Source organism: Nocardia sp. NPDC056100 (assembly GCF_042266325.1).
Lineage (GTDB): Bacteria > Actinomycetota > Actinomycetes > Mycobacteriales > Mycobacteriaceae > Nocardia.
Genome location: NZ_JBHJVY010000001.1, coordinates 1 through 55,784, shown reverse-complemented (window position 1 = coordinate 55,784; position 55,784 = coordinate 1). Strand labels below are relative to the sequence as shown.

Sequence of the window (55,784 nt, the reverse complement as noted above, 5' to 3'; positions counted from 1 at the left end):
TGGAGCGAGATCCCGGCGGCCCGGACGGAACTCACCATCTCGAGCACGGTGGGCGCACCGGAATCCACGCGGCCAGTGCACAACTCACCGATTATCCGGCCGTGGTCATCGCGACCGAGCGCATGGATCCCGACCCGGGCTGGCGTGCGCTCGCGCCCGGGGAACTCCTGCACGTCGACGGTGCGCTGCGGGTGACGTCCCACATCATCATGAATTCCGCACCCCGCCACCCACTCTCACTGGCCGACCTCGACCCCACCGCCGCGGCCTCGCAGACCGGGCAGTAGGGCCGCGACAGTCAGCGCGCCGGTGCGGTGAGATCGAAGACCGCGAGATTGCCGACGTGCTGTTCGGTGTAGTGAGCCATCACCCAGTCCAGAATCTGCTTGTTCCCGGCGGGCCGCCACACCCCGGCCTCGGAGTTAGGCTGCGCCGGATTCGGCTGTGCCGCAGGCGCTGTCGGATCGGCGGGCTTCTTATCGGTGCGCCAGGAGTCGGGCAGTTTCACCTCGGGGACGATGTAGTAGCCGATCTGGCGATCGCGCACATACTGCTGGAATTGCGGCAGCGTCGGCACCGGATCCTCGGAGGTGAACCCGCCGATGGCGATCACCGAGGTGCGAGTGGCCAATTCGAGCCCGGCCGCCGGACCGGACCGGTCGATGGCGGCGGACCATTTCGTATCGGTGGCCTTCAGCAGGGCGACCAATTGCGGATCGACGTCACCGTTTCCCATCATCATGCTCATCTGACTGCGGAAAGCGCTGAGCGCACCCAAGTCTCGGGGCGGGGCCGGTGGGCCGACGCTCGGTCCGCCGCCGGTATGCGACTGCGGCAGGGTCGCGGCGGTATAGGCCACCGAACCCGCGAGCCCGGCGAGAATGCCCGCGATGAGCAACAGCGAGGTGGCGCGATCGCGGGTGCGGGCGCGTTTCGCGGCGGGCGGCAGCGCCGCCAAAATCAAGCCGAGCACCGTCACCGCGGTGAGCGCGAGGATCGTCCAGCGCAGCCACGGCTGCCACGCGTGATTGCGCTGCAACAGCACGAAGGCCCAGCCGCCCATGCTGAGAATCAGTGCGGCCCCGCCGATTCGGCCGAAGGCCGTCGTGCGCCGCTGCCACAGCTCATGCGCGCCGAGCGCGAACACCCCGGCGATGGCCGGTGCCACGGCGAGGGTGTAGTAGGCGTGCATACCGCCCTGCATGCCCGAGAACGCGACGCCGTCGATGATCAGCCATAGCCCGAAAACCAGTGCGGCGCCACGGATCAGGTCGATGCGAGGCTCCTTGCGGCGGGCGATGATAACGAGCACGAACGCCAGCAGCGCCGCGGGTAACAACCAGGAGATCTCGAAACCGATCTCGCCGGTGAACATGCGGGTGCGCCCCGACCCGAATCCGCCCGGGCCGAAATGCTGTTCGATGCTGTGCGGGATCTGATAGCCCTCGGGCAATTGGAACGGATTGCGGCCGCCCATATGGTTGTGGCCCAGGTAGCGCGCGAATCCGTTGTAGCCCAGCACCAGATCCATGAACGTGTTGTCCTTGGACCCCGCCAGATACGGCCGTGAGGACTCCGGCCACAGGATGGTCAGCAGCACATACCAGCCCGAGGAGACCAGCAGCGCGCCCGCTGCGGCGAGCAGGTGCAGGAATCGATTGCGCAGGGTGGTCGGCGCGACCACCAGATAGGCCAGCCCGAGCGCGGGCAACACCATCAAACCCTCGAGCATCTTGGCCAGGAACGCGAAACCCAGTGCGACACCGGCCAGTAGCAGCCAGCGCAGGCTCGCCCTGGGCAGTGCCCTAATCGTGCAGTAGGCGGCCGCTGTCATGAGCAGCACCATGACCGCGTCAGGATTGTTGAACCGGAACATCAGCGCCACCACGGGTGTCACCGCCAGGACCGCGCCCGCGAGCAATCCGGCTCCGCGATTCGCGGTGACCCGGGTGACCGCGCCGTACATGAGCGCGACAGCGGCCACCGCCATGAGCGCCTGCGGCGCGAGCATGCTGGCACTGCTGAAGCCAAAGATCTGACCCGAGAGCGCCATCACCCATTGCGAGACCGGCGGCTTGTCGACGGTGATGAAATTGCCCGGATCCAGGGACCCGAACAGCAGTGACTTCCAATCGTCCGAGCCCGACCACACCGCGGCGGCATAGAACCCATTGCCCATCCCATTGACGGTGATATTCCAGAGGTAGGCCACGGCGGTGCCCAGCAGCAGCGCGGCCAATCCCAGCCGCTCCCATCTGCGGGCGGGTGGCAGCAGGGCCGTTGCGGTTTCGGCGGGCGGCGTCGATACGGGCGGCGCGGACTCGGCGGTGGTGACGGTCACCGCGGGAGTCTCGCCGCCGAGCCGGTGAGGAGCCTGGCCTCTAGCTGGGAAAACGCTGTGAATCGGGTTATGCGGGGCAATTTTTCGAGTGGGGAACGCGGGAACGATCTTGGGCGTTGGCCCAGTGATTCGGCAGTGGACGTCAGGTGATCGGATGAGTGTGCAGCGTCGCAAGATCGGTAGATGGGTCGTGGTTTCGGTATGCGCCGCATCGGCGGCATTGGTGGCGGTGCCCGCCGGTGCGGCCGCACCGGCGGAAGCGGCGGACGGCTCACATATCGATCATGTGGTGCGCACCGATGAGCGGCGCGAAACCATCTACGTGTACTCGGCCGCCATGAACCGGGTGATCGGCTTGCGCATCATCCGGGCCGCCGATTCCGGTCGCCCGCAACCGACGCTCTATCTGCTCAATGGCGCGGAGGACGGTGTCGACGCGAGTGGCGTCGAATCCTCCTGGGAGACCAATACCGATCTGGCCGACTTCATGGCCGATAAGAACGTCAATACCGTGACGGTCCTGGACGGCCGCTACACCTACTACACCGACTGGATCGCCGACGATCCGAACCTGGGTCGCAATAAATGGACCACCTTCCTGACGCGAGAACTCCCGCCGTTGCTCGATGCGGAACTGAACGGTTCCGGCCGCAATGCCATTGTGGGAGTGTCGATGTCGGGCACCGCCGCGCTTTCCCTGGCCGAATCCGCGCCCGAGCTGTACCGCAGCGTCGGCTCGTTCAGCGGCTGCGCCGAAACCAGCACCGATCCGGGCCGACGGTATGTGCAGGCGGTGGTGCTCTCCGGCGGCGGCAATCCGTGGAATATGTGGGGCGTGGACGGAGCGCCGGGCTGGGTCGCCAACGATCCGTCCACCCCGGAGAATCTGGAGAAATTGCGCGGGATCGATCTGCACATCTCCGCCGGTGACGGCGGAGCGGCGGACCCCACCGGGCGCGCCCATACCGCCGCCGGCGGCGGAGCGCTCGAATCGGTCGTCGACACCTGTACGCACGAATTGGAGAAGCGCACAACGCAACTGGGCATACCCGCGACCTACACCTATGTCCCCGGCGGTCAGCATTCGTGGCCGTACTGGCAGGACGCGCTGCATCAAGCCTGGCCGGGCATCGAACGATCGCTGACCACCGGCAACTAGCCGCGGGGGATCGGGCGGATCAGTTCCAGCTGTCGATCTTGATATCGCGCGGATCCGGTGCGCCCGTACCCGTTTCGATCAGCTGCTTCAGGCTGACCAGGAATACCGCCCACTTCGTGCTGCAATGGTGCATGAACGGTACAGGCTCCTTCCAGCCCAGATGCCGGAACATCACATTGGCGTACTCGTCGGCCTGTTCGAGCTCGAACTCGACATGAGTGCCGATCCACTCCTCCGGACCGTCGACGACCTCCCAGAGCACCCGCTTGTCCGAGACGAGGTCGACGACCTTCATATCGATTCCGCCGGGGCCGAAACGGAATTGGAGCACGCCGCCGACGTCATTGCCCTTGCCGGAGGTATTACTGGCCCACCAGCCGGATAGGCCCTCGACGCTGGTCAGCGCCGAATAGACCTCGGCCTTGGGCGATTTGATTCCTACCTGGTGCAGGATGTCCACCATTGTCGTTCTTCCTTCTGTGCTTGATCTTGCCGTGTTCGGTCACTGCTGTGCGTCGTGCTTTTCCTTGGCGCGCTGAATCGCTTCGGCGAGCCGTTTGATGCGCCGCAATCGGGCATCCCATTCCGACCCGACCTGGGCCAATTGCGCTACGGCGCGGGCCAATTGGGCCTCATCGACGCGATAGCGGCGTTCGCGCCCGGCGGGCGTGCCGTGCACCAGGCCGACGCGGTCGAGTACGCCGAGATGTTTGGCGATGGCCTGCCGGGTGACGGGTAGTCGTTCACTGAGACTGGTGGCCGTGCCATCACCGTCGGCCAGCAACAGGTCGAGCATGCGCCGACGGGTCGGATCGCCGATGGCCGACCACAGGTCGTCGTCGACCACGGTGGTCATAGCGCGGACACCAGCTTCCCGATGTATTCGCCCAGGCGCGGAATATAGGTGTCCCAACCGGAGACGTGATCGTTGTACTGCGCCTCCAACTTGGCCACCTCCCAGCCCATTTCGCGGAACCCGGTCTCGACCATGCGGATGGTGGTGCCGGTGTCGGTGGGCGTCAGCTCGAAGGTGACCAGCATCGAATTCACCGCATCGTCGACCTCGTTGTCCGGATAGCACCACCGGAACGCGAACAGGCGCGGCGGCTCCACGGTGACCACCGTCATCGCCAGCACGTCGACCCGATCACCCCAGACGAATTCGCCGACCGCGCCCTGTTTCACCTCGTAGGAGGCATCGTCGGTCCACCACTCCGAAATGTGCTCCGGACTGCTGACCACCTCGAACACCACCTCGGGCGGGGCGTCGACGTGAATCTCCCGTTCAATGCTTCCGAATTCCAGACTCGTCATACCGGCCTCCATATGCAACGTTTGGTTGCGTATGACGGTAGTCCTCGATCGGCGAACACGCAACCATTGGTTGCTCAATCCGGCAGAATCGGAACCGACAGTCCCTCTCCACGACCCAGCAGGGCGGCGCGCGTGACCGTGCCCGCGCCGAATCGATTGCGGAGCTCGTCCAGCGTCGAATCGAGGGTCGATTCCGCGCGATGCTCCAGCGGCAGCGACAACTGCATGGTGTCCGCGTCATCGAGATTGGTCAGCGCCAGACCGACCAGTGTCAGCCCGCGCTCGTGAATCATGGGCAGCGCCGCGGCCAGCAACGTGCGCGCCGCATGCAGAATGACCTCGCCGTTATCGGTGGCCTCGGCCAGCGTATGCGAGCGGGTGGCACGGCCGAAATCGTCGAATCGCAAGCGCAGCACCACGGTTCGGCATACCCGGCGCGCCTTGCGCAGCCGGTGCCCCAGCCGATCGGCCAGGCCGAACAGATACGCCTCGATCTCGTCATCGGTGCGGGTACGACGGCCCAGCGCGCGCTGCGCGCCGATCGATCGCCGCCTGCGCCCGGTCTCGACCCGCCGCGGATCGCGCGCCCACGACAGTGCGTGCAGATGCCGCCCGGCCGCCGATCCGAGCACCCCGGCCAGCGGCCCCTCACCCATTTCGGCCAACTGCCCGACCCGGGTGATTCCGCGCTCACGCAGCTCTCGTGCGGTCACCTCGCCCACACCCCAGAGCCGTTCCACCGGCAGCGGATGCAGGAATTCCAGCTCCCCATCCGGCGGAACCTCCAGCAGCCCATCGGGTTTGGAAACGGCGCTGGCGACCTTCGCCAGAAACTTGGTGCGCGCCACCCCCACCGAAATCGGCAGCCCCACCTCGCGCCGAACACGCTCCCGCAAACCCCGCGCGATCTCCACCGGCGTCCCGGCGATCCGCCACAGCCCGCTCACATCCAGGAACGCCTCATCGATCGAGATGCCCTCCACCTCGGGCGTGGTATCCCGGAAGATCTCGAACACCAGCTTGCTCGCCTGCGCGTAGGCGGACATGCGCGGCGGCACCACGATCGCATGCGGGCACAATCGCAGCGCCTGCCTCGAATTCATCGGCGTCCGAACACCGAACGCTTTGGCCTCATAGCTCGCAGCGAGCACCACCCCCGACCCCACGAGCACCGGTTTCCCGCGCAGGCGCGGATCATCGCGCTGTTCCACCGAGGCGTAGAAGGAGTCCAGGTCGGCGTGCAGAATCGCCGCCCGTTCGGGGCGATTCCCCGGGCGGCCGTCCGCACTCGACTCGAACATATGTTCCATAGCGCCAAGAGTGTAGCGCCCACATCGATCATTTCGGTGGCGGCCATGCGCGCTCTTCGAATATCGGGCCGCGCGGACCGCTCCCGCACGTGCTGATTTGCTAGACCGTAACTGAATTGCGGCCATCGGCCCGGGGCGACTGTGGAAGATTAGGGCGCATGCCGCACTCCAATCCGATCGGTGCCTGGAAGTCGCTGCGTGAAGGCAATGAGCGCTTCGTCAAAGGCACACTCCAGCACCCCAGTCAGGGCGCTGCCGCACGCGCCAAACTCGTCGGCGGACAGCAACCGCACGCGATCCTGTTCGGCTGCGGTGACTCCCGGGTGGCGGCCGAGATCATCTTCGATCAGGGCCTCGGCGATATGTTCGTGGTGCGCACCGCCGGACACGTCATCGACAGTTCGGTGCTCGGATCCATCGAATACGGCGTGCACGTGCTCAACGTCCCGCTCATCGTGGTGCTCGGGCATGACAGCTGCGGGGCGGTGCGCGCCACCATCGATGCCCTCGACAATGGCGATGTCCCAGGCGGATTCATTCGCAGCGTCGTCGAACGCGTGACGCCCTCCATCCTCATCGGCCGCCGCGAGGGCCTGGAAGAGGTCGACGATCTAGAAGCCCGGCACGTGGTGGAGACCGCACGGGTGCTCATGCAGCGCTCGATCATCATCTCCGAACGCGTCGCGGCCGGCGAATGCGCCATCGCCTGCGTCACCTACCAACTCGCCGACGGCCGCATCAATCTGCACCGCGTCATCGGCAATATCGGCGAAATCGCCTGACACCGAAAGAGATTCCCTGCCGACGGAAGGGATGACGCCGTGAGCCAGGCGACGCAGTGCCTGATCGTGCTGGGCGTGGTGATCGCCCTGTTCCTGTGGAACCGGCTCCCGGTGGAGATCGTCGCTCTGGGTTCGGCACTGCTGGTCTACGCGCTCGGGCTCATCGATTCCGATCAGGTGTTCGCCGGATTCGGTGATCCGGTGGTGGTGTTCATCGCCGCCATGTTCGTGGTCAGCGGTGCGCTCGAGGCCAGCGGTATCACCGGCTGGGCGGGTCGCCGGATCGTCGCGCTCTCGGGTGGGCGGCAGCGCCGGGCGCTGGTGCTGGCCATGCTGGTCTCCGCCGCGCTGGCCGCACTGCTGACCCAGAACGGTGCGGTGGCCGCGCTGCTGCCGGTGACGGTGTCGCTGGCCATCACACTCGGTGCGCGACCGTCGAAGTTCCTGGTGCCGCTGGCCTACGCCGCACACGCCGGAACGCTGTTGGTGCTGACCGGAACCCCGGTCAATGTGCTCGTGAACGAGGCCGCCGAAGCCGCGGGCGTGCCGAAGTTCAGGTTCTTCGACTTCGCGGTCGCCGGTATTCCACTCGTCGCGGGGACCATCGCGCTCGCCCTGCTCCTCGAACGACTGCTGCCCGACCGCGATCCCGAAACCCTGCCCGCCGATCTGAGCGAACACGCGCGGACCCTGGTCTACGACTACCAACTCACCGGCGGCGCAGCGCTTTTGCGCGTGCGCGGGGACTCGCCGCTGGTCGGTCTGCCCGCCGACACCTTGATCGATCACAAGCCGCCCGGGGTGTTCCCGGTGACCGTGCTGACGGCGGATGAACAGACCCGCGGCCAAGACCCCGTCGAGCGCGGCGACCTGCTCGTCGTGCGCGGTGCGCCCGATGCCGTGAACAGCTTTGCGCGGCAACAGCATCTGGAGCGGCGCACCGCACCCGACGATGACCAGCTGATTCCGCTGCTGCTCAATGCCGAGACGGGTCTGCTCGAAGTCGTGGTGAGCCCGCGCTCACGGCTGGTGGGGCAGCGGGTGTTCCCGGGCATGTCGTCGGATGTGGGTGATGTCGTCGTGCTCGGTGTGCGCCGGGACGGGCGGGACCGCGAATCGGGCAACATTCGCATGGCGGCGGGGGACACCCTGCTGCTGCACGGTTCGTGGGATGCGTTGGCGCGCAAGGCTGATCGCCGCGCGGATGTGCTCAGCGTGGAGTCGCCCGGTGCGCTGCGCAGCCAACTGGTGCCGCCTGGTCCGCGCGCGTGGCGGGCGCTGGGGGTCGTCGCGGTGATGGTGCTGTTGATGGCGACCGGAGTGGTTCCGGCGGCGGTGGCGGTCCTGCTCGCGGCCTGCGCCATGGTGGTGTTGCGGGTCCTCGATCCCGGTGGCGCGTATCGCAGTATCTCCTGGACCACGGTCGTTCTCATCGGCGGCATGTTCCCGCTCTCGATCGCCATGCAGCATTCCGGCGCCGCGGATCAGGTCGCGCATACGGTCGTGTCCGCGGCGGGCGGCAATGGCATCCTGCTGCTGCTCGGTTTATTCGTAATCACCGCGCTGCTGGGGCAATTCATCAGTAATACCGCCACCGCACTGGTCATCGTCCCGGTCGCGGTATCCGCGGCCGCAGACGCCGGGATCTCCCTGCGCCCGGTGCTCATGTGCGTGGCGATCGCGGCCGCGGCGGCCGTGCTGACGCCGATCGCCACACCCGCGAATCTGATGATCCTGGGTCCGGGCGGTTATCGCTTCGGCGACTACTGGCGGTTCGGGCTCCCGGTGCTGGCGCTGTACCTCGTGGTCGCACTCGGCATCGTGCCACTGATCTGGTCGTTCTGAGCGTCGCGGGCTCGGCGCACGAAACCCGCTTCCAGCATCGATAATCCGGGCATGGAGATTCTGCTCGTACTGATCCCGGCGGTGCTGTGCGTGATCGTCGTGCCGGTGGTGATCGTGATCGTGCTCGTCACCCGCAGCTCACCCCGTCGACTGCCGATTCCGGGTCAGGGGCCGGGGCGGAACTCCGGTCAGCATTGGACCCACGCGTTCTTCGATGACAGCTCGAATAACGCGCCCTGGCAGCCCGGCGATCCGTCCTGGGGAGGTTCGGACGGCTACGGCCACCAGCAACACGGTCACCACCATCGCGACTGGGATTCCGGTCACCACGGCGGTTCGGACCAGAGCCATCACGGCCACAGCTGGTCCCACGATCACGGCGGTCACGGCTCGAGTCACGACAGCGGTGGCTCCAGTTACGACAGCGGCAGCAGCGGTTCCAGCGATTCCGGTTCCAGTTCGAGCGATTCGGGTTCCAGCAGTTCGAGCAGCAGTTCCGATTAGCGCTGCCACACTCCGGCCAGACGCGTCACAGAAACTACCGAATGGTCCTCACTATCCTGGTCGGATGAGCACAGGTGCGATAGCGATGGTGCCGATCGACCCCGAACTCGAGACGGTGACCACCACCGGACCGGAGGACGATGCCGCCGCGCTCGGGGTGGATCCGCGCGCGGTCGAGGCGATCTGGGAATCGGTGTGCGACTGGTACCGCATGGGCACCACCCCGGCCATTCAGATCTGTCTGCGCCGCGACGGCAAGATCCTGTTGAATCGGGCCATCGGGCACGGCTGGGGCAATGGCCCCGCCGACACCGCCGAGACACCCAAACAGCTCATCACCCCCGATATGCCGTTCTGCGGCTTCTCCACCGCCAAGGGCGTCGCCGCCGCACTCATGTTCATGCTCATCGAACAGGGCGCGTTCGCGCTGAATGATCCGGTCAGCCAGTACATTCCGGAGTTCGCGGCCAACGGTAAGCAACGCATCACCATTGCCGATGTGCTCTCGCATTCGGCGGGCGTCCCCTTCATTTCCGCGCCCTACTCCGGCACCGCGATGGTCCTCGACGAAGAGCTGGCGGTGCGGGGTCTCGCCGATCTGGTCCCCAGTTGGAAGCCCGGCCGGTTCCGCGTCTATCACGCGCTCACCAGCGGTTTGATCCAGCGTCTGCTGGTGCGCCGCGCCACCGGCAAGCCCATGCGCGACCATCTGCGCGAACAGGTCCTGGATCCATTGGGCTTCCGCTGGAACAACTTCGGTGTCGATCCCGCCGATGTGGACGCGGTCGTCCCGAGCGTCAAGGTGGGCCCCGGCCCCTCCCGGATCTGGCGTCATCTGGCGGGGAGAGCCCTGGGCGGTGGTCTCACCGGTCCCAACCCCGAGGCCGATACCCGAGCCTTCCTCACCGCCGAACTCCCCTCGGGCAACCTGGTCACCACCGCGTATGAACTCTCCAGGTTCTACGAAATCCTCACGCGCGGAGGTGAACTGGACGGCGTCCGAATCATGCGCCCGGAAACCGTGCAACAGGCCGTCCAGCCCGCCCGCTGGATTCCCGGCGCGGCGGGCCGAGTATCGGTGGCCGGATACGAACTGGGCGCACGCCGCTCCAAATTCGGCCGCCACACCGAATCCCATTTCGGCCGAAGCGGTTTGACCACCCAGTACGGCTGGTCCGATCCGGCCCGCGGCCTGTCCGGCGCAATCCTCACCAGCGGTAAGGCCACCGCGGACACCTCCCGACCGTGGCAGCTGGTCGCCCGGATCTCCGACGCGGTGCCCCGCCACATCTGAACGAGGGGCGGTTCAGGAACCCAGCGCCGCGCGGGCGGCGTCGAACCAAGCCTGGGTGCCGACCAACCCGGCCTCGATATCCTTGCGAGCTCCGTTGAACCCGTACAGGTTTCCCGCGAACACGGTCAGCACCGAGCCTTCCTGTTCGCCGATTTCCTCCAACACCTCTGTGTCCTGGAGTAGGTAGGCGACCCCGGCGACCTCGCTCGGGGACCATTCGGTGCGGTGGTCGGCCCAGCCGTCCTGGCGCACGGCGCGGGCGCGGGCGACGAGTTCTGTTTGCAGCGCGGCGCGGTCGGCGTCGGTGGGCTGCCGGGATTTGAGGTGGTCCCAGCTGATCGGTGCTGCGTCGGACACGTCCGGACTCCGTCCCTGAAGGGTCGATGGGTTGACTGCTGGTTTACCGCGAGCTCCCGGGCAATCTATCCCGCCGGAGGTCGGGGCGGTGCAGGCGGTTCCCGGACCCGGGTCACGAACGGTGTCCGATACGCGCAATCGGCTGTCTCGATTCTGTCTTTCCGACAGGTCGGGACGTCATTAGCGTTGGTGGCGCACCCTGGCCGGCGGGGTGCGTCCACCGAATCGCCAGGGACGCGGCAGCTCGATGCGCTGCGCGTCCGACCAGATCAGAGGTTTTCAAATGACTACGACGACTGCCGGTGCGGGTCTCGAGCCATCGAGGCGAACAGTCGGCGCGACCACCCGTCCCGGGCTGGTGCTGTTCATGGTGTGCACCGCGATCTTCATGCTGATGCTCGACGCGACCGTGGTCTCCGCCGCGCTGGCGGATATTCGCAATGACTTCGACTCCTCCATCGACGGCCTGCAATGGGTGATCGACGCCTACGCGCTGCCGCTGGCCGGATTGCTGCTGACCCTCGGCTCGGCCGGTGACAGGTTCGGGCGCAAGCGGGTATTCCTCAGCGGTATGGCGGTTTTCACCGCTTCCTCGCTGGCGCTGGTGCTCGCGGGCACCATTCTGCAACTCAATGTGCTGCGCGCGGTGCAGGGTATCGGCGCGGCAATGCTTTTCGCGACGGCGCTGCCGCTGCTCGCGGTGGCCTATCCCGAATCGCATGCCCGAGCCAGAGCGATCGGTGTCTACGGCGCGGTGATGGCAGGTGCGACCGTTGCCGGTCCGGTCCTGGGCGGTGCGCTGGTCACCGCGTTCGGGTGGCGGTCCATCTTCACCATCAATGTGCCGATCGGTGTGCTGATCTTCGCGCTGGCGCTGCTCCGGATGCCCGAGACCGCAAGGCATCTCGATCGCCGCACGGATTGGCTCGGTTCGGTACTGCTCTCGGGCGGACTGCTGTCGGGCGTACTCGGCCTGACCCGCGGCAACGCCCTGGGCTGGACCTCGGGGACGATCATCGCACTCGGCATCGCCTCGGTACTGCTGCTGACGCTGTTCATGGCGTGGCAATTCCGCAGTCCCCATGCGCTTTTCGATGTCTCCATGCTGCGCAAGCCGGGATTCGCCGGTATCGCGATCATCGCGGTCGCGCATATGGCCACGCTCATGGCCGCCTCCAACTATCTGGCCATCTTCCTGATCAACACCATGGGATTCACTCCGCTCCAGATGGGCCTGCGGCTGGTGCCGATCAGCATCGCGGCGCTGGTCGCCGCACCGCTCGGCGCGGTGCTGGCCAAACGGGTGCCGACCGCGGTGTCGCTGCCGCTCACCATGGGGCTGGTCGTGCTCGGCATGTGGTTGCTGGGCAATGTCGAAAGCGCCGACGCCTGGACGCATTTCGTGCCGGGCATGATCGTCGGCGGTATCGGGCTCGGCGCGATCACCACGGTGAATCAAGCTGCCGCGCTGACCTTCGCCTCGGATGCGAACGCGGGTATGGCCAGCGCGACCTTCGGCACGCTGCGGCAGGTCGGCATGGCGATCGGTGTGGCGGGACTCGGCGCGATGTTCAGCCACAGCGCGCGTGCGGAGGCGGGTCGGGGCCTGGATCTCCTTGCCGCGCACAATGTCACTGTGACGCCGGAATTGCGCACCCAATTCCTCGACGGGGTCGCCGCCGGAGCGGGCACCGACCTGGCGGGAGCGGTGCCACCGGAATTCGCGTCGGCCACACCGCTATTGACCGAGACCGCGCATACGGCCTCGATCGAGGGGCTGAACGCGCTGTTCACGCTGGGTACGGTCTTCGGCCTGGCCGCCACCCTGGTGGCGGCGCTCGCCTTCGCGGCCGAGAAGTGGCGCGCTAGCCGTCGCTAGCCCGGCCGAGATCGGTACCGCTCCCGCCGAAGAATACGGCCGGGGTGGTGCCGATCTCGCGGCGGAACGCGGTGATGAACGAACTCGCTGTGGTGTAACCGACGGTCCGCACGACCCTCGAAATCGGTTGTCCCGCAGCGAGTAGCGGGAGCGCGGAGTTCAACCGCTCCAGTGCGCGCCAGCGTTCGAAACTGGTTCCGGTCTCGGCTCGGAAGCGCCGCGAGAGTGTGCGGGTGGATACCGAGAGCTCGCGGGCCCAGGCATCGAGTCCGCGCGCATCGGCGGGATTCTCCTTGAGCGCGAGCGCAACCCGCCGCGCACCCGGATCGGTCGGCAGCACCACCGGCATCATCGTCACCGCCATAGGGATCATCAGATCCCACAGCACCGCGTTCCCGCGCGCTCGCTGCTCCGACTGCGCGTTGGGCAGATCCGACAGATACCGCAGCAGCGGGCCGATCAATCCGGAAGCGTCCACCACGGTCGGCTGTTTCCAATCCAGCGGGGAATCCCCGGGTTCGAAATAGAGCGACAGCATCTCGCACGAGGAGCTCGGCATCACCGAATGCGGTGTGCCGCCTGGAATCCAGAGCGCTCGCGCGCGCTGCACCACCCACCGGGAATCCCGGGTCTCCATGGTGAGCACGCCGTCGGGCACCCACGTCAGTTGATGCTGCGGATGGCTATGCGCCAGCAGACCGGTCGCGGAATCGAGCGGGATGACAATGCTCGGATAGTCCGCGTAGTCGAGGCTGAGATGCTGATCCGGCGGCATGGCATCCAGATTATGGGGTCGAATCACCCGGGCTCGGAATCGGTGCGCACCTGCGGGAAGACCGCGACCAGGCGCTCGATTCGCGAATCCTCCAGTTCGGGGCGCGGATAGGTGGACCGGAAGATGGCCTCGCCGTCGAACATGTGAATGAGCGAGGTCGCGAGCAGTTTCGCGGTGTCGGGGGAGACCATCGGGGTGAGGGCGGCGACCGCCAACTCCTCCACCGCGTCGAGCAGCGCGCGGGCGACCGGTTCGAGGCGTTCGCGCAATTCCGGTTCGGTGCGGGCGGCCACCAGCAGCTCGAACCAGACCGTATTGGTCTTATCGCGAATCTGACCGCGCACCCGGAGCATGATGTCGGCCAAATCGATCGGCTGATCGGTGGCCTCGGTGCGGCGCAGTATCTGCACCGCCTCGATATGCCGGTGACTGACCTCATCGGCGGCCGCCACCACCAGTTCGGTGCGGGAATCGAAGTGCCGGAAGATCGCGCCCTTGGAAATGCCCGCGCGGCGGCTGATCTCGCCGAGCGAGGCATTGTGATAGCCGATCTCGGCGATCGTCTCGATGGTGGCGTCGACCAGTGCCGCCCGGGTGGCGGCACTGCGTTCGGCTTGTGTGCGGCGACCGGTGACGGCCGTCATCGGCCTCCCGCCCGCAGGAAGCGGCCGGTGCGGCGAGTGCCGAGCACGGGTGCGGAAACACCGTCGCCGAAGACGAATTCGCCGCCGATGAAGACGGCCGATACCGCGGCGTCATTGCGATTCACCATGCGAGACAGGTTGTCATACTCGGGCACCACCTGTTCGGCGTATGTGTCCAGGGACTCATCCAGGTGCGCCGGATCGATGATGATCAGATCCGCGCGGTCGCCCTCGCGCAGGCGTCCGGCGTCGATGCCGTACCAGTCCGCCAGCTCGCCGGTCATGCGGTGCACCGCGTGCTCCAGGGTCAGGAATGGGCGTCCGGCCTGCTCCGCGCGATGCACCCGGCGCAGGAAGCGCAGGCCGAAGTTGTAGAAGGCCATATTGCGCAGGTGTGCGCCCGCATCGGAGAAGCCCAGTTGCACACCGGGATTCGCGCTCAGTTTGTCGAGGAATTCGGGCCGGTGATTGGAGATGGTGGTGCGCCAGCGCAGTTTGGTGCCGTGTTCGACCACCAGATCGAGGAAGGCGTCGACCGGATGCAGGCCGCCGCGGCTCACGCCGACCTGGCCGAAGGTCTTGCCGATGACGGAGTCGTCCGGGCAGTCGACGATTTCGGCGTCGAAGAAATCGCGATGCCACACGCGCATACCGAACTTCGCGTCGTACTCCTTGCGGAAACGCCTGCGGTAGCTCTCATCCTGGAGCAGGGCATTGCGCTGCACCTGATCGGCCAGATGCAGTGCGGCGGCGCCGGATCCGAATTCCTCGAAGATGACCAGATCGATGCCGTCGGCGTACACCTCGAACGGGACCGGCAGATGCTGCCAGCGGAAATCACCGCCCAGGGCATTCACCAGCCGCGCGAGCGGACCCATGATGTACACCAGGAAAGGGTTGGCCTTCAGATCCGCCGCCGAGAGCAGGGTGGTCTTGAGCTTGCGGCGGAACAGACCTGCGCTGCTGAAGGTCATGGCCGCGATACTGCGCGGTGAGGTGATGTCCGGCCCCGCCTGCAGGATGCGATCCCGTTGCCGCAGAATCGCATTGAGCCGCCGGCGTTCCTTCGCCCGGGCGTAGGTCGAGGGCAGGGTGCGGGAGCGGCAGACATCGCCGTCGAGCTTGTCGAACAGCAGCTGCTGCGCGGACATGCCGACGAAACCGGCATCGAGCGCCTCGTGCAGGGCGGCCTCCATGGCCGATTGTTCGGCGGCGGTGGGGCGCACCTTCTTGCGGGTGGCTCGATCCAGGCCCAGCAGCGCGGTGCGGATATCCGAATGTCCCAGCATCGCGGCGATATTCGGGCCGAGGGGGAGTTCCTCCAGCGCGGCCACGTACTCGCGCGCCGAACCCCAGTTCTGCCCGGTGACAGCTTCGATCACGTGCTGGCGCGGGATCGCCTCGACGCGGCCGAAGAGGTCACCGGCATCGGTGGGCCGCACATGCACGGTCGAGAGCGAACAGGACCCGAGCAGGATGGTCGTGATCCCGTGCCGCACCGATTCGGTGAGCGCCGGAGCCTTCAGCACTTCGACGTCGTAGTGCGTGTGGATGTCGACCATGCCGGGTGTCACCCATTTGCCCGTGGCGTCGATGACGTTGTCGCAGCCGGTTTCATCGAGTGGTTGCGCCGAGACCGCGACGACGCGATCACCGCGCAGTCCGAGATGGCGGATAGCGGAGGGCGCGCCGGTGCCGTCGAACCAGCGGCCGCTTTTGATGATCGTGTCGTAGCTCACCCCATGATTGCAACCGATCGGTCACTAACAGTCAATGTGCATATGTACGAAGTCTTTTGGTTGATATGCCAAATCGTCACCCCGCCGCACCCCGTCTGTACTGCATGTTCCTGTCATCCTGAGGGTATGAAGCTCAGCGTTGAGCAGAACGGCGGATCCTTCTACGACGCGGGTAAAGCCCCCGCCGAAGTCGCCGCCGACGCGATTTCCCCCGAGGCCGTGGTGGTCAACTCCGAACCCGCACCGCCACCACCGCCCGCCCCTCCGGCTCCCGAAGCGGAACCCACCCCCGATCTCACCATCGAATTGGCGCGCCTCTACGACACCGCCAGCGGCCGTGAGGAATTCCGCCTATTGCGTCGTATCGGGTATGTCGATGACGCTCCCGGCGGTGTTGGCATCATCCAGGTCCCCGCCGATCTCGAACACTGGACCACCGACCTCACCTCGGTCCCGCCGTTCCTGACCTGGCTGGTACCCAAAACCGGCGCACACCTGCCCGCCGCGATCCTGCACGACGGCCTGGTCCTCGCCAAAGGCGAACCCGCCAGCTACATCGCCGAACGCGAAATCCACCGCGATGAAGCCGATCGCATCTTCCGTGATGCCATGGCCAAGACCGGCACCGGGCTGATCCGCCGGTGGCTGGTCTGGTCCGCGGTCACGGTCGCCACCATGCACGAGGGTCGCCAGGTCGACTGGTCCCCAATCCAGAAGTGGCACTATAGAATCGCGCTCTGGGGCACCCTGCTGGTGATTCTGCTGCTCGGTGTCCTCGGCACCCTGGATCTGTTCGATATTCCGGGTGTCGGGCTGCCCTGGATGGGTGACGGCCCACTGCACAAACTGATCGGCGGCGTTTCCGGAGCCATTGTCATACCGTTGCTCCTCGGGCTCACCTGGGGCAGATTCCGCATCGCGGGCTGGATAATCGGTCCGCTGGTGGCCCTGGTCATTCCGGCCGTAATCCCGATCATCCTCGTTGGCTGGCTGTACATCGCCGTCGAAGCCCTGCACACCTGGCGTCCCTGGCTCGCCAAGGCGCTGGCGACAGCTCTCGTACTCACCGCCTTCTGCGTGTTCATAACCTCGTGGTGCCTGGCGTGACTCGCTGCAAGGATGGATTGCCATGAGAGCCTTGCGTTTTGCCCAGTGGGGGATGGCGGCGACCGCCCTGCTCAGTACGGCGGGGTGCGGTGAGGATGAGCTCACCACCGCACCGCCGACCACCGTGACCGCCACCTCCGGCACCACCTTCACCCTGGCCATCGGCGATACCGCCCGGCTCGACACCGGTCGTCTGGTGGTAACCCTCACCGATGTCTCCGGCGACAGCCGCTGTCCCGAGGATGTCACCTGTGCCTGGGCCGGCGATATCACCGTCACCGTGACGGCGACCGTCGATGCGACGGAAACCCGCTACGGCCTGCACCCCAATCCGCGCGAGAGCAGCGCGTCGACCAACGGCTACCGCATCGAACTCCAGGCCGTCCGCCCTGGCCGCCACACCAACCAGCAGATTCCGCCCACCACCTACCGGGTGGATCTGCTGGTATCGCCCGCCTGATCGGGCAGCAGTGAGGCGACGATGAAGCCCGCGAGTCCGATACCGGCCAGCGCGATGGTCGCCATGGCGTAGGCGTGTCCGGTGAGATCGGCGACGAGAATCGTTCCCGCCACCGCGGTGCCGAGCGCCGAACCGAGATTGGAGGCGCTGCGGGACAGGCCGGAGATCTCACCCTGGTCATCCGCGCCGAAGGCGGATTGCACGACGGTGACCGACGGGGTGAGCATGGCTCCGATTCCCAAGCCCACCAGCAGAAGTCCGGGTGCAAAGGCCCACGGATTCAGCGAACGGTCGGCCAGCGCGATGAGTACACCGAGCCCGAGGACGCTGGTGAGGAATCCGGTTCTGATCAGGGTGCGTTGCGATCGCCTCCGCGCCAGTCGTGCTGCGGCCAGCGAGGATACGAGCAGTCCCGCCGTCGCCGCGGTGAAGATGACGCCGGTCTGGACGGCGTTGTAGCCGCGCACGACCTGCAGGTAGGTGGCGACCACGAAGGACGTGCCGATGAGCAGCAACCACTGCAGCAGTTGGGTGATCAAACCGAGATTGGCCGTGCGCGAGGCGAACATCGCGGTCGTGATCAGCGGCTCCACACCGCGGCGTTCCTTGGCGCGGATACCGAGCACGAACGCGGTCAACAGCACCGCCCCGAGCCCGAGCAGTAGCGCCATCAGCCGAATATCGTTGTCAGCGGCTTGAATTCCCGACACGATCAGAATCAGGCCCGCGGCCGAGAGCACTGCCCCGCTGATATCGAACGGCGCGCTCGGATCCGGCGGCAACGGATCCTCGATCCGCCTGCCCAATAGCGCGATCAAGAGAACGACCACAGCCTGGAACAGAAACGCCGCGCGCCAGGTCAGCGCCGTGGTGATCAGCCCGCCGATCAGCGGTCCGGCGGCCGCGCCGACCCCGCCCATCGCCATGATGACCCCGAACGCCTTTGCCCGCGCGACGGTCTCGGTGAACAGCAACGTCGTCAGAATGTAGACCGGCGGAATCAACAGCGCCGTGCCGATGCCTTCGAGTGTCGAATTGCCCAGTATCAGCACGCCCAGCCCCGGTGCGATCGCACTCGCCACCGCACCGAGGCCGTACACCAGCAGACCAGCCAGGAAGCAGCGCTTACGCCCGTACCGGTCGGCGAGTTTGCCCCCGGGAATCATCAGCGCGGCCATGACCAGCAGAAACAGTGTGATCGCCACCTGCACACCCTGGACGGTGGTGCCCAGATCCACGCTGATGTCGTTGATCATCACGTTCATATTCGAGCCCGCGAAGCTACAGATGAACTGCGCCAACGCGAGCGGAAGCAGCGCCCCGCGCGGAGCCGCTGGCGTCATCTCGATCCTCCCTCACCTCGAGCGGGGCGTATCGAGCTCCAGCCAACCGCTTGCGCGCGGTGCGGGCATCGTCCGAATCGAACGATGTTCGAAGGGTGCACAGTTTTTGATGAGTTCTGTTGGAGTTAAGTTTCGTTTGGTGCGACCAAACGAAACGTATTGAAATCGCAGGTAGATTGAGGGAATCGGGGAGCCTGACATCCGATAACGTTCACTTATCGGTGGTCAGGACGGCTGGGTTCTGATTGGGGCGCAAAAGGATTCGTTTCGTGTTGTTGCGTTGGTAATGACGGAACCAACGCTACGATTTGGCCATGTCGAGCGTGTGTAACTACCCGGGATGCAGCAAGCCGATTACCAAGAGCGGGGGGCCGGGGCGGCCGTCGGAATACTGTGGGCACCCGGATCACACGCGATGGAGGGCCTGGCGGGAACGGCAGCGGCGGTTACAGGAGGAGGCCGAGGTACCGGCCGCGAACGTCACTGTGACACAACAGGGGCCGGTGACTGTGGCTCGAATGCGGGCCGATGAGTTGCTGATTCAGTTCCGGGCACTGGCTGATCAGCTGGGGAATACGCTCTCGGGGGCGGTCGCCGAATTGTCCACGCTGGCAGACCCTTCCATTGCGGAGGCACAGGTCCAGGCCGTGCAGGCGGATGCGGCTCGCCGGATCGCCGAAGCCGAGATGGCCGCGGTGGCGGCGGAGAAGGCACGGCGGGACGCCGAAGAGTCCAGGGCGGCAGCGGAATCGGCAGCCGAGGATGCCGCGGGTGCCGCCGAGCAGGCCGAGGCCCGGATCGCCGAGGCGATGAGTTCGCGCGATGACGCGCTGCGCGAGGTGGAGCGAATCACCAAGCAGGCGGGCGATGATGTGTTCGCCGCGCGCACCGAAGCGGAGCAGGAGGTCCGCACGGTGCGGGGCGAGGCCGCCGAGGATGTGGAGCGGGCGCGTCAGCAGGCGAGCGAGGAGATCGAGCTGGCCCGATCGAAGGCCGCCGCCGAGGTGGAGCAGGTGCGACGGGAGAGCGGTCAGAAGATCACCGCGGCCGCCGCCGAACGGGATCTGGCCGTCCAGCGGGCCGCCGATGCCGACCGCGCCATCGAGCGCGCGGAACAGGCTGCGGCCGAACGCAATCAGGTGGTCGCCGAGACCCGGGACGAATTGACGCGGGTGCGAGCGGAACTGGAACGCGTCCGCACCGAGGCCGCCGCCACCCGGCAGCGCGCCGCCGACGATATATCGGCCCTGCGCGCCGAGGCCGCGGCGACACTGGATCGGGCGCGCCAGGAGTCGGCCGCCCGCATCGCCGCCCTCGACGATGCCCGCCAGCAGATCTCGGCCCGCGCCGAACGCGCCGAACAGCAATTGGACGCAATGATCGCGACACGCCGCCCAGTGGCCGAGAAGAGCACAGTTGGCGATTGACCGACCGGTTCGTCACGGATCGATGCACGCACCGCCGTTCGCAACAAGTGAAATGACATCGGAACGTGCAGCGATGCCGGTGATTTGAAGGGCACAGCGGCGGTATCGTCAGGGGGAAAACAGCGCTCGGGCGCAGACCCTATCTGGAATGATCTTCAATCAACGGTTCTGGCCGTCAGGACTACCGTGTGTCGGAGACCGCCGGGGCACGGAAGGTAAAGGGGTGTCACTTGAATATCAACGCCATGCGAGCACGGCAATCCCGGCCGAGTGTGGCGCGTGTGTACAGCTACGTACTCGGTGGACGAGACAACTACGGCGTGGACAAGAGCGTCGGCGACTACTTCATGAGTGATCTGGCCGGTTCCGAACAACTCGCGATCACCAACCGCGAAGCCGTCCTCCGCGCTGTACACAGCATGGCCTCCGATGGCATTCGCCAATTCATCGATATGGGTTGCGGTTTGCCCGCCACCGAGAATGTCCACGAGGTCGCGCGCCGGCAGCATCCCGATGCCCGGGTCGTCTACGTGGACAATGATCCGTTCGTGGTCGCCCATGGCCGCGCACTGCTCGCCGTCGACGAGGGCATCGATGTGGTCGAGGGCGATGTGGGCAAGGCCGCGTGGATTCGTGAACATCCGGCGGTCGAGCGGCTCATCGATTTCGACCAGCCGGTCGGTGTGCTTTACGCGGCAACGCTGAGCTTCCTGGAGGACGAGGAAGATCCGGCGGGCGTCGTGAAGTTCTGGACCGATCAGGTCCCGTCTCGGAGCCAGGTCTACATCGCGCACTTCCGCACCGGTCGTACCCGCGAGGCACAGGCCACTGAACGCAAGATCCTGGAAGCCTTCGGCCGTGGCCGCTGGCGCACCGATGACGAGATCCGCGCCTTCTACGGCGATCTCGACATTCTCGAACCGGGTATCGTCCCGTGCGCCCAGTGGCGTCCGGAACCCGGTAAGGGTGAACATCAGCTCAGCGATTGGGAAGAGATGGTCGTCTCCGGGCTCGCACGTAAGCCCTGACGCCGTATTCGGCCTTGGCATAAGGCATTTGAGCGCCCGGACCGGTGAAATCACCGGTCCGGGCGCTCGTCTGTCGAGGCTGTGCGATCACCGATCGTCCGCGCCGACGGACCGCAAATGTTCAGCGTCCGCGATCTTGCTTGCCCGCAGCGCGGTGTCGTTGAAGGCTCGGACGCGAGCGGTTTCGCGGGATACACGCCAGACGAAACCCCATTCGATGGGTAGCGCGTCGTCGATCGGAAGGTAGCTGATGTCGGGGCGGAGATAGAAGTGCGCGGTTCGAGCTCCCACGACGAAAGCGCCTTCGCCCGCGCCGATCAGGGCCAGCAGTTCCTGGAAGGTGTAGGCGATGGGCCCGTGGGCGATCGGACGGCCGCTCGGGGTGCGGGCCGGGGTTCGGTCGTCGCGGACCGAAGCGGGGATTGTGCCGGGCATGCGCAGCAGAGTTGTCTCTGCCAGGTCTTCTTGGGAGAGTGCGGTTTTGGCGGCCAGCGAGTGCGTTCGGGGCAGCGCCAGCATGCGTTGTTCGCTGACCAGGGTGGGCCCGGTCACCAGATCGGGTTCACTGACAGGGCGGCTGATCAACACCATGTCGTATTCCTCGCTCCGCCAGCCCTCCAGGCCGTCGGTGTGCTGGACTTCGCGGAAGCGGACTTCGGCACCGGGATGTTCGGCGCGGAACTCCTTGATGGTGTCCATGATTAGCGGGCAGACCGCGGCCGCGCCGACGAAGCCGACATCGAGGATGCCGTCGGTGCCGCGGCCGGAGGAGGCGGCGCGGTCCAGCGCCAGCTGCACCTGACGGAGGCCGGGAGCCAGATCCTCATACAGTTGGCGACCGATCGGGGTGAGGGCCACTCGGCGGCTGGTGCGTTCGAAAAGCGGTGCGCCGAAACGACGTTCGATGGCCTTGATGGTTTGGCTGATGCGGCCGGTGGAGACCCGCAGGCGTCCGGCGGCCCGGCCGAAGTGCAACTCCTCGGCTACCGCGAGGAATGCCTCGATCTCGTACCGTTCCACGAACCCTCCAAGTCGATCGTTGAGCGCAGCAGTACAACCGTTGACACATGAGTCGTTGTTCCCGTCGACCGCTGCGCTGATCCTCGAATCAGGCAGATGGCCGAATGAAACGAGGGATTGCCGTGAATGACAAGCAGACCGTTCTGGTGCTCGGCGGCACCGGGAAGACCGGCCGCCGGGTGGCGCAGCGACTCGAGGCGCTGGGTGTGCCCGTCCGGATCGGATCTCGCACCGCCACACCACCTTTCGACTGGGAGAATCCGGCTGGCTGGGCACCCGCGCTAGAGGATGTGCGGGCCGCGTACGTGAGCTTCCAGCCCGATCTCGCGGTGCCCGGGGCCCCGCAGGCGGTGCGGGCCTTCGGTGAGATGGCGGCGGCGGCCGGAGTGCAGCGGCTGGTACTGCTCTCGGGTCGCGGTGAGGAGGAGGCGCAGCAGGCCGAGAAACTGCTGGCCGACACCGGCCCGGAACTGACGGTGGTGCGCTCCAGCTTCTTCGCGCAGAACTTCACCGAAGGTCAATTCGCACAGGGGATTCGGGACGGTCAGTTGATCCTGCCGGTCGGCGCGGTGCCCGAACCGTTCATCGATATCGAGGATATCGCCGACGTGGCCGTCGCCGCGCTCACCGAAGACGGGCACGGCGGCAAGATCTACGAGGTGACGGGGCCGCGCCTGCTCACCTTCGCCGAGGCGGTCGCCGAAATCTCCGCCGCCACCGGACGTTCCATCGACTACGTGGAGGTCACCCCGGACGAGTACGGTGCCGCGCTGACCGCCGACGGTCTGCCCGCAGATCTGGTGGAGTTCTTGCTCTACCTGTTCACCACGGTGCTGGACGGTCGCAATGCGCGCATCGATGACGGTGTACGGGAAGCACTCGGCTGGGGCGCACGCGATTTCGGTGATTTCGCCCGCGCCGCCGCGGCCACCGGCGTGTGGGACGAGTCGCCGCGATGAGATCCATTCGCACCATCAGCCTCGTCACCGCCGCGATAGTCACCGGTCTGATGGCGGGCCTGTTCGCGGGGTTCGCCTACGCGGTGATGCCGGGCCTGAAGCGCAGCGGCGACGCGGCATTCATCGAGGTCATGCAGAACATCAATGCGGCGATTCTGAATCCGCTGTTCATGACGCTGTTCATGGGCGGGCTCGCGGTGGGATTGGCTGCGGTGGTGACCAATTGGCGCACCGGTGATCCCGCCGTGCGGTATTGGACGCTCGCCGCGTTCGCCTGCTACGTCGTGATGTTCGCGATCACCACGGGGGCGAATGTGCCGCTCAATGATCAACTGGCCGCGGCGGGCGATCCCGCTACCATCGCGGATCCGGCCGCGGTGCGGGAGAAGTTCGAGGGGCCGTGGGTGGCCTGGAATATCGCTCGCGCGCTGGTGAATACGGCGGCGCTGGGATGTTTCGCGGCGGCGCTACTGCGCGCCGGGCGGGCGACCCGCTGAAGCGGTGCGCCCGGAAGCGCACCGCTTCCGGGCGCACTACAGGCTGAACGCCACCGAACGCAGCACCAGCGCGACAATGAATACGATCGTGAACGCGAGATCGATGGCCAGCCCGCCCGCGCGCAGCGGCGGCAGCACCTTGCGTACGGGTGCGATCACCGGTTCGGTCCATTTATGGGTGAAGGTCCGTGCCTTGTACGCCCAGTCCGGCGGGCTGCCCGCCACCGCGATCCAATCCAGCACCATGCGCGCGAGCATCAGCACGATGAATGCCGTCAACAGCCATCCGAGCACTCCGCCGATGAGACTCATGACCAACTCCTTCGTGGTGGCCGGATCGGCCGATGTCGCAGATCGTAACGCCCGGTTTGCGCACCGAACGGTTGAGCGGACGGTGTGTCAGGTCCGGGGCTCACGCCACATCGGCCACAGCAGCGGGCCGCCGTCGGTGGCATCGATCTCGCCGGTCACCTCGAAACCGAAGCGCTCGTAGTAGGGAACGTTCGAGTCCTTGCTTGATTCCAGGTATGCCGGAAGTCCTTCGGCATCACAGCGATCCAATCGCGATGCCAGCAACGCCTTGCCATAGCCTTTGCCGCGCCCGGCGGGCAGCGTGCCGATGGCGGCCAGATACCAGTGCGCCGGATCGTGCGGATGCACCGCGGCCATCTTCTCGGCCATGCGCCCCGCCATGCCGAGCCGGGTGCGGAAGGCGCGAAGGAAGCCGGGCAGGGCGCGCAGACTATTGCGACCTTCGGAGTAACCCGGCGGCTCCCAGATGGCCGCGCCGACCACGGTCCCGGAGTCGTCGATCGCGATATCGACACCGCCGTGGTCGATGCGGTCATATCTGGCCAGGGCGGTGAACATGATGGCGGCGCGCCGCGTCCGGGACGCTGCATCGGGCAGCAGCCAGGAGAAGATCGGATCATCGGCGAAGGCGATCCCGAGTACCCGGGCAAGAGTGGGAATATCCGAACGCTGGGCCTGACGCACGGTGATCTCCATTTCCTCACCGTACTGGCGGTGTCCGATTCGCGCCCGCAACACCGGGTGCACGGCACGCGACAATATGACCATCGACCGCTACACGGCAGGGGAGTGGAATGGGTACGAGGACAGCACGATACGCGGGAATGGCCGTCTGCTGCGTGGCACTGGTCCTGTCCGGATGCGCGAGCAACTCGACAGATTCCGGGCAGTCGTCCACGACACCGCCGACTGACACCGGGGTCGCCGCCCAGGTATCGCCCTCGCCGAGCACGGACGGCGCGCCATCTGTCCTGCCCACCTCCCCGCCGACGACCTCCACCGCACCCACGCCGTGTGGCAACGGCCAGGTCGTGGTGGACGCGACGATCATGTCGCCCGGTATGGGGCATCGCGGTGTGCGCCTGAACTTCTCGGCCGCCCGGGACAGCCAGGCGTGCACATTGACCGGATATCCCGGGGTCGATACGGGTGCCGGTGGCCCGCTACTGCATGCCGAACGCACCCCGCGCGGATATCTGGGCGGGCTCCCCTCCGGTACCGACACTCCACCGACGGTGGTCCTCGATGCCGCTCACGGCGCACAGGCCGTTGTCGAGGGCGTCGCGTTCGACGACAGCGGCACCCAGTGCGCCACCTACACCGATCTGCGGGTCACCGCACCGAACACCACCGATACGGTGACCGTCGCCGCGCGGATCGACACCTGCCACCTACAGGTTCATCCGGTCACCGCCCCGCAGTAGCCGAATCCGATGCGGTGGCCAGCGTGCGGGTGGCGTCGTGGTCATGGGTCGGGATCACGGCGGCGAACTCGCGCGCCAGGTGTAGCCGATGCAGGGTCTTGAAGGCCAGATCGCGGTCGGTGTCCACGAAATTGCCTGGGAACGCCGACTTTTGGCGAATCTGCTGGACCTGCAACTCGTGCCAGGCCGCATCACCGGCCAGCAGAATCCAGCCGCGTTCGGTGAAGGCGAGGATTCCGATGCTCCCGGGGGTGTGGCCGGGGAGATCGACCAGCACGATGCTGCCGTCACCGAAGAAATCCCGACTGCGGGTGAAGGTGAGCACGGGCGGGCCGTCCAGCTCGAATTGACTGACGGGACGGTCCAGTAGCGAGTCGCGGACACCGCCCACCGGTGCGACCGGACCCGAACTGATCCACTCGTATTCGGGCCGATGCAGGTGGACGGGCAGCCCGGGAAGATCGAGCAGACCGCAGACGTGATCCCAGTGCGCGTGCGTCGGCAATGCGAAATCCGGTGCGGGCAGATCGGGTTCCAGGCCCAGCGCGGTGACGGTCGCCAGGGTTTCGGCGGGCGGGCGCACTATGCCGCGCAGTGCCGCGGGCAATTGTGCAATGGCCCGGTGTTCGGCGTCCAGGCAGACGCTCGGATCGACCAGGAAGGTCGCATCCGGATGCTGGACCATGAAGGTGGTCAGCGAATTGGCGATCCGGCGCGGCCGGAAGGAACCCTCCACCACCATGGCCGTCGGCACCGGACGCGGTGCCTGCGCGAGCGCGGTGACCTTCACGGTGCGGCTCGGGGTGGGCAGGCCCGCATCGGTGATCGAGCGCAGGAAACGCTCGTCGACCGGGCGCGGACGGACCATACCGCGCAGCAGACCGGTTGCCGCGGCGCAGCATTGGGCGAAACTGGGGGAACGCACGGGATCCGGCATTGGTTGCACTCTCTGTTCGGTGCCCGGAAACCTTGGTCGGTCGCCGGGAGTGCCGAAAGGCTAAAACTTCACGTCGACATGAAGTAAAGAGGCGAATGATGACTACCGCGCAGGACCTGCGGATCGGCGATGCGGCGGCCGCACTCGGGATCGAGGCGCATGTGCTGCGGCACTGGGAGTCGGTGGGTCTGCTGTATCCACCGCGCAGCCCGTCGGGACACCGCAGCTATGACTCCAACACCCTGGACGTGGCTCGGCTCATCCGGCTGCTCCAGCGAACCGGGCTGTCACTGAGCCAGATCCGCCAACTGGGTGTCGGCGCCTGCGATGACAGGCAGGACCTGATCGCGGGCAAGCGCGCCGAAATTCAGCGGCAGGTCGCACTGTTGCAAGCCACCGAGCGCTTTCTCGCGCACCTGACCGAGTGCAGTCATCCGGTCATCGCCGAATGTCCCGAGTGTTCCGAATTCACCAGGGCGGATTCGGAACTCCCGCGCCAGCTCAGAGCAGGGTGACCCGAACCGGTGCACCGTGTGCCGGAACATGGGTGATGTTCCGGATCCGGGACCGCTCGCCGGTGACACCCTCGGGCAGCGATAGGCGATAGCGGGTGAGGATCTCGCGCAGTACGGCCGTGCCCTCCATCAGCGAGAAGCCCGCACCGATGCAGCGCCGCACCCCACCGCCGAACGGCAGCCAGGTATTGGGCGTGACCGAACCGTCCAGGAACCGTTCGGGCCGGAATGCGGCGGCATCCGGGAAGTTCTCGGTGCGACTGTGCGCCAGCAGAATCGAGGTGGACACCACCGTGCCCTTGGGCAGGGCCTGCCCGCCGATGGTCATATCGCGGGTGAGCCGCCGACCGGTCCCCGCGATAATGGTGCGCAGGCGCATGGACTCCTTGAGTACGGCCTCCAGATACTTCTCGTCACCGTCGTGCGCGGCCCGCCGCGCGGCGTCCTGCACCTCGGGATGCATCGCGAGCTCATGGCAGGCCCAGGACAGCGCCGAGGCCGTGGTCTCATGTCCGGCGAGTAGCAGGGTGATGAGCTGATCCCGCAATTCGGCATCGGAAAGCGGTGTGTCCGAGGGGTTCTCCCCGGATCCGACCGCGAGCAGCCGGGACAGCACATCGGCGCGGTGTTCGAGATCGGGATGTGCGCGCCGCTGGGCGATCTCGCCGTACAGCAGTTCGTTGATGGCGTGCTGGTTCTCGCGGAAGCGCTTCCACGGCCCGCGCCGGTCCAGCCACGGATATTTCCAGCCGAAGAAGATGATCGGATTGATATTCACGATCCGGCGCAGGCGCGGTGCGAGCTCACCGCGGCGGCGCTCATCGGTCATCCCGAAGACCACCTGCATGATGACGTCGAGGGTGAGCTCGTTCATGCTGTCCAGGGTGGGGACGGTCGTGCCGTTCGCCCATCGATCGATATGCGATTTCGCGATCGATTCCACCAGGGTGCGGTAGCCGCGCAGCGAGGATCCGGCGAAGGCGGGCATGAGCAGCCGCCGGGCGCGGGCGTGTTCGGCCTCATCGGTGAGCAGTAGCGAATGCTCGCCCATGATGTGCACCAGCAGCCGATTGCCTTCGCCCGCATGCAGATCGGCCGGATCGGCGGCGAAGATCTCGCGAATGTGTTCGGGCCGCGAGAACACCACCACGTGCTCGGAGTACGGCGGAATCAACTTCAGCGAGAAGGTATCCCCGTATTTGCGGGCCGCCGACTGCAAAAGCGCACCGCGCCACTTTGCATACACTGTCGTCTGGACGATCCTCGGCAACCGGGGGCCCGGTGGATACGCGGTGGTCACAATGCCGATCCCTTCGCTGGGGCCGCTGCGATGCGGCCGCCGGAGACGCTCATTACAGCCTAGAGCTCCGCGCGGACCGGCGGCAGTGCGCAAGCAACTTCGCACCCCGACGCGCCGATACCTATTCCTCGAACGTCACTGTGACGCAGCAGGGTTCGACCTCGACCCCACCGCATTCGCGCAGCGGCGGGCCAATATCTCGATCTGCTCGACCAATTCCGGCGGCTCGACGACCGTGAAATCGGTATCGATCGAGGTGATCATCCAGGACAGCGCCCACGGTGAATCCGCGCCGACGTGCAGCAGACAACTCGAATCGTCGACGGCCTCCAAAACGCCCATACCACTCCAGATTCGGTCCTCGAGCTCGGCGGCCGAACGATCCAGGGTGACGGTGGCCCGATACGGCCAACTGGCGGAAGACAATCGGTGCGATAGGAAGGCCACCACATCACCGTCCGGTGGATCGCGGGGTGCGAAGCGCGGCCCGGTCGGAATGCGCGGCCGCAGCCGATCGACCCGATAGGTGCGCCAGCTCCCGCTCCCGATATCCCACGCCACCAGATACCAGTGCCGATTGAAGTTCACCACCGCGTGCGGTTCGACCTCCTTGATCGATTGTCCGCCCGCGTGATTGGTGTAGTCGAAGCGCAGCCGCTCATGGCGATGGCATGCGTCGGACAGCGCGATGAGCGTTTCCGGTTCCACCCGTGGCGCACCGGGTTCAACTCGCACCACCGCGCGTTGCAGTCCCTGCAAACGATGCCGCAATCGCGACGGCAGCACCTGTTCGAGCTTGCTCAGCGCCCGCAGCGACGCCTCCTCGATCCCCGTGACCGTGCCGCCGGTGGTGGTGCGCAATCCCACCGCGACGGCGAGGGCCTCCTCATCGTCGAGCAGCAGTGGCGGCAAGTGACTGCCCGCGGCGAGCCGGTAGCCGGCCGTGCCCTGCATGGCGTCGACCGGATAGCCCAGCTCGCGCAGCCGATCGACATCGCGGCGCACCGTGCGCGAGCTGACGCCGAGCCGTTCGGCGAGCTCCGCGCCCGACCAGTCACGGTGGGTTTGCAGCAGGGACAGCAGGCGCAGCAACCGAGCCGAGGTTTCGAGCATGCCTACAGATTCGCACGCGCTTAGGACCGAGCCTGACCTAACCGATTTCTATCGTTGAGTCATGACCACTTTCGAGCCCTTCCGCATCGATATCCCGGCCGCCGACATCGACGATCTCAATGCCCGCCTCGCCGCCACCCGCTGGCCGGATGAGCTGCCCGGCGTGGGCTGGAACTACGGCATCCCCACCGCCTACATTCGCGAAATCGCCGACTACTGGCGCACCGAATACGACTGGCGCGTCCACGAGGCGGCCCGGAATCGCCTGCCGCAGTTCGTCACCGAGATCGACGGTCAGCGTGTGCACTTCCTGCATATTCGCTCGAAGTACGAGAACGCACTGCCGGTGGTGCTGGTGCACGGCTGGCCGTTCGAGGATTTCACCGCGGTGATCGGCCCGCTCACCGATCCGGTCGCACACGGCGGCAGTCCGGAAGACGCCTTCCACCTCGTCATTCCGACGTTGCCCGGTTTCGCGTTCTCCGGTCCCACCCGGGAGCCCGGTCAGGCCGCCACCGAGCGCAGCGCCGAACTGATCGCGAAACTCATGGCGGCACTGGGCTATACCCGCTACGGCGCGCAGGGTGGCGACGCGGGTTCCTTCATCGCACCGCATCTGGGTCGCATCGATACCGAGCATGTCGCGGGCATCCATCTCAATGACCCGATCACCATTCCGGCCTGGGGCGATGACGGCTCCGCCTACAGTGCGGCCGATCAGGAGAAGTTGGCCGCCATGCGGGATTGGAGCAGTCAGGAGACCTCCGGTTACGCGGGCATCCATTCCACCCGTCCGCAGACGCTGGCCCCGGCGATCGCCGATTCGCCCGCCGGGCTGCTGGCCTGGATCCTGGATGTGGTCAATACCTACTGCGATCCCGCGAAGCCGACGCCCGATGCCGCCATCGACCGCGATCTGCTGCTGACCAATATCGCCACCCTCTGGTTCACCAACACCATCGGTTCCTCGATGCTGCTGTACAAGGAATCCGGTCAGTGGGGAGCCGATGTCCCGAACTCCGGCGTCCCGACCGGTGTGGCGGTCTTCCCCGGCAATAAGACCGTCCGAGGTGTGGCCGAGAACCAGAACACGGTCGTGCACTGGTCGGAGTTCGATCGCGGCGGACACTTCGTCGCGATGGAAACGCCCGACCTGCTCACCACCGATCTGCGCGATTTCTTCCGTAAGCTGCGCTGACGCGTTCGCCGCACCGGGTGCGGACATGCCGAATCTGCCTGTCCTCCAGCGACTTGGACTAATCGGTCATACAATTCGGCTATGCCCACCAATCGGATCGAGGGGCGTACCGCGGTGTTTGCCGACTGGGCTTGGCAGGCATTGCTGGTCACCGGCATGTGTTCGGTCGGCGTCGGTATCACGCTGGCGGTCTGGCCGAACAAGTCTGTGACGGTCGAGGGCATACTGTGCGGGCTGGTACTGCTGGCCACGGCCGCGTTCCAGCTGATCGCGGCATTCGGTGCAAATATCGCCACCCCGCTCAAGGTGTTGCAGTTCCTCGGCGGTGTGACCGCGCTGTTGTTGGCGCTGTGGTGCATCAACAGTGGGCAGTGGGTGTTGTTGCTGGCCTTGTGGATCGGAATGGGCTGGATGGTCCGCGGTGTGGTGCTGGCGATCACCGCGGCCTGGTCCGATGAGTTCGTGGGGTCGGGCTGGCAGGAGATCATCGGACTGGTGACCGCCGGGGTGGGCATGGTGATCGCGGTCGGGCCGTTCGAATCGATCGTCTCGCTGTCCATCGCGGTCGGCCTGTGCACCGCGCTGCTCGGGGCCAGCGAGATCTGGACCGCCGCGCGAGTCGAGCACACCGGGGTCGGCGTCACCGCCTGACGTACCGACACCGTCGAAATTCCCTAATTGCCGCATGTTTGCCGGTACGGTTTCCGCTATTCGTGAACTCGTGGGATCCGACCGTGCGACGGAGTCCGCCGCCGGTCCTGGTGAGAGGCGGGATAGATGGCGCGCAGCAGCGGAAACACCCTCGATGGCGAATTGACCGAGGCGCTGATCCGCTCCCGGCGCTTCTTCACCCGCACCGAGATGTCTCCGGATTTGCGGAGTGAGTATTTGCGGGGTGGTCGGCAGGCGGACGACTTCTATCGCGACCGCTGGTCCCATGACAAGGTGGTGCGCTCGACGCACGGGGTGAACTGCACCGGATCGTGTTCGTGGAAGGTGTTCGTCAAGGACGGCATCATCACCTGGGAGACCCAGGCCACCGATTACCCCTCCACCGGTCCGGACCGACCCGAATACGAGCCCCGCGGTTGCCCGCGCGGTGCGGCGTTCTCCTGGTACACCTATTCGCCGACCCGGGTGCGCTATCCGTACATTCGCGGGATTCTGCTGGAGCTGTATCGAGAAGCCAAGCGCCGCACCGGAGATCCGGTGCTGGCCTGGGAATCGATCATCTCGGATCCGGAGCTGTCCCGGCGGTACAAGAGTCTGCGCGGACGCGGCGGCCTGGTGCGCACCAGTTGGGATGAGGCCGTCGAACTCATCGCCGCCGCGCATGTGCACACCATCAAGGCGTACGGACCGGACCGCATCGCCGGGTTCTCGCCGATTCCGGCCATGTCCATGGCCTCGTTCGCGGCGGGCTCGCGATTCATGTCGTTGATCGGCGGCGCGATGCTGTCCTTCTACGATTTCTACGCCGATCTGCCGGTCGCCTCACCGCAGGTCTTCGGTGATCAGACCGATGTCCCGGAGTCCGGGGACTGGTGGGACGCGGGTTATCTCATCATGTGGGGCTCGAATGTCCCGGTGACCCGCACCCCGGACGCGCACTGGATGGCCGAGGCGCGCTATCGCGGTCAGAAGGTCGTCTCGATCGCACCGGACTACGCCGACAATGTGAAGTTCGCCGATGAGTGGGTGGCCCCGCATCCGGGCACCGACGGTGCGCTCGGTTTCGCCATGGGGCATGTGATCCTGCGCGAGTTCTTCGTGGACCGGCAGGTGCCGTACTTCCAGCAGTATGTGCGCCGCTATACCGATCTGCCGTTCCTGGTGCGATTGGACAAGAGCGCGGATGGTTTCCGGCCGGGCAAATTCCTCACCGCCGCGGATCTGCCCGAGTACGCGGATGAACCCAATGCCGCGTTCAAGACGGTGCTGCTCGACGGTGCGGGAAAACCGTTGGTGCCCAACGGCTCTCTCGGCTTCCGCTATGGCGAGGCGGGCGCGGGCAAATGGAATCTGCAGCTCGACGATGTGGAGCCGCTGCTGACCATGGACGGTCAGGGCGCGGTGCAGGTCTCGCTGCCGCGCTTCGACACCGGTGACGGTTCGGCCGCCGAGATCGTGCGCGGGGTGCCCGCGCGGACCATCGGCGGGCATCTGGTGACCACGGTGCTCGATCTCATGCTCGCGCAGTACGGCGTACATCGCCCGGGCATGCCGGGGGAGTGGCCCACCGGATACGAGGACGCCACCCAGCCCGGCACACCCGCCTGGCAGGAGACCATCACCGGTGTTCCGGCGCCGGTGGCGGCCCGGATCGGCCGCGAATTCGCCGCCAATGCCGAGGAATCGCGCGGGCGGTCCATGATTCTGCTCGGCGCGGGCACCAATCACTGGTTCCATTCCGACACCATCTATCGGACGTTCCTGGCGCTCACCACCTTGACCGGATGCCAGGGTGTGAACGGCGGCGGCTGGGCGCATTACGTCGGCCAGGAGAAGTGCCGCCCGGTGACCGGGTGGGCGCAGGTGGCCAACGCGCTGGATTGGACGCGACCGCCGCGGCAGATGATCCAGACCGCCTACTGGTATCTGCACACCGATCAGTACCGCTATGACCCGTTCAGCGCGGACGCGCTCACGACGACCAATGGGGCGGGCCGGTTCACCGGCCGCTCGACCGCCGATCTGATCGCGCAGACCGCCCGTATGGGCTGGATGCCGTCGTTCCCGACGTTCGATCGCAATCCGCTCGATCTGGTCGACGAGGCGGAGGCGGCCGGGGTCGCACCGGCGGATCACATTGTGGGGCAGCTCAAATCGGGAGAACTGCGGTTCGCCTGTGAGGATCCGGACGAGCCGCGCAACTTCCCGCGTCTGCTCACCATCTGGCGCTCGAACCTGTTGGGCTCCTCCGCCAAGGGCAATGAGTACTTCCTCAAACATCTACTGGGCGCGGACAATTCGCTGCGCGCCGAGGAAGCGCCACCGGAGGCCCGGCCGAAGGACATCGTCTGGCATGACGAGGCGCCGGTCGGCAAGCTGGATCTGCTTGTCACGCTGGACTTCCGGATGACCAGCACCACCATCTTCTCCGATGTGGTGCTGCCCGCCGCCACCTGGTACGAGAAGCATGATCTGTCCTCCACCGATATGCATCCGTTCGTGCACTCGTTCAGTCCGGCCATCGCGCCGCCGTGGCAGACCCGCACCGACTGGGATGCGTTCATGACCATCGGCGAGGAGTTCAGCAAGCTCGCGCGCAAACATCTCGGGGTGCGCAAGGATCTGGTCGCGACCCCGCTGCTACACGACACCCCCGATGAGATGGCCAATCCGCACGGCATCGTGCGGGACTGGAAAACCGGTGAGTGCGAACCGATTCCGGGTGTGACCATGCCGCGGCTGACGGTGGTCGAGCGCGACTATTCGGCCGTGTACGCCAAGATGAGTTCGCTCGGACCGCTGCTGGACAAGCTCGGCGCGACCACCAAGGGCATCACCTACGAGGTGGAGCGTGAGATCGAGTATCTCGGCCAGGCCAATGGTCTGGTGCACGGCGGGCCGGGTGACGGTCGGCCATCGCTGCTGCGCGATGTGAACGCCTGCGAGGCGATCCTGGCGCTGTCAGGAACAACCAACGGCCACTTGGCGACTCAGGGTTTCCGGACGCTGGAGAAGCGCACCGGGACAGCGCTCGCGGACCTCGCCGCCGAGCACGAGGGCAAGCGCATCACCTTCGCCGACACCCAGGTCGCGCCCGTCCCGGTCATCACCTCACCCGAGTGGTCGGGTTCCGAATCCGGCGGCCGCCGCTATTCGCCGTTCACGGTGAACGTGGAACGAAACAAGCCCTGGCACACCCTGACCGGCCGCCAGCATTTCTATCTCGACCACGATTGGATGCAGGAGGTCGGCGAGCAATTGCCGGTCTACCGCCCGCCGCTCAATATGACCGCGCTGTTCGCCGAACCGCGGTTGGGTGAGCAGAACGCGCAGGGTCTCACGCTGCGGTATTTGACCCCGCATTCGAAGTGGTCCATTCACTCCGAATATCAGGACAACCTGCTCATGCTGAGCCTCTCGCGCGGCGGTCCCACCATCTGGATGTCGAACCTCGATGCCGCGAAACTCGGTATCGCGGACAATGATTGGATCGAAGCGGTCAACCGCAATGGCGTGGTGGTGGCCCGCGCGGTGGTGTCGTACCGCATGCCCGAGGGCACGGTGTACATGCATCACGCTCAGGACCGGCTCATCGATGTCCCGCTCGCGGAATCCTCGGGTAAGCGCGGCGGTATTCACAATTCGCTGACCCGGCTGCTCATCAAGCCGACGCATCTGATCGGCGGCTACGCCCAATTGTCCTTCGCCTTCAACTATCTCGGCCCGACCGGCAATCAGCGCGATGAGGTGACGGTAATCCGCCGTCGGAGCCAGGAGGTCCAGTACCGATGAAGCCCATGGCGCAAATGGCGATGGTGATGAACCTCGATAAATGCATCGGCTGCCACACCTGTTCGGTGACCTGCAAACAGACCTGGACCAATCGCGCGGGCGTGGAATACGTCTGGTTCAACAATGTGGAAACCCGTCCGGGACAGGGCTATCCGCGTACCTACGAGGATCAGGATCGCTGGCGCGGCGGCTGGGAGCTGACCCGCAAGGGCCGGTTGCGACTGCGCGGCGGCGGCCGAATGCACAAGCTGTTCACCATTTTCGACAATCCGATCCTGCCGGAGCTCTCGGACTATTACGAGCCGTGGACCTATGACTACGAGACGCTGACCACCGCGCCGGTGCAGCAGCACACGCCGGTGGCGCGGCCGAAATCGCTGATCACCGGCGAGGACACCAAGATCACCTGGTCGGCCAACTGGGATGACAACCTCGGTGGCGCACCGGAACTCACCGGTGGTGACCCGCTGCTCAAACAGGTCGGCGATAAGGTGAAGTTCGAATTCGACCGCACCTTCATGTTCTATCTGCCGCGCATCTGCGAGCACTGCCTGAATCCGGCCTGTGCGGCGTCCTGTCCGTCCGGCGCGATCTACAAGCGCGAAGAGGACGGCATCGTGCTGGTCGATCAGGACAAGTGCCGCGGCTGGCGCATGTGCGTCTCGGGGTGTCCGTACAAGAAGATCTTCTTCAATCACCGCACCGGTAAAGCCGAGAAATGTACGTTCTGCTTTCCGCGCGTGGAGGTCGGGCTGCCGACGGTATGCGCCGAAACCTGTGTCGGCAGACTGCGATACATCGGCGTCATGCTCTATGACGCCGATACCGTCGCCGAGGTCGCGGCCACGCCGGATGAGAAGGATCTGTACGCCGCACAGCGCGACGCGTTCCTGGATCCCTTCGACCCTGCTGTGATCGCCGCCTGCGAACGCGCGGGCATGCCGCGCGATTGGGTGCAGGCGGCACAGAATTCGCCGGTGTACGCGCTCATTCGCAAGTATCGGGTGGCATTGCCGCTGCATCCGGAATACCGCACGGTGCCGATGGTCTGGTACATCCCGCCGCTGTCGCCGGTGGTCGACGCACTGCGCGATACCGGGCACGATGCCGAGGATCACGGCAATCTCTTCGCCGCCATCGACGCGCTGCGTATTCCGGTGGAGTATCTGGCCGAATTGTTCACCGCGGGCGATCCCGCACCCGTGGACGCGGTACTGCGCCGCCTGGCCGCCATGCGCAGCTATATGCGCGATATCAATCTCGGCCGCCCTTCGCGTCCGGAGATCGCCGAGCGGGTCGGGATGACCGAGGAATCGCTCTACGATATGTACCGGCTGCTCGCCATCGCCAAATACGAAGAGCGCTATGTCATTCCGACCGCGCACGCCGAACAGGCGCACGGGCTGGAGGAATTGGCCACCGATTGCAGTCTCGATTACGACGGCGGTCCGGGCATGAACGGGTGGGGGCCGTTCGGCGAGAGTTCCGGGCAGCCGACACCGGTCGCGGTGGAGAACTTCCGCATGTTGCAGGACCGGCAGACCGCGGACAGCCCGTCGAGTATGGCGGGCTCGGGCCGGGTGAACCTGCTCAACTGGGACGGTCGTGGCGCGCCGGACGGGCTCATGCCGCAGTCGAACGGCGGAAGGCATCGCAAATGAAGCTGACCGATTCGATGCGCTCGGGAGCCTGGCAGGTGCAATCGCTGCTACTGGCGTATCCCGATGAGAGACTGCTGGATTCGCTGTCACTGCTGTGCCGCACGGCCGCCGCGCTGCCCGAACCGGTCGGTGCGCCGCTGCGCTCGCTGCTCGATCATCTCGAGCGCGGTGCGCCGCTGGCGCTGGCGACCGAGTACGTCGACACCTTCGATCATCGCAAGCGGTTCAGTCCGTATCTGACCTGGTTCCTGTACGGCGACACCCGCAAGCGGGGAATGGCGCTGCTGCGTTTCAAACAGCTGTATCGCGCGTCCGGGATGGAGCTGGACGATGGTGAGCTGTCCGATCATCTCGCGGTCGTGCTGGAGTTCGCGGCCGCACACCCCGAACCCGGCGGACAGTTGCTGTGCGAGCACCGCGCGGGTATCGAGGTCATGCGAAAAGCCTTGCGCGAGGCGGGTTCTCCGTGGACCGGAGTGCTGGATTCGCTATCCGCGACGTTGCCGCCGCTGCGCGGTGAGGAGAGCACCGCCATCGCCCGGCTCATCGCCGAGGGTCCGCCCGGTGAGGATGTCGGGCTCGAACCGTTCGCTCCGCCCACCTATATGCCGCAGATGATCGGAGGCCGTCGATGACGCTGAGCGCCAGCGATGTACTGCTGTGGGTCGCCATACCGTATGCGGCGCTCGCGATTTGCATAGGCGGGCTGATCTGGCGGTATCGCTATGACAAGTTCGGCTGGACCACCCGGTCCTCACAGCTGTACGAGAACCGCCTGCTGCGCCTGGGCAGTCCGCTGTTCCACTACGGCATCGTATTCGTGTTCCTGGGCCATGTGATCGGCCTGGTGATTCCGGAATCGTGGACCGAGAAGGTCGGCATCAGCGAAAGCATGTATCACGCCGCGTCTTTCAGTCTCGGTGCGGTGGCGGGCGTGGCGACGGTGGCCGGTCTGCTCATTCTCGTCTACCGCCGTCGCACGGTCGGCCCGGTGTTCTCCGCGACCACCCGCAACGACAAGATCATGTACGTGCTGCTGGGGCTGACCCTGCTGCTCGGACTCGGTGCGACCCTGTACGGCAACCTGACCGGCAATCCGCACAACTACCGCGAGGACATCTCCCCGTGGTTCCGGTCCATCTTCTACTTCCAGCCCAAGCCCGAACTCATGGTCTCCGCCCCGCTGGGCTTCCGCCTGCACGCCCTCTCGGCGTGCGCGCTGTTCGCCTTCTGGCCCTTCAGCCGCCTGGTGCACGTGTTCTCCGCGCCGGTCGGCTACCTGACCCGCCCGTACATCGTCTACCGCAGCCGCAGTACCGGTCTCGGCACGAAGGCGCAGCCGCGCGGCTGGGAACGGGTGCAGTAGGCGTCCGGCGAAACCCGCTTCACCCCAGGGTTGTTCGGTTAGGCTGAACCTCGTGCCGGAGCTCGATCGACTGCATGACGCCAGTCGGGTCCCGCGCGTCGAATTGGCGGCACTCGGCCCACTCGATGAGGGCCACTACGCCGTATTACGCACCGCGTTCGAGCACGCCCGCGATAAACGCGAGCGGGAGCTGAGCGCGGCCATCGATAAGGGGCTCACCGTCGTGCCGCCCCTCGCGCGTGCCATGGTGCGCCGCATTCTCTTCTCCTGAGGCGATCATGACGAGTCTGGCCACCCGCGCGGAAGTGGTGAAGCTCGCGCGCGAATTGGATACCGCGCCGGAGGATTTGGCCTTCCTCCTCGAGAGCGATGCGGCGGCTGTCCGGCGGGTGCGTCAGCGGATGCACCGTTCGCTGGACGCACCGCATCGGCCGATGTTCCAGCGGCTGGCGAAAGTCAGTGCGCTGGTGCCCAATACGCTCGCCATCTCGATCGCGACCCGCTTCTTCGGCCCCATGCTGTGCGGCAGGATCGCCAGTTCGCTCACCCCCGAGCGTGCGGTGGGGCTCATCGGGCATGTGCCGGTGGAGTTCCTCGCCGATCTCGCGCCCTATGTGGATCCGGACGCGGCCGCACCCATTGTGCGCGAATTCCAGAGTTCGGTGCTGGTGCCCGTCATGCGAGAGCTACTGCGGCGCGGGGACTATGTGACCCTGGCTCGATTCCTGGTGGCCGCCACCGATCAGCAGCTGCTCGATGTGGTGCCGCATATCGACGATGCCGGGGACATGCTCCAGGTCGGCTTCAACGCCGAACTCGACACCGTCTCGGATCGCTTCGAGACAGTACTGTCCCAGCTGCCCGATGACCGTATTCGGGCGATCATGCTGGCCGCGCACGAACAGGACCGCTTCACCGAGGCCTTCACCTTCATGCAGTTCCTCAGCGCGCGGACGCTGGGCCGGGTGCCGACCGCGACCGCCGATATGGACGATGCGGTGCTCATCCACATGATCGAGGCGGTGGACCGTGAGAACGCCTGGGCGGAAATGCTTCCCGTCGCCGAGGTGATGTCGCCGCCGCAGTGGCGGCGCATGTTCGACCTGCCAGTCTGGGATGTCGCGAAGCTCGATGCGATGGGCCGGGCCGCCGAGGCGACCGGACACGGCGAGGAATTGCTCCAAGTCATCGCCGAGGCCGGTAAGCGCCTCGATTGAGCAAGTGCGCCACCGCTATCCGCGCACTCGGTCGTAGATCGCGGCGACCTCGCCCTGTTCGCCGACCTGCTGGAAGGTCAGGGCCCACTGCGAGCCCGGCAGTCCGTCCTCGAACAGGCGGTCGCCGCCGCCCGCGATCTCGGGGCAGATGATCAGGTAGAGCCGGTCCACCAGGTCCGCCGCGAGCAGCGGCTTGAGGATGCTGGGGCTGGTGTTGACGAGGATATCGCCGGTGCCCTCGGACTTGAGCTCGGAGATGGCCTCGGCGGTCGGGGCGTTGACCACGCGGGCGCGGTCCCACGGCGCTTCGGTCAAAGTCGTTGAGAACACCACCTTTTCGCTGTCGACCAGCCACTTGGCATAGCCGCGATCACGGGGATCGGCATTGTCGTCGGTGGCCACGGTCGACCAATAGCCGATGAAGCCTTGGGCATTGCCGCGACCCAGGACCGCGGTGGTGGCGTTCTCGCACATGCGGGTCATGTGATCTCGGGAGGCGTCGGTGGCCGCGTAGCGCACGATCGAGCCCAGATCGCCGGGGCCGCCCGGGCCGTTGTAGCGGCCGTCGAGGGTGATGGCGATATTCGCGGTGACTTTGCGTGTGGTCATGGCTGTACTTCCTTTTCGATGGTGATGGTGTTGATGAGGTTGTCGAGTACCTGGCTCCAGCCGGCTTCTATCCCGGCGATATAGGGGACGGCCTCGACGGCGGTGTCGGTGATGGTCAAGTCGAGCCGCAGCCGGGTGCCTTCCGGGGCGGCGGTCAGGGTGAGGTCGTAGTTGCCGGTGAAGGAGACGGCTCCCGCCGCGTCGAGTACCGACAGGTCGAAGACCAGGTGTTCGGGTTCGAGCGCGGTGTGCACGCGGCCCTGTGAGCGATAGCGGCGGCCGTCGGCATCGAGGTATTCGAGGACGGCGTCGCCGCCGGGCCGGGGTTCGATTCGGCAGTCGGTGATCGTCATGGTGGTTGGCGCCCACCAGGATTCGAGCAGTTCGGGCTCGATCCAGTAGTGCCAGACGGTGTCGGGTGCGGCGGGCAGGGTGCGTTCGAATGTGAACGCGCGCCCGTCCGCCCAGCGCTCGCGGTTCGCGAGTTCGGATTCCGATTCGATGGCGGCGCGGTAGCGCGCCAGCACATCTCGCTCATCCGAGTGGGCGTCGATGGTTTCGATGAGCCCGTGCAGGCGCTGTTCGAGCGATCGCAGGGGAGCGGACTCGAGGGCATAGACGCGTCGCTGACCGAGCGGGAACACGGTGACCAGGCCCGCCCGGGCCAGCGACTGTAGATGTTTGGTGGTCTGCGGCTGGCGCAGACCGGTGGACTCGGCCAGTTCGCCGACAGACCGGGGACGTTCGGCGAGGAGTTCGACTATGCGCCACCTCGCGGTGTCTCCGAGTGCTGCTGCGATCTGCTCCATGCAAGAAGTATTCTCCAAAGCGAATATTCTTGTCAAGGAATATTTGAAACCGTTTCCGGGCAGGGCATCTACCGGCCACGACGGGACAGCAGGGACTCCGTCAGCACCAGCACCCCGAGGATCAGCACGCTCACGCCGATCACCCGCAGGCCCAGATCCGCGCCCGAGACGAAGGCGGTGATGACCTCCGGCGCACGACCGGGCACGGCGGCCAGTGCCTGCGCGACGGTGTGCGGGTCGTGGGCGGCCCGGATATCACCGGGCAGGGCGGCGGCGAATCGTCCGGTGAGAATGGTGCCGATGACCGCGACGCCCAGCGCACTGCCGAATTCGCGGGTGGTCGCCTGCAAACCGGCGCCCACACCAGCCTGAGCCGGGGGCAACGCGCCCGCGATCGCTCCGGACAATGTCGGAAGTGCCAGTGTCACACCGATTCCGGTCACGATCAGCCAGGCGGCGTATTCCAGGTAGGCGGTGTGCTCGCCGCTGGTGGAGAGGCCGAGCAGGCCGCCGCCGACGAAGGCGAATGCCAGGGTGACGGTGGCGTTCATGCCGATCCGCTGGGTCACCCGGCCCACGTGGCGCGCGCCGAGAATGATCGGAATGGTCAGCGGGATGATGCCGAGGCCGGTGCGAAACACCCCGAATCCCTTGGCGTACTGCAGGAATGAGGCGTTCACATAGAACAGCGCGAACATGCCGAAGAAGACCGCTGTCATGCCCAGGCTGGCGCTGCGCAGTGCGGGCAGGCGGAACAGCCGGGGATCGAGCAGCGGGTGCTCGACCTTCAATTCGACCAGGGTCCAGAGCGCGAACAGTGCGGCGGCACAGGCGAATCCGGCGATGACCAGGGGGCTGCCCCAGCCCGATTCCGGTCCCTGGACGATACCGAGCAGCAGCGCCACCGAGGCGGCGACCAGCAGTACCGTGCCGAGCCAGTCCAGGCGGCGATCATGACGCTCGGACACCGGCACCATCCGGGCCGCCAGGGCGGCGAGCAGCACCGCGATCGGCACGGCGGCGGTGAACAGCCAGCGCCAGGAACCGCCCGAAAGGATCGCTCCGCCACCGACATTGCCGACGACGCCGCCGATGCCGGTCATCGACGCCCAAGTCGCGATGGTCGCGCCTTTGCGTTCGATGCGGACCGCGTGCAGCAGGATCGCGAGGGTATTGGGCAGCACCGCGGCCGCGCCGACCCCGGTGATCGCGCGCCCCACGAGCAGCAGGACGATATTCGGGGCAACGGCCGACAGCAGCGCGCCCACGGCGAAAAGACCAAGCCCGGTGAGCAATACGCCCTTGCGTCCGAAGCGATCGCCGGCCGCGCCGCCCGGAATCACCAGGCAGGCGAAAAAGATGACATAGGTGTCGACAATCCAGACCAGGGCCGAGGCCGAGGGGTGCATACCGCTGGCGGCCAGCATCGGTACCGCGAGATTGATGGCGGCGACCATCCCGACGACGAGGACGACGCAGGCGCACATGAGCGCCAGCAGGCCGCGTTGCGAGACCGGGTGGGCTAACCGCGAAACGGGTGGTTGATCGCGAATCAGATCGTTCAGTGCCATGCGATTCACGCTATGGACCAGGGGTGTATGCGTGCCACGCAACTTTGGTAAGGGTGGTTTGCTTAAGATGCAATCATGCCCGAGCAGATCGATCTGAACCTGCTGCGTGTTTTCGACGCGCTGCTCCAGGACGCGAGTGTCACCTCGGCGGCCGAGCGATTGCACCTGTCGATTCCGGCCACCAGTCGCGCGCTCGGGCGGTTGCGTCGCGCCATGAACGATCCGATTCTGGTGCGCGCGGGTCGCGGGATGGCGCCGACTCCGTTCGCGCTGCGCACCGCCCCTCGCGTGCGGTCACTGCTGGAGCAGGCGGCGGCGCTGATCAGTGCCGACGAATTCGATATCGCGAAACTGAAGCGCACCTTCACCATTCGCATCAATGACGGTATCGCGGTGACGTTGGTGACGGCGGCGGTCGAGGCTACGGCGGCGGTCGCCCCGGAGGTCACGCTGCGCTTCGTCACCGAGGGCAACGAGAGCATCGAGGCGCTGCGCGACGGTTCGGTGGATCTGGATATCGGCGCGGGTGATGATGCGGCACCGGATATTCGGACCGCGGCGCTGTATCGGGAGCGGCTCGTCGGAATCGTCCGAGGCGATAGTCCGCTCGGACGGGATTCGCAGCCGACACTGGCGGAACTGTGCGAGTACCCGCATGTCTCGTCCTCACGGCGGGGCCGGGCGCGCGGACCGCTGGATGACGCTCTCGAGGCCGAAGGGTTGCAGCGTCAGGTCGCCGCGGTCGTCCCGACTTCAGCGGTCGCAGCCCTGCTGGTCGCGTCGAGCGGCTATTTGGGGCTCGTGCCGCAGCGACTGGCGGAGCAGTACGGAAAAGCCTTGGGCCTGCGCTGGTTTCCCATTCCGGCGGAGCTGCCGGAGGTTCAGGTCCGGTTGCTGTGGCATGCGCGGCTCGACGCCGATCCGGCACAGCGCTGGCTGCGGGACACGATTCGAGCGGCACTCGACGCGACCTCGGATACGGCCGAATCGGTCGATGGGAGACTGCCCGGCTGAACGCCGGCGTTCACCGCTGGTCCGCCCCGACCATTTCATCGCCTGGCGTTCGGCGGAATCGACGCCTTATCCAATCGCCGATCTCGCCCGCGCCCTTGATCGAGTGCCGTCCCTGTCGGTTCTCTAACCCCTGATTCCCACTCGCTGACTCAGTTCGCGTACATCGGCGCGCATGCCGGTCGGCGGTTTCCTCGAAAGATCCAGCAGCATGTCGCGGGCGAAGCCGTTATAGCGGATCGTTTCCGGGGCAGTCTGTTCCGACTTGGCGAGCATCGTGAGCGCCGCCGTCTTCTCATCTCTTTGCATATGAGCCCGGGCGACCTCGATGAGGTGACGGCCGCGACGTGGCACAGACACGATGTTGTCGGCATCGATGGACCTGGCTGCGCGCAGCGCCTCACCGGGCTGGCGGAGCTCGACTCCGAGAGTGGTGGCGTGCGCTGCCATCACCGGTTGCGAGAAGCTCGTCTGCACGTGCCGATACGTTGGTCCCAGTCGCCGGGCGATACGGTCGGCTTGCTCGAGGCCGCGCCAGGCGTCACCGGACCGGCCGCGTCGCCCGTGGACATAGGCGATTTCGAATTCCAGAGCCCCGGCTATGCCATGCCAATCATCAGGAGTGTTCTCATAGTCGAGGTAACTCGATATCTGGTCGATAGCGTTGCGCGCCAGCGCGATTGCTTCCTCCCATCGTCCGGAGTCTCGCAGCGCTTGAACCATTGCCCAAGCGCTGCAAGCGATCACGTAGGGGTCGTCAGCCTCGTACCCTTCGTTCACGGCACGGTCGGCGACCATCCAAACGAGCTCGGGAGCAGGCTGATAGGCGACGTAGAAATCTGCCAGCTGGTAGACCCCGGCAAGCGTGCGGCGTGCGGCCCGCCGGTTTCCGGCAGTGCGTGCCGCCGTCTGAGCGTCCCGAATCAATCCGGGCAGTAGCGCACCCAGCTGTGATCGATGATCGGGACTGGAATGGCGGATACGCCAAGCCTTGCGGAGTCGTTCGGCGAGATGGTCATTGCTGACCGATCGATTACTGGGCGCGATTCGGTAGTCGGTCAAAGCTGCCTGCACATCGGACAACGCGGAGTGGCGTTCTCCGGCGAAAACGCTCACCGGCACCGCGTGCTCATCGCCGGTGAGCGCGGCAAGGTCATCCAAATCGAGCACGCGGGCGATGCGCAACAGCAGATCGAGACTGGGGGTGCGCTGAATCCTGCCGTTCTCCAAGGCTTTCAACCATTCGGAGGACCGGCCGATGTGGTCGGCGAGCACGGGACGCGCCATTCCCCCGCGTTCTCGATACAGCCGAACCCGCTGTCCGATCTCGGACGGACTTCCTGAACCACTCACGGGGACTACCTCCACGTGTTGTGACGATATTCGCCAGCGTAGCCAAGCGAGGGGTACGTTCGTACCCCTTCGATGCCTCGGCCGGGCATAAGTTCCCGACATGGGAGTCATCGTCGTCGGCACCGTCGTTGCGCTGGTACTCATTTTCCTCGCTGCGCATGCCCTACCGAGTGCAGATCGTCCCCGCCACCCGAGTCGGCTGACCGTCGCTGATATCCAGGCGCGATTGGCCATCGAACGGCCGCGCACCGACCTGCCGATGAGTCCGTGGTCAGGAGCGCGACGATGACCAACCGTGTGATCGGATTCCTGCGCCGTGATGTGTCCGGCGAGCAGTGGCGGCAAGACGAGGAGCGTATCCACGCCTTCGCTGAGCGATGCGGATGGACGGTGATGCTCATTTACTTCAGCGATCCGGACCGGCCGGGCGCTGAAATCACTCGGCTGATGAACCTCGCTTACGCCGAGCATGTGAGCGAGATACTCGCGCCTGGCACAGCGCATTTCGAGCTCGGAGACATACCGGCTCTGACCAAGATTGCGGATGTGGTCTGTGTAGATACCGGCAACAGATACACCGTTCGAGGGCGAATCGGCCCGGAGCCGGTCCCGTCACCCACGAACCACCCGTCCCAACCCATACGGTTTGATTGCTATGCAACTGCTCATCGCAAGCGGAGGTATGTAATGGTCGAAATTCCAGAGAAAGCCCAAGACCTACTGGAGCGCCCGGTCTACGCCAGCCTGGGCACCACCCGCCCGGACGGCGCACCCCAGGTCAACCCGATGTGGTTCGTCTGGGATGGTGAATTCATCTGGTTCACCCACACCAACTACCGCCAGAAGTTCAAGAACCTGGCCCACGAACCCCGCGTCTCCATCTCGATCTTCGACCCCGACAACCCCTACCGGTACCTCGAAATCCGAGGCGTGGTCGACCACATCGACGACGACCCCACCGGCGCCCTCTACACCCGCCTCTCCGAGCGCTACAACAACGGCCCGGTAGTACCCCCGGACGCCAAGGACCGCGTAGCCCTCGCCATCCGCCCCACCGGCGTCTACGGCAACGCCGTCTCCCGCGACTGACCGACGTCCCGTTCACGAATTCGGACCGGTGATTTCGCGCCCCCACATCCCGCTGCGGTAATTGTGGAATTTGACCTTGATCGGTAGCTTTCGATGGATTCGGTCGAGGTGGGATGTGGGTATGGCGCGGCGAGTGCTGTTGTGGCTCAGTGTGACTGCGGTTTTGGTTGTTGGGGTGGGGGTCGCGGTTGTTGGGTATGTGATGAGTCGGGGCGATGGTGTGCGGTTGGCGGTGGGGGATTGCGTTGATGCCGCGGGGTTGTCGGTGACCGAGGCCGCGTGCGGTGATTCGCTGGCCATGTATCGGATTGTCGGGCGCGAGGGGCGGGACCAGCCGCCGAGTTCGGCTTGCTTGAAATATGACGATGCCACGACCGCTTTCCTGGTGCCGGAGACCGATCGCGAAGATGCCGGAACTGTGCTGTGCGTGGCCCCGACTCGCGTCAACACGACGGTGATGTCCGGGCTTCAGGCCGGTGACTGCTTCATAAAATCGACGACTGGTTCGACGGTGATGCGCGTGACCTGCGGGACGAGGGTCACCATCGATGTGCTCGGTGTGGAAGTGCACCAGCCGGTTCCGATCGCCGAGCCGGTCTGCGACAAGCTGCCTGCGACCCGGGCGGTTTATGTCGAATCGCTCTTCGGCGGTGCCAGATCGCGGGTCCTGTGCACCCGTTCCGCCGACCCGAATGCCGTCGTGCAAGCCGAAATCGGTTCCTGTATCAACGAGGGGGCGCACGCGCTGGTCGCATGCGACGCACCGGCGGCCGTGATGCGACTGCTGAATGTCCGCAGCGAAACCGTGGATCCCGTCGCACCCGAGTGCGCGAACGTCCTCGGCGCGGGCGCGGTCAATGTCCAGAAGACCGAAGGCACCACCTTCCATCTCGTGCAATGCTTCGGCCCGATCCCGACCGATTTCATCGGCTACGCCGCCGTCGGCGACTGCATAGCGGCTCCGAACCCCACCGTCGCATCGTTGGCCCGCATCACCGACTGCACCGACCCCACCGCCGAATTCCAGGTATCCGAACGGCATCAGGGCAACGACGGAAAATGTCCGCTCGGCACGGAACGCACCATTACCAACCCATCGGACGTCGGCGGCGACGGAACAATCTGCCTGCGCCGCAGATAGATCACAGCGCGATGACTATGTGCCGATGAGAAGCCTTCGGGCGGTGCGGATTTCGGGTATGCCGATGAGACGCGCAGTCAGCAAGAAGACCGCCGCTCCGACTGCCGCGCCCGCGACCAGTGTGGTGAGTTGCGCAGGAACCGGCGCGCTCATCGCGTTCCGAACCAGTGTGATCGCGGCCAGCGCCACCGCTCCGGCGCAGGCGGTTGCCCACATGACGCGGTGGATGGTGGTGGCTACGGCGGTGAAGCCGAGGAGGCCGTAGCGGCGGCGGAGTAGGACGTGGCCGGTTATCGCGCCGGTCAGGTAGGCGAGGGAGCTGGCGACGCTGAGCATGACTATGACGACCTGGTTCGGGAGCAGGGTCGCGGTCAGGATCAGGACGGTCACCTTGGTCAGGACCATGATGACGTTGATCGCGGTGGGGGTGCGGGTGTCGTTGTAGGCGTAGAAGATTCGCATTTGCAGCATGACGAGGGCGAAGGGGGCCAGGCCGAAGGCCGAGCAGGCCACCGCGAGGCCGATGAGGCGCGCGGCGGCGGAGTCTACGCGGCCGGTGAAGATCAGGGTGGCGAAGCTGGGGGCCAGCAGGGTCATGGCCATGGTTACCGGGATCAGGGCGGTGCAAAGGTAGCGAGCGCCGCGGGAGAGATCGGCGATGACCGCGGGGTGATCGCCGACGGCGGCGGCGCGGGAGATGCGGGGCATCAGGACGGTCAGGGCGGAGGCGGCGAGGATGCCGTAGGGGACTTGGAAGAGCAGTTCCGCGTAGGAGGAGATGGAGACGCCATGATGGTCGAAGGCGACCCGCATGGTGATGGCGACGCCGATCTGGCTGATGGCGGCGTAGACCAGAAGCCAGCCGAGGATGGGGAGCCCGGAGCGGACGGGACGCCAGGTGTAGGGCAGCGGGCGCACGCGCCAGCTCCAGGTGAAACCGTTGCGGCGCAACGCGGATATCACCCACGCGGCCTGGCCCGCGATCCCCGCGGTGGTGCCGATGCCGATGGTCAGGACCTGGGCGGTGGTCATGGTGCCGGGCGTCAACGTGACCGGACCGGGCAGCAGGACGAATACTCCGCAGGTCGCCAGCACGATCAGATTGTTGACCACCGGAGCCCACGCGGCGGTGGCGAAGCTGTCGCGCACATTGAGGACCGCGCTCACGATGACCGTCACGCCGTAGAAGAAGATCTGCGGCAGCAGCAGATACGCCAGTGCCGTCGCGAGGTGGCGCTGCGCCGAATCGGTCACGAACGCACGGACCAGCAGTGGCGCGCAGGCGACCGTCAGCACCGTGATCACGACGAGCGCGAGAACGGCCGCGACCATGATCCGCTGGGTGAATTCGCGAGAACGCTTGCGGCCCAGCCCCCGCGCTCGGGCCAGCACCGGAACCACGGCACTGGCCAGCACGCTGCCGAGCAGCAGTTCATAGAGCATATTCGGCATATTGTTGGCACCGGCGTAGGCATCGCCCACCGCCGCGGTGCCCAGCACGGCGGCCAGCACGATCGTCCGTGCGAATCCCGTTATCCGGCTGACCACCCCGGCCACGGCAATCTGTTTGCCCGCATGGGCCAGCCCGGTGCCGCCGCCGACGCCTTTCAACTTGACCGGCGCGACGCCGCGCCGCGGTATTCGCTGGATCGGCAATGGCTGGGTCGGGAAGCTGCCGTAGTCGTTCAATACATCCCCCTGAGCGCAAGACTGGACTCCGACCGTCCACGTTACGTATTCCGAACGATGGATCGGCCGGGGCCGCGGGTCATTCCGAGGGGTGAGGTGCGGGTGTTGCCGTCGAATTAGGGTGGTCGGGTGGTCGACGAGCGGGTGGTGCTGTGGTTGCGTCGGCGGTTCGCGCTGGTTGACGCGGTGTTCGCCGGGGCGTTGATCGTCGGGTGCGTGCTGTGCGGGATTCTGGTGGGGGCGGACGCCGATTACTTCGTTTTGTCGGTGGTGGTGCTGGGGCCGTTGGCAATTCGGCGGCGGTGGCCGGAGGTTTCGGCGGCCGGGGTGGCGGTCGGTGCATTTGTGCAGTGGGTGCTGATTCGGGATTCGACGGGGGCGTTGCCCGCCGATATCGCGGTGCCGATCGCCGTTTATACGTTGGCGGCGTATGGGCGCGGGTATTCGAGTCGGATCGGGTTGGTGGGCGGGCTTTTCGGCGCGGTGCTCGGTGGGTGGAGTTGGCCGCAGTTGCCGATGCCGGTGCTGGCGCATGTGATTGTCGGTGCGGGCCTGGCGAGTACCGTGCTGGCGGCCTGGCTGGGCGGGGCTTGGCAGCGGGCGCGGCGAGGGGAGTTGCTGGCGCTGGCAGAGCGGGCGGAGCTGCTGGAGCGCACCCGGGATCAGGGGATGCGATTGGCGGTGTTGTCCGAGCGGACTCGGATCGCGCGGGATATCCATGACATTCTGGCGCATTCACTGGCGGTGATCGTGGCGCAATCCGATGGCGGACGTTATGCGGCAGCGCGGGAGCCGAATGCCGCCGTCGACGCATTGACTGCCATCGGTGCACACGGACGGCGGGCGCTGGTCGAAACCCGGCGGGCCATCGGCGTATTGCGCGCGGATGGCGAGCCCGAGACGTCGCCGAGCCCCGGCTTCACCGATATCGCGCGGTTGGTCGGCGATATGCGTGCCGCGGGATTACCCGTGGAATTGACGCTCGACGTGCCGCGGGGAATTGCCGACGGCATCGGCTTGGTCGTGTATCGAATCGTTCAAGAGGGTTTGACCAATGTGGTCAAACATGCCGGAGCCGGTGCACGAGCACGAGTTTCGATATCGCGGGACGGAGACTGGCTTTCGATCGATATCGGGGATGACGGTCACCCAGCTTCCGGCCCACAGAGCCCCGGCTACGGCCTGATCGGAATGCGGGAGCGCGTCGCATCACACGGCGGTGATATCGAACTGCGGCGCACCCCGGACGGCCACCTGCTGACGGCGCGAATTCCCTTGCGAATCGAGGAGTAGACGATGATCGGAGTACTGCTCGTCGAAGATCAAGCCCTGGTACGGGCTGGATTTCGCATGGTGGTGGACTCACAATCGGATATGCGGGTGGTCGGTGAGGCCGGTGACGGCGCGAGCGGAATCACCGAAGCCGCCCGGACCGCACCGGATGTGATCGTCATGGATGTGCGCATGCCGACAATGGACGGCATCGAAGCGACCGCGCGAATCCTGGCCGCGTCGCGCACCCCGAAGGTGCTCGTACTCACCACCTATGACCTCGACGATTACGCGGTCGCGGCGGTGCGCGCGGGAGCCAGCGGATTCCTGTTGAAAGACGCCCCCGCCGAAGACTTTCTGGCCGCGATCAGAACCGTGCACGCCGGTGACGCGGTGCTGGCCGCCTCGACCACCCGCCGACTGCTCGATCGCCTCGCCCCACCGGTCGACCCCGCCGCCCAACGCCTCGTCTCGACCCTGACCGACCGCGAGACCGAGGTGCTGCGGGTGCTGGCACGCGGCCTCTCCAACGCCGAGATAGCGATCGAATTGGCCGTAGGCGAGGGAACCGTGAAAACCCATGTGCGGCATATCCTCACCAAGCTCGCCGTGCGCGACCGCGTGCGAGCGGTGATCATCGCGCACGAGGCCGGGCTGGTACGGCCCGGCCCTCGCTAGATCGTCAGTCAGCGACGCGACGGCAGGTCCCGTCACCGCCGGGCAGGACGCCGTTCAGCAGATACGTCTCCACCGCCGAATCGATGCACGGGGAGGGCTCGGCGAGGTAGACGCCGTGCCGAAACGCTGCTTCCATCAGCAGAATTCGAGCCTCCGGCAGCGCCTGCCGCAACGCCCGCTGACCCGCCACGGGTGCGACCGGATCACCTGATGCGCCTATCAGCAGCGCCGGGCGACTATTGCCGATCACGGTCGCGGGCTCAACCGGGCCGACCGGCCACACCGCGCACGGGGTCAGATGCCGAGCCAGCGGACCGAACATCGGCTCGGCGGCCAGATGATCCCGAATATCGGTGAAGTACTCCTCGACCCCGCGCGCCGTCCGATCCGCGCACTGATTGGCCACCGTCGCACTGAAACCGAATTCGGGCGATCCGGACTGATCCGCATAAAGACCCAGCTTGGCCTCGAGTTCCGGCGCGGGATCCGACGACCTCCCCAGAGCCGCGTCATACAGCGCACGCACCTGCCGCCCGAATACCTCGTAATAGGCATCGGAGTCATCGACCGTCAGCAGCAGACCCGGGACCATATCGGCGGTGATGGTCACCCCGCCGATCGTCACCGGCCGCACGGAAACCGCACGGGCAATGCCGCCCACCGCATCGAGTACCGCGTCCCGCGTTGTCCCCAAACCGAATTCGCCATCGCGCAGCGCGGCCCATCGAGCCCAGTCGGCCAAGGCGGCAGCCGTTGCGGTCGCGGTGTCCCGTGTCAGATCCGGTCCGGGCGCTCGCGGATCCAGCGCACTGTCCAACACAACCCGATCAACGCGATCACCGAAAAGCTGCGTATAGACCGCGCCCAAATAGGTTCCCCAGGACCAGCCCAGGTAGGAAATCCTGGACTCACGCAGGAGCGCTCGCAGCAGATCGAGATCGCGAGCGATCGTCCTGGTGGACGCGAACGGCAGCAGCGCACGCGACGGCTCGCATCGCGCGGCCAGTTCCCGGGCGACGGTCACCGTCCGGTCGAAATCCGCCCGCTCCACGGGCGCTGCCTGGGCAATGCCGAGATATTCACCGGTGCCCCAACCACATTCAAGCGGTGAACTGACACCGAAGAACCGCGGATCCATACCCACCAGATCGAACCGTTCGGCAATCGCCGTCGCGGCGGGATGCCCGCCTTCGGGACCGTCCACGATCATGGTCACACCATCGCGAGACGGCCCCGGCCCACCGGTGTTCACCACGAGCGTCCCGAGCCGATGCGCCGAATCCGTGGCAAGCCGCCGCGCGACCGCGATCGAGATGGTCGCGCCACCGGGATCCCCATAGTTCAACGGGGCCCGGAATTCTCCGCACTGCGCTCCCGCCGCGGCCAATCGTTCCCCGGTCGTGTCCTGCGGCCCCGTCCGGCAGTCGTGCCAGGTGATCTCCTGCTCCTGTAACCGCGCGGGCAGCCCGTGTTCGACGGGTGCCTCCCGCGTGCCCGCGCCGCATCCGGCCAGCAGGATCGCGGTCAGCAGCGGTATCGCCGCCCGCGCACGTGCGGCCGATTTGATCGATTGCATGAAACCCTCACAGCCGATGGTGCGTCGAATGCCGCCGAGTGACGGCCGCATTCGACGCTAGGTATCGGCGGCACCCGGCGGCATCTACCGCGCGGCCCCTTTCTGCGGCCCTGATCTCGCCCGCTCGGTAGAGCCATCCCAGGGCATCGAATCGACTCCGATCCGATGTCACCCGGATCTGGTAGTCATGAATTCATGACGACCTTGGGAGCGGTATTCCGCCCGCAGAATCCGCCGGAGCGCCTGCGCGAGGCGGTTCGCGTGGCAGACGAATCGGGCCTCGAAGAAATGTGGCTGTGGGAGGACTGCTTCCTGGAGGGCGGAATCTCCACCGCCGCAGCCGCATTGGCGTGGAGCGAGCGGGTGCGCATCGGGGTCGGCGTGCTGCCCGTACCACTGCGCAATGTCGCGCTCACCGCCATGGAGATCGCGACGCTGGAGCGCATGTTCCCCGGTCGCGGCATCTGGGGTGTGGGTCATGGCGTACAGGATTGGATGGGCCAGGTCGGCGCGCGGGCGGCATCGCCGGTGACCCTGCTGCGCGAATACCTCGAGGCCCTGCGCGCGATGCTGGGCGGTGAGCGACTCACGGTGAAGGGGCGCTACATTCAGTTGGACGGCGTGGCCCTGGATTGGCCCCCGGCCGCCGCCCCGCCGATCTTCGCCGCCGCCAGCGGACCCAAAACCCTGCGCCTGGTGGGCGAATCGGCGGACGGCGTCGTACTCGACAACACCGCCTCACCCGAGCGCATCCGGGCCGCCGTCGATATCTTCCGCGAGGCTCGTGCGGAATCGCTTGCCGCCCAGCCGTTCCCGATCGTGGCGTACCTGCTGGCCGCCACCGGCCCCGATGCCGCCGATCGCGTCGCCGCCGAATTGCAGATCAAGGACCGCGACACCATCCCCGATATCGGCGTGGCGGGCGATGCGGAGGCCATCGCCGCCGCCGTGCGGCGCTGGTATGCGGCGGGCGCGACCAGCGTCATCCTGCAACCCACCGCCGACGAACCCGATCCGGTCGGATTCCTCCGATTCACCGCCGAACAGGTCCGCCCGCTGCTGCCCTGACACCGAGGCAGCGCAGTCGGTACCGTCCGAATGGTGGACTCAGATGTCGAAATCGCCATTCGCGCAGCGGAAGCCGCGTCCGAGGTATTGCGCGCGGCCTTCCGCGGCCCCGTCGAGCATTACGCGAAGGAAGGCGACGATTTCGCGACCCAGGCCGATATCGCCGCGGAACAGGCCATTCTCGCGGTCATCAGTGCCGCGCGACCGGAGGATCGATTCATCGCCGAGGAATCGGGCCGATCCGGGACCTCGCACGGTGATCGGGTCTGGCTGATCGACCCGCTGTGCGGAACCAGGAATTTCGCGGTGGGCACACCCGAAGTCGCGGTGAATATCGCGCTGCGCGTGGCGAATTCCCTAGATATCGCGGTGGTCGCCGATCCTTTCAGCGGCGAGATCTGCTGGACGGCGGGTACCGGCGCGTTCGCCCGGCGCGACGGCGTGGACCAGGTACTGACCCCGCGCGCCGACAGCAAACTGGTCGATATCGACGTGGATCCGCCCTATCCGAATCGTGGAACATTCAGCGCCGGGCGACTATTCGACGATGAACACTTCATGACCCGATTCCATCCGCGAGTCCTGTCCACCACATTGGCGCTGGCCTGGGTGGCGGCCGGTCGGCGTGCGGCGTACGTCACCGATGGCGACTTCCGGGACAATGTGCATTTCAGCAGCGGAATCGCACTGTGCCACGCGGCGGGCTGCCGGGTTACCGGATTGGCGGGTGAAGACGTCCTCGCCGGTGCGCACGGGTTGGTGGCGGCCGCCGACGCCGCGACGCATGAACGGCTGCTGGAAATCATTGCCCGCCAAGCCGTAACAGATAGGTAGCCGGATCGGCCATGCGCCGCATACGGTGGGGCCGTGGCGGAGTGGATCAGCGTGTACTGCCGGGAATCGGTTGAATTGGATGGCGCTGAGGTGTGGGACTGGATATCCAGTGCCGATCTGTGGACCTTGGCGGAGGGTTTCTTCGAGAATGACGCGGAGGTCGAGGACGCCCTCGAACACGCCCTGGTGAATCTGCGCATCAATGCCGACGCCGAGGTGTCGGTGGGCTGGAAGACCGAGGGCCGCGGTATGCGCGTCTGGCACGCACTGGGCGCAGATGTGGTGGCCCAGGTCGGAGAAGTACTGGGGGAGCACCTGATCGACGCGGTCGGCCCCGGGCCGGATCGCATTCGCGCCCATCTCGCCGAAACCACCCAGGTGGTGAATATCGAGATGTCCGCAGAGGATTCGCATCGCCTGGGTGCGGTCTTCGGATCCGTGATTGCCCTGCGCATCGCCGAGGAGGCCGAGGGGCTGGTCTGGTATTTCGATCAGGAGTGGGTCGATCCGCGCAAGCCCGCCGAAACCCTCTGGACCGGATAGCGACGAGTGCGCACCTGTTCACCAATTGTTGTCGTGGTGAACAGCATTCGTCTGCTCGATGATCGTGTACCTGTCACGGACGGTGGTCACGGTGATGCGGCTTGGATGACATGCGGGATGTGAGGAAATCGATGAGCAGTACCACCGTCGGGCGGGGTCGTTGGACCGCGGGCATCGCCGCGGCCCTGATGGCTTTGGCAAGTGGCATCACCTGGGTCGCCCCGGGGAATGCGAGCGCGGACCCGCTGTGCGCGCTACAGAGCGGATCGGCGGGATCGTCGTACGCCTGCGCCGCCGCCGGTGATCTGCTCGATGTGCGAATCGGTGATGTGCTGGCCACCCAGCCCTCGCTGGGCTACGACGAGATCTACTACAAGCTGGGCCGCTACACGCTCGGCAAGGATGAGATCAACTCCAAGTTCAACGACTGGTGCGAGAGCAATGGCCAGCTGGCCGTCGTCTCGGCCAAACCGGATGCGCGCCTGAGCGATTCGTCCTCGTTCCAGTGCAAGCTGGCGGTGGGTCAGGAGACCCCCGAGAGCATCGCCGCGATGAAGACCGTGGTCATCGGCCCCGGCGGCAAGCCGTACCTGACCGACGGCCACCACACGCTGACCTCCTACCTGGAGACCCCGGACGGCGGCGCGGATCTGCACGTGCGCCTGAAGGTGCTGGGCAACCTGAGCACCCTGTCCGATGCCGATTTCTGGACCCAGATGAAGGCCAAGGGCTGGGTCTGGCTCAAGGATGTCTCGGGCAATCCGGTCGCGGTGGATCAGCTGCCGAAGTCGCTGGGCCTGTCGAACTTCTCCGATGACAAGTACCGCAGCATGATGTACTTCGCCCGCGATATCGGCTACCACGTCGGCGATCTGCCGTTCGAGGAGTTCTTCTGGGGCGATTGGATGCGCAAGGGCAATATCGGCGGCGACTGGAATCGCAGCGATTTCACCGCCTATCTGGCCGCGCTGAAGACCGTCACCAAGGCGCAGACCGCCCTCGCCCCCGATGCCATCGTCGCCGAGGGCAAGACCGCCAAGGAGCTCGATCAGCTGAGCGCCTGGAATGACGGCAAGGCCGAGGACAAGGGCGAATTCGCCAAAATCTCGCAGCCGTACGCCGCTGACAAGCCGGGCAAGCTGGGCTACGCGGTGGAGTACCGAATCCGCAACGGACGCTGATCCTTCCGTACCGACGGGCTGATCGACCAACTCGCGGCGTCGGTCGCACGATGGCATCGAACCCTGTCT

Annotated in this window: 54 protein-coding genes (1 of these 54 running past the window's edge); 32 read left to right on the top strand and 22 right to left on the bottom strand. The window is 66.1% G+C overall.

Translation table 11 applies throughout. The features are described 5' to 3' along the window. Positions 1-287, top strand: the final stretch of a protein-coding gene (locus ACFC0O_RS00270; RefSeq protein ID WP_375952201.1) for a class II glutamine amidotransferase. 580 nt of this gene lie to the left of the window's left edge; 287 of the gene's 867 nt are visible here — the last part of the coding sequence; its start codon lies off the left edge, out of view; it ends in the stop codon at positions 285-287. A gap of 11 nt (positions 288-298) precedes the next feature. On the opposite strand, the gene ACFC0O_RS00265 is transcribed toward ACFC0O_RS00270, so the two are convergent. Continuing rightward, positions 299-2,341: an ArnT family glycosyltransferase gene (locus ACFC0O_RS00265; protein ID WP_375952198.1), complete on the bottom strand. Its 2,043-nt coding sequence runs from the start codon at positions 2,339-2,341 to the stop codon at positions 299-301. 154 nt (positions 2,342-2,495) lie between these two features. Here ACFC0O_RS00265 and ACFC0O_RS00260 point away from each other — a divergent pair, with 154 nt between their 5' ends. After that, positions 2,496-3,500 (top strand): alpha/beta hydrolase, encoded by a 1,005-nt coding sequence (locus ACFC0O_RS00260; RefSeq protein WP_375952195.1) that lies wholly within the window; start codon positions 2,496-2,498, stop codon positions 3,498-3,500. A gap of 19 nt (positions 3,501-3,519) precedes the next feature. Here ACFC0O_RS00260 and ACFC0O_RS00255 read toward each other — a convergent pair whose 3' ends face one another. From ACFC0O_RS00255 to dinB, 4 genes are all read right to left on the bottom strand, one after another. Continuing rightward, the gene (locus ACFC0O_RS00255) at positions 3,520-3,963 is read right to left on the bottom strand and encodes an SRPBCC domain-containing protein (protein WP_375952192.1); all 444 of its coding nucleotides are present in this window, start codon (positions 3,961-3,963) and stop codon (positions 3,520-3,522) included. Positions 3,964-4,002: 39 nt separating this feature from the next. Further along, the gene (locus ACFC0O_RS00250; protein ID WP_375952189.1) at positions 4,003-4,356 is read right to left on the bottom strand and encodes an ArsR/SmtB family transcription factor; all 354 of its coding nucleotides are present in this window, start codon (positions 4,354-4,356) and stop codon (positions 4,003-4,005) included. Continuing rightward, positions 4,353-4,814: an SRPBCC family protein gene (locus tag ACFC0O_RS00245; RefSeq protein WP_364634705.1), complete on the bottom strand. Its 462-nt coding sequence runs from the start codon at positions 4,812-4,814 to the stop codon at positions 4,353-4,355. The genes ACFC0O_RS00250 and ACFC0O_RS00245 overlap by 4 nt, the downstream gene beginning before the upstream one ends. Positions 4,815-4,888: 74 nt before the next feature. Further along, positions 4,889-6,115 (bottom strand): DNA polymerase IV, encoded by a 1,227-nt coding sequence (gene dinB, locus ACFC0O_RS00240; RefSeq protein ID WP_375955840.1) that lies wholly within the window; start codon positions 6,113-6,115, stop codon positions 4,889-4,891. Between the two features lie 167 nt (positions 6,116-6,282). On the opposite strand from dinB, the gene ACFC0O_RS00235 reads away from it, so the two are divergent. The 4 genes from ACFC0O_RS00235 to ACFC0O_RS00220 all read left to right on the top strand — a co-directional run bounded on the left by ACFC0O_RS00235 (position 6,283) and on the right by ACFC0O_RS00220 (position 10,549). Then, positions 6,283-6,906 carry a carbonic anhydrase gene (locus ACFC0O_RS00235; protein WP_364634702.1) on the top strand — a complete coding sequence of 208 codons (624 nt, stop codon included), beginning with the start codon at positions 6,283-6,285 and terminating at the stop codon, positions 6,904-6,906. A 39-nt stretch (positions 6,907-6,945) separates the two neighbouring features. After that, entirely contained in the window at positions 6,946-8,751 is a 1,806-nt protein-coding gene (locus ACFC0O_RS00230) for an SLC13 family permease (RefSeq protein WP_375952185.1), read from the top strand. Positions 8,752-8,802: 51 nt separating this feature from the next. Beyond that, positions 8,803-9,255 carry a hypothetical protein gene (locus ACFC0O_RS00225; RefSeq protein ID WP_375952182.1) on the top strand — a complete coding sequence of 151 codons (453 nt, stop codon included), beginning with the start codon at positions 8,803-8,805 and terminating at the stop codon, positions 9,253-9,255. A gap of 64 nt (positions 9,256-9,319) precedes the next feature. After that, positions 9,320-10,549: a serine hydrolase gene (locus ACFC0O_RS00220; RefSeq protein ID WP_375952180.1), complete on the top strand. Its 1,230-nt coding sequence runs from the start codon at positions 9,320-9,322 to the stop codon at positions 10,547-10,549. A 12-nt stretch (positions 10,550-10,561) separates the two neighbouring features. Here ACFC0O_RS00220 and ACFC0O_RS00215 read toward each other — a convergent pair whose 3' ends face one another. Further along, positions 10,562-10,906 (bottom strand): hypothetical protein, encoded by a 345-nt coding sequence (locus ACFC0O_RS00215; protein ID WP_375952177.1) that lies wholly within the window; start codon positions 10,904-10,906, stop codon positions 10,562-10,564. Between the two features lie 283 nt (positions 10,907-11,189). On the opposite strand from ACFC0O_RS00215, the gene ACFC0O_RS00210 reads away from it, so the two are divergent. Then, the gene (locus ACFC0O_RS00210; protein ID WP_375952174.1) at positions 11,190-12,785 is read left to right on the top strand and encodes an MFS transporter; all 1,596 of its coding nucleotides are present in this window, start codon (positions 11,190-11,192) and stop codon (positions 12,783-12,785) included. Here the strand turns inward: ACFC0O_RS00210 and ACFC0O_RS00205 are convergent. From ACFC0O_RS00205 to ACFC0O_RS00195, 3 genes are read right to left on the bottom strand one after another with little or no spacing between them, the layout of a single operon-like run. Beyond that, positions 12,772-13,560, bottom strand: a complete 789-nt coding sequence (locus ACFC0O_RS00205; protein WP_375952171.1) for a helix-turn-helix domain-containing protein — start codon at positions 13,558-13,560, stop codon at positions 12,772-12,774. The two genes, ACFC0O_RS00210 and ACFC0O_RS00205, sit on opposite strands and share 14 nt — an antisense overlap. Positions 13,561-13,583: 23 nt before the next feature. Beyond that, the gene (locus ACFC0O_RS00200) at positions 13,584-14,204 is read right to left on the bottom strand and encodes a TetR/AcrR family transcriptional regulator (RefSeq protein WP_375952168.1); all 621 of its coding nucleotides are present in this window, start codon (positions 14,202-14,204) and stop codon (positions 13,584-13,586) included. Next, positions 14,201-15,943 (bottom strand): amidohydrolase family protein, encoded by a 1,743-nt coding sequence (locus tag ACFC0O_RS00195; RefSeq protein WP_375952165.1) that lies wholly within the window; start codon positions 15,941-15,943, stop codon positions 14,201-14,203. The genes ACFC0O_RS00200 and ACFC0O_RS00195 overlap by 4 nt, the downstream gene beginning before the upstream one ends. A gap of 126 nt (positions 15,944-16,069) precedes the next feature. On the opposite strand from ACFC0O_RS00195, the gene ACFC0O_RS00190 reads away from it, so the two are divergent. Beyond that, on the top strand, positions 16,070-17,050 hold the full coding sequence (locus ACFC0O_RS00190; protein ID WP_375952162.1) for a DUF1353 domain-containing protein: 981 nt from the start codon (positions 16,070-16,072) through the stop codon (positions 17,048-17,050). Positions 17,051-17,072: 22 nt separating this feature from the next. Then, on the top strand, positions 17,073-17,510 hold the full coding sequence (locus ACFC0O_RS00185) for a hypothetical protein (protein ID WP_375952159.1): 438 nt from the start codon (positions 17,073-17,075) through the stop codon (positions 17,508-17,510). Here ACFC0O_RS00185 and ACFC0O_RS00180 read toward each other — a convergent pair. After that, the gene (locus ACFC0O_RS00180; RefSeq protein ID WP_375952157.1) at positions 17,477-18,853 is read right to left on the bottom strand and encodes an MFS transporter; all 1,377 of its coding nucleotides are present in this window, start codon (positions 18,851-18,853) and stop codon (positions 17,477-17,479) included. The genes ACFC0O_RS00185 and ACFC0O_RS00180 overlap by 34 nt on opposite strands. Positions 18,854-19,371: 518 nt before the next feature. Here ACFC0O_RS00180 and ACFC0O_RS00175 point away from each other — a divergent pair. Both ACFC0O_RS00175 and ACFC0O_RS00170 read left to right on the top strand, forming a co-directional pair. After that, entirely contained in the window at positions 19,372-20,280 is a 909-nt protein-coding gene (locus ACFC0O_RS00175; RefSeq protein ID WP_375952155.1) for a hypothetical protein, read from the top strand. A gap of 245 nt (positions 20,281-20,525) precedes the next feature. Beyond that, complete coding sequence (locus ACFC0O_RS00170) at positions 20,526-21,308, top strand: SAM-dependent methyltransferase (RefSeq protein ID WP_375952152.1); 783 nt, start codon at positions 20,526-20,528, stop codon at positions 21,306-21,308. Between the two features lie 87 nt (positions 21,309-21,395). Here the strand turns inward: ACFC0O_RS00170 and ACFC0O_RS00165 are convergent, their stop codons facing one another. Then, entirely contained in the window at positions 21,396-22,328 is a 933-nt protein-coding gene (locus tag ACFC0O_RS00165) for a LysR family transcriptional regulator (protein ID WP_375952149.1), read from the bottom strand. A gap of 104 nt (positions 22,329-22,432) precedes the next feature. Here ACFC0O_RS00165 and ACFC0O_RS00160 point away from each other — a divergent pair, with 104 nt between their 5' ends. Both ACFC0O_RS00160 and ACFC0O_RS00155 read left to right on the top strand, forming a co-directional pair. Beyond that, the gene (locus tag ACFC0O_RS00160; protein WP_375952147.1) at positions 22,433-23,287 is read left to right on the top strand and encodes an NmrA family transcriptional regulator; all 855 of its coding nucleotides are present in this window, start codon (positions 22,433-22,435) and stop codon (positions 23,285-23,287) included. Beyond that, the gene (locus ACFC0O_RS00155; RefSeq protein WP_375952144.1) at positions 23,284-23,784 is read left to right on the top strand and encodes a DUF1772 domain-containing protein; all 501 of its coding nucleotides are present in this window, start codon (positions 23,284-23,286) and stop codon (positions 23,782-23,784) included. The genes ACFC0O_RS00160 and ACFC0O_RS00155 overlap by 4 nt, the downstream gene beginning before the upstream one ends. Before the next feature lie 36 nt (positions 23,785-23,820). On the opposite strand, the gene ACFC0O_RS00150 is transcribed toward ACFC0O_RS00155, so the two are convergent. Next, positions 23,821-24,096 carry a YggT family protein gene (locus tag ACFC0O_RS00150; RefSeq protein WP_364634659.1) on the bottom strand — a complete coding sequence of 92 codons (276 nt, stop codon included), beginning with the start codon at positions 24,094-24,096 and terminating at the stop codon, positions 23,821-23,823. A gap of 87 nt (positions 24,097-24,183) precedes the next feature. Next, positions 24,184-24,792 carry a GNAT family N-acetyltransferase gene (locus ACFC0O_RS00145; protein WP_375952141.1) on the bottom strand — a complete coding sequence of 203 codons (609 nt, stop codon included), beginning with the start codon at positions 24,790-24,792 and terminating at the stop codon, positions 24,184-24,186. Positions 24,793-24,890: 98 nt separating this feature from the next. Here ACFC0O_RS00145 and ACFC0O_RS00140 point away from each other — a divergent pair, with 98 nt between their 5' ends. Next, positions 24,891-25,520, top strand: a complete 630-nt coding sequence (locus ACFC0O_RS00140; RefSeq protein ID WP_375952139.1) for a DUF4232 domain-containing protein — start codon at positions 24,891-24,893, stop codon at positions 25,518-25,520. Here the strand turns inward: ACFC0O_RS00140 and ACFC0O_RS00135 are convergent. Then, positions 25,504-26,457 (bottom strand): MBL fold metallo-hydrolase, encoded by a 954-nt coding sequence (locus tag ACFC0O_RS00135; protein ID WP_375952136.1) that lies wholly within the window; start codon positions 26,455-26,457, stop codon positions 25,504-25,506. The two genes, ACFC0O_RS00140 and ACFC0O_RS00135, sit on opposite strands and share 17 nt — an antisense overlap. 98 nt (positions 26,458-26,555) lie before the next feature. Here ACFC0O_RS00135 and ACFC0O_RS00130 point away from each other — a divergent pair, with 98 nt between their 5' ends. Then, positions 26,556-26,972: a MerR family transcriptional regulator gene (locus ACFC0O_RS00130; RefSeq protein ID WP_375952133.1), complete on the top strand. Its 417-nt coding sequence runs from the start codon at positions 26,556-26,558 to the stop codon at positions 26,970-26,972. Here the strand turns inward: ACFC0O_RS00130 and ACFC0O_RS00125 are convergent. Both ACFC0O_RS00125 and ACFC0O_RS00120 read right to left on the bottom strand, forming a co-directional pair. Further along, positions 26,959-28,272 carry a cytochrome P450 gene (locus tag ACFC0O_RS00125; RefSeq protein ID WP_375952130.1) on the bottom strand — a complete coding sequence of 438 codons (1,314 nt, stop codon included), beginning with the start codon at positions 28,270-28,272 and terminating at the stop codon, positions 26,959-26,961. The two genes, ACFC0O_RS00130 and ACFC0O_RS00125, sit on opposite strands and share 14 nt — an antisense overlap. Before the next feature lie 135 nt (positions 28,273-28,407). After that, positions 28,408-29,385, bottom strand: coding sequence for a helix-turn-helix transcriptional regulator (locus tag ACFC0O_RS00120; protein WP_375952127.1), 978 nt, complete (start codon positions 29,383-29,385; stop codon positions 28,408-28,410). A gap of 61 nt (positions 29,386-29,446) precedes the next feature. Here ACFC0O_RS00120 and ACFC0O_RS00115 point away from each other — a divergent pair, with 61 nt between their 5' ends. From ACFC0O_RS00115 to ACFC0O_RS00080, 8 genes are all read left to right on the top strand, one after another. Continuing rightward, entirely contained in the window at positions 29,447-30,583 is a 1,137-nt protein-coding gene (locus ACFC0O_RS00115) for an epoxide hydrolase family protein (protein ID WP_375952124.1), read from the top strand. Between the two features lie 81 nt (positions 30,584-30,664). Beyond that, on the top strand, positions 30,665-31,234 hold the full coding sequence (locus tag ACFC0O_RS00110) for a DUF308 domain-containing protein (RefSeq protein WP_375952121.1): 570 nt from the start codon (positions 30,665-30,667) through the stop codon (positions 31,232-31,234). Positions 31,235-31,360: 126 nt separating this feature from the next. After that, positions 31,361-35,047, top strand: coding sequence for a nitrate reductase subunit alpha (locus ACFC0O_RS00105; RefSeq protein ID WP_375952118.1), 3,687 nt, complete (start codon positions 31,361-31,363; stop codon positions 35,045-35,047). Then, on the top strand, positions 35,044-36,708 hold the full coding sequence (gene narH / locus ACFC0O_RS00100; protein WP_375952115.1) for a nitrate reductase subunit beta: 1,665 nt from the start codon (positions 35,044-35,046) through the stop codon (positions 36,706-36,708). The genes ACFC0O_RS00105 and narH overlap by 4 nt, the downstream gene beginning before the upstream one ends. Further along, a complete protein-coding gene (gene narJ / locus ACFC0O_RS00095; RefSeq protein ID WP_375952112.1) occupies positions 36,705-37,343 on the top strand; it encodes a nitrate reductase molybdenum cofactor assembly chaperone in 639 nt (212 codons plus the stop codon). Before narH ends, narJ begins: the two co-directional genes overlap by 4 nt. Positions 37,344-37,345: 2 nt before the next feature. Continuing rightward, positions 37,346-38,074, top strand: a complete 729-nt coding sequence (gene narI / locus ACFC0O_RS00090) for a respiratory nitrate reductase subunit gamma (protein WP_375955837.1) — start codon at positions 37,346-37,348, stop codon at positions 38,072-38,074. Positions 38,075-38,126: 52 nt separating this feature from the next. After that, positions 38,127-38,345, top strand: coding sequence for a hypothetical protein (locus ACFC0O_RS00085; RefSeq protein WP_375952109.1), 219 nt, complete (start codon positions 38,127-38,129; stop codon positions 38,343-38,345). A gap of 7 nt (positions 38,346-38,352) precedes the next feature. Then, positions 38,353-39,291 (top strand): hypothetical protein, encoded by a 939-nt coding sequence (locus ACFC0O_RS00080; RefSeq protein WP_375952106.1) that lies wholly within the window; start codon positions 38,353-38,355, stop codon positions 39,289-39,291. Positions 39,292-39,306: 15 nt separating this feature from the next. Here ACFC0O_RS00080 and ACFC0O_RS00075 read toward each other — a convergent pair whose 3' ends face one another. From ACFC0O_RS00075 to ACFC0O_RS00065, 3 genes are all read right to left on the bottom strand, one after another. Then, complete coding sequence (locus tag ACFC0O_RS00075) at positions 39,307-39,900, bottom strand: dihydrofolate reductase family protein (protein WP_375952103.1); 594 nt, start codon at positions 39,898-39,900, stop codon at positions 39,307-39,309. After that, positions 39,897-40,709 (bottom strand): metalloregulator ArsR/SmtB family transcription factor, encoded by an 813-nt coding sequence (locus ACFC0O_RS00070; RefSeq protein WP_375952100.1) that lies wholly within the window; start codon positions 40,707-40,709, stop codon positions 39,897-39,899. Before ACFC0O_RS00070 ends, ACFC0O_RS00075 begins: the two co-directional genes overlap by 4 nt. A 68-nt stretch (positions 40,710-40,777) precedes the next feature. Next, positions 40,778-42,280, bottom strand: coding sequence for an MFS transporter (locus ACFC0O_RS00065; RefSeq protein ID WP_375952097.1), 1,503 nt, complete (start codon positions 42,278-42,280; stop codon positions 40,778-40,780). 75 nt (positions 42,281-42,355) lie between these two features. Between ACFC0O_RS00065 and ACFC0O_RS00060 the strand changes: the two genes are divergently transcribed. Continuing rightward, on the top strand, positions 42,356-43,294 hold the full coding sequence (locus ACFC0O_RS00060; protein ID WP_375952095.1) for a LysR family transcriptional regulator: 939 nt from the start codon (positions 42,356-42,358) through the stop codon (positions 43,292-43,294). Positions 43,295-43,417: 123 nt separating this feature from the next. Here ACFC0O_RS00060 and ACFC0O_RS00055 read toward each other — a convergent pair whose 3' ends face one another. Then, positions 43,418-44,644, bottom strand: a complete 1,227-nt coding sequence (locus ACFC0O_RS00055) for a helix-turn-helix domain-containing protein (protein WP_375952092.1) — start codon at positions 44,642-44,644, stop codon at positions 43,418-43,420. A 687-nt stretch (positions 44,645-45,331) separates the two neighbouring features. Here ACFC0O_RS00055 and ACFC0O_RS00050 point away from each other — a divergent pair. Together ACFC0O_RS00050 and ACFC0O_RS00045 are read left to right on the top strand one after the other, a co-directional pair. Next, the gene (locus tag ACFC0O_RS00050) at positions 45,332-45,733 is read left to right on the top strand and encodes a PPOX class F420-dependent oxidoreductase (RefSeq protein ID WP_375952089.1); all 402 of its coding nucleotides are present in this window, start codon (positions 45,332-45,334) and stop codon (positions 45,731-45,733) included. Between the two features lie 202 nt (positions 45,734-45,935). After that, a complete protein-coding gene (locus ACFC0O_RS00045; protein WP_375952086.1) occupies positions 45,936-46,874 on the top strand; it encodes a hypothetical protein in 939 nt (312 codons plus the stop codon). Between the two features lie 15 nt (positions 46,875-46,889). Here the strand turns inward: ACFC0O_RS00045 and murJ are convergent, their stop codons facing one another. Further along, entirely contained in the window at positions 46,890-48,563 is a 1,674-nt protein-coding gene (gene murJ, locus ACFC0O_RS00040; protein ID WP_375952083.1) for a murein biosynthesis integral membrane protein MurJ, read from the bottom strand. A 129-nt stretch (positions 48,564-48,692) separates the two neighbouring features. Between murJ and ACFC0O_RS00035 the strand changes: the two genes are divergently transcribed. Beyond that, positions 48,693-49,856, top strand: a complete 1,164-nt coding sequence (locus ACFC0O_RS00035) for a sensor histidine kinase (protein WP_375952080.1) — start codon at positions 48,693-48,695, stop codon at positions 49,854-49,856. Between the two features lie 3 nt (positions 49,857-49,859). Next, positions 49,860-50,513 (top strand): response regulator, encoded by a 654-nt coding sequence (locus ACFC0O_RS00030; RefSeq protein WP_375952077.1) that lies wholly within the window; start codon positions 49,860-49,862, stop codon positions 50,511-50,513. Between the two features lie 4 nt (positions 50,514-50,517). Here the strand turns inward: ACFC0O_RS00030 and ACFC0O_RS00025 are convergent, their stop codons facing one another. Next, positions 50,518-52,089, bottom strand: a complete 1,572-nt coding sequence (locus ACFC0O_RS00025) for an alpha/beta fold hydrolase (RefSeq protein ID WP_375952074.1) — start codon at positions 52,087-52,089, stop codon at positions 50,518-50,520. A gap of 195 nt (positions 52,090-52,284) precedes the next feature. On the opposite strand from ACFC0O_RS00025, the gene ACFC0O_RS00020 reads away from it, so the two are divergent. The 4 genes from ACFC0O_RS00020 to ACFC0O_RS00005 all read left to right on the top strand — a co-directional run bounded on the left by ACFC0O_RS00020 (position 52,285) and on the right by ACFC0O_RS00005 (position 55,715). Further along, positions 52,285-53,157 carry an LLM class flavin-dependent oxidoreductase gene (locus ACFC0O_RS00020; protein WP_375952071.1) on the top strand — a complete coding sequence of 291 codons (873 nt, stop codon included), beginning with the start codon at positions 52,285-52,287 and terminating at the stop codon, positions 53,155-53,157. 33 nt (positions 53,158-53,190) lie between these two features. Then, positions 53,191-53,991, top strand: a complete 801-nt coding sequence (locus ACFC0O_RS00015) for an inositol monophosphatase family protein (RefSeq protein WP_375952068.1) — start codon at positions 53,191-53,193, stop codon at positions 53,989-53,991. 33 nt (positions 53,992-54,024) lie between these two features. Next, a complete protein-coding gene (locus tag ACFC0O_RS00010; RefSeq protein ID WP_375952065.1) occupies positions 54,025-54,534 on the top strand; it encodes a hypothetical protein in 510 nt (169 codons plus the stop codon). A 131-nt stretch (positions 54,535-54,665) separates the two neighbouring features. Continuing rightward, entirely contained in the window at positions 54,666-55,715 is a 1,050-nt protein-coding gene (locus ACFC0O_RS00005) for a ParB/Srx family N-terminal domain-containing protein (protein WP_375952062.1), read from the top strand. Positions 55,716-55,784: the final 69 nt, after the last annotated feature.

What these genes read in the sequence shown, in the direction of transcription:
- ACFC0O_RS00120 (WP_375952127.1), bottom strand. Translation starts at nt 29,385, where the DNA reads ATGCTCGAAACCTCGGCTCGGTTGCTGCGCCTGCTGTCCCTGCTGCAA.
- ACFC0O_RS00160 (WP_375952147.1), top strand. Translation starts at nt 22,433, where the DNA reads ATGAAACGAGGGATTGCCGTGAATGACAAGCAGACCGTTCTGGTGCTC.
- ACFC0O_RS00210 (WP_375952174.1), top strand. Translation starts at nt 11,190, where the DNA reads ATGACTACGACGACTGCCGGTGCGGGTCTCGAGCCATCGAGGCGAACA.
- ACFC0O_RS00115 (WP_375952124.1), top strand. Translation starts at nt 29,447, where the DNA reads ATGACCACTTTCGAGCCCTTCCGCATCGATATCCCGGCCGCCGACATC.
- ACFC0O_RS00255 (WP_375952192.1), bottom strand. Translation starts at nt 3,963, where the DNA reads ATGGTGGACATCCTGCACCAGGTAGGAATCAAATCGCCCAAGGCCGAG.
- narJ (WP_375952112.1), top strand. Translation starts at nt 36,705, where the DNA reads ATGAAGCTGACCGATTCGATGCGCTCGGGAGCCTGGCAGGTGCAATCG.
- ACFC0O_RS00110 (WP_375952121.1), top strand. Translation starts at nt 30,665, where the DNA reads ATGCCCACCAATCGGATCGAGGGGCGTACCGCGGTGTTTGCCGACTGG.
- ACFC0O_RS00250 (WP_375952189.1), bottom strand. Translation starts at nt 4,356, where the DNA reads ATGACCACCGTGGTCGACGACGACCTGTGGTCGGCCATCGGCGATCCG.
- ACFC0O_RS00070 (WP_375952100.1), bottom strand. Translation starts at nt 40,709, where the DNA reads ATGGAGCAGATCGCAGCAGCACTCGGAGACACCGCGAGGTGGCGCATA.
- ACFC0O_RS00155 (WP_375952144.1), top strand. Translation starts at nt 23,284, where the DNA reads ATGAGATCCATTCGCACCATCAGCCTCGTCACCGCCGCGATAGTCACC.
- ACFC0O_RS00140 (WP_375952139.1), top strand. Translation starts at nt 24,891, where the DNA reads ATGGGTACGAGGACAGCACGATACGCGGGAATGGCCGTCTGCTGCGTG.
- ACFC0O_RS00065 (WP_375952097.1), bottom strand. Translation starts at nt 42,280, where the DNA reads ATGGCACTGAACGATCTGATTCGCGATCAACCACCCGTTTCGCGGTTA.
- ACFC0O_RS00060 (WP_375952095.1), top strand. Translation starts at nt 42,356, where the DNA reads ATGCCCGAGCAGATCGATCTGAACCTGCTGCGTGTTTTCGACGCGCTG.
- ACFC0O_RS00050 (WP_375952089.1), top strand. Translation starts at nt 45,332, where the DNA reads ATGGTCGAAATTCCAGAGAAAGCCCAAGACCTACTGGAGCGCCCGGTC.
- narH (WP_375952115.1), top strand. Translation starts at nt 35,044, where the DNA reads ATGAAGCCCATGGCGCAAATGGCGATGGTGATGAACCTCGATAAATGC.
- ACFC0O_RS00170 (WP_375952152.1), top strand. Translation starts at nt 20,526, where the DNA reads ATGCGAGCACGGCAATCCCGGCCGAGTGTGGCGCGTGTGTACAGCTAC.
- ACFC0O_RS00190 (WP_375952162.1), top strand. Translation starts at nt 16,070, where the DNA reads ATGAAGCTCAGCGTTGAGCAGAACGGCGGATCCTTCTACGACGCGGGT.
- ACFC0O_RS00075 (WP_375952103.1), bottom strand. Translation starts at nt 39,900, where the DNA reads ATGACCACACGCAAAGTCACCGCGAATATCGCCATCACCCTCGACGGC.
- ACFC0O_RS00020 (WP_375952071.1), top strand. Translation starts at nt 52,285, where the DNA reads ATGACGACCTTGGGAGCGGTATTCCGCCCGCAGAATCCGCCGGAGCGC.
- dinB (WP_375955840.1), bottom strand. Translation starts at nt 6,115, where the DNA reads ATGTTCGAGTCGAGTGCGGACGGCCGCCCGGGGAATCGCCCCGAACGG.
- ACFC0O_RS00220 (WP_375952180.1), top strand. Translation starts at nt 9,320, where the DNA reads ATGAGCACAGGTGCGATAGCGATGGTGCCGATCGACCCCGAACTCGAG.
- ACFC0O_RS00145 (WP_375952141.1), bottom strand. Translation starts at nt 24,792, where the DNA reads ATGGAGATCACCGTGCGTCAGGCCCAGCGTTCGGATATTCCCACTCTT.
- ACFC0O_RS00225 (WP_375952182.1), top strand. Translation starts at nt 8,803, where the DNA reads ATGGAGATTCTGCTCGTACTGATCCCGGCGGTGCTGTGCGTGATCGTC.
- ACFC0O_RS00030 (WP_375952077.1), top strand. Translation starts at nt 49,860, where the DNA reads ATGATCGGAGTACTGCTCGTCGAAGATCAAGCCCTGGTACGGGCTGGA.
- ACFC0O_RS00175 (WP_375952155.1), top strand. Translation starts at nt 19,372, where the DNA reads ATGCGGGCCGATGAGTTGCTGATTCAGTTCCGGGCACTGGCTGATCAG.
- ACFC0O_RS00130 (WP_375952133.1), top strand. Translation starts at nt 26,556, where the DNA reads ATGACTACCGCGCAGGACCTGCGGATCGGCGATGCGGCGGCCGCACTC.
- ACFC0O_RS00180 (WP_375952157.1), bottom strand. Translation starts at nt 18,853, where the DNA reads ATGACGCCAGCGGCTCCGCGCGGGGCGCTGCTTCCGCTCGCGTTGGCG.
- ACFC0O_RS00135 (WP_375952136.1), bottom strand. Translation starts at nt 26,457, where the DNA reads ATGCCGGATCCCGTGCGTTCCCCCAGTTTCGCCCAATGCTGCGCCGCG.
- ACFC0O_RS00260 (WP_375952195.1), top strand. Translation starts at nt 2,496, where the DNA reads ATGAGTGTGCAGCGTCGCAAGATCGGTAGATGGGTCGTGGTTTCGGTA.
- ACFC0O_RS00185 (WP_375952159.1), top strand. Translation starts at nt 17,073, where the DNA reads ATGAGAGCCTTGCGTTTTGCCCAGTGGGGGATGGCGGCGACCGCCCTG.
- ACFC0O_RS00005 (WP_375952062.1), top strand. Translation starts at nt 54,666, where the DNA reads ATGAGCAGTACCACCGTCGGGCGGGGTCGTTGGACCGCGGGCATCGCC.
- ACFC0O_RS00080 (WP_375952106.1), top strand. Translation starts at nt 38,353, where the DNA reads ATGACGAGTCTGGCCACCCGCGCGGAAGTGGTGAAGCTCGCGCGCGAA.
- ACFC0O_RS00105 (WP_375952118.1), top strand. Translation starts at nt 31,361, where the DNA reads ATGGCGCGCAGCAGCGGAAACACCCTCGATGGCGAATTGACCGAGGCG.
- ACFC0O_RS00150 (WP_364634659.1), bottom strand. Translation starts at nt 24,096, where the DNA reads ATGAGTCTCATCGGCGGAGTGCTCGGATGGCTGTTGACGGCATTCATC.
- ACFC0O_RS00245 (WP_364634705.1), bottom strand. Translation starts at nt 4,814, where the DNA reads ATGACGAGTCTGGAATTCGGAAGCATTGAACGGGAGATTCACGTCGAC.
- ACFC0O_RS00200 (WP_375952168.1), bottom strand. Translation starts at nt 14,204, where the DNA reads ATGACGGCCGTCACCGGTCGCCGCACACAAGCCGAACGCAGTGCCGCC.
- ACFC0O_RS00045 (WP_375952086.1), top strand. Translation starts at nt 45,936, where the DNA reads ATGAGTCGGGGCGATGGTGTGCGGTTGGCGGTGGGGGATTGCGTTGAT.
- ACFC0O_RS00025 (WP_375952074.1), bottom strand. Translation starts at nt 52,089, where the DNA reads ATGCAATCGATCAAATCGGCCGCACGTGCGCGGGCGGCGATACCGCTG.
- ACFC0O_RS00205 (WP_375952171.1), bottom strand. Translation starts at nt 13,560, where the DNA reads ATGCCGCCGGATCAGCATCTCAGCCTCGACTACGCGGACTATCCGAGC.
- ACFC0O_RS00235 (WP_364634702.1), top strand. Translation starts at nt 6,283, where the DNA reads ATGCCGCACTCCAATCCGATCGGTGCCTGGAAGTCGCTGCGTGAAGGC.